Source organism: Bradyrhizobium diversitatis, from assembly GCF_016031635.1.
Classification (GTDB): domain Bacteria; phylum Pseudomonadota; class Alphaproteobacteria; order Rhizobiales; family Xanthobacteraceae; genus Bradyrhizobium; species Bradyrhizobium diversitatis.
This window is the reverse complement of sequence record NZ_JACEGD010000007.1, coordinates 1-57433: the sequence shown is the minus strand read 5'-3', so window position 1 is coordinate 57433 and position 57433 is coordinate 1. Positions and strand designations below refer to the sequence as shown.

General features: G+C 61.1%; 53 protein-coding genes and 3 pseudogenes (1 of these 56 cut by a window edge). 42 read left to right on the top strand and 14 right to left on the bottom strand.

Annotation, left to right across the window (positions count from 1 at the left end):
- From H1B27_RS08435 to H1B27_RS08390, 9 genes are all read left to right on the top strand, one after another.
- Window positions 1–531, top strand: partial view of a resolvase gene (locus tag H1B27_RS08435; RefSeq protein WP_246515283.1) — the 3' portion only. The gene continues 93 nt to the left of window position 1, outside the view; only the last 531 of its 624 coding nucleotides appear in the window; its start codon lies beyond the left edge, outside the window; it ends in the stop codon at window positions 529–531.
- Entirely contained in the window at window positions 531–731 is a 201-nt protein-coding gene (thmT, locus tag H1B27_RS08430) for a 2-hydroxymuconate tautomerase (protein WP_200518423.1), read from the top strand. Before H1B27_RS08435 ends, thmT begins: the two co-directional genes overlap by 1 nt.
- Window positions 728–1717 carry an isochorismatase family protein gene (locus H1B27_RS08425; protein WP_197965694.1) on the top strand — a complete coding sequence of 330 codons (990 nt, stop codon included), beginning with the start codon at window positions 728–730 and terminating at the stop codon, window positions 1715–1717. The genes thmT and H1B27_RS08425 overlap by 4 nt, the downstream gene beginning before the upstream one ends.
- Window positions 1718–1937: 220 nt before the next feature.
- On the top strand, window positions 1938–2720 hold the full coding sequence (locus tag H1B27_RS08420; RefSeq protein WP_246515281.1) for a GntR family transcriptional regulator: 783 nt from the start codon (window positions 1938–1940) through the stop codon (window positions 2718–2720).
- 26 nt (window positions 2721–2746) lie between these two features.
- Window positions 2747–3214 carry a RidA family protein gene (locus tag H1B27_RS08415; RefSeq protein ID WP_197965693.1) on the top strand — a complete coding sequence of 156 codons (468 nt, stop codon included), beginning with the start codon at window positions 2747–2749 and terminating at the stop codon, window positions 3212–3214.
- A 3-nt stretch (window positions 3215–3217) separates the two neighbouring features.
- The gene (locus H1B27_RS08410; protein WP_197965692.1) at window positions 3218–4216 is read left to right on the top strand and encodes a CobW family GTP-binding protein; all 999 of its coding nucleotides are present in this window, start codon (window positions 3218–3220) and stop codon (window positions 4214–4216) included.
- 632 nt (window positions 4217–4848) lie between these two features.
- Entirely contained in the window at window positions 4849–5625 is a 777-nt protein-coding gene (locus H1B27_RS08400) for an ABC transporter permease (RefSeq protein WP_197965691.1), read from the top strand.
- A 54-nt stretch (window positions 5626–5679) separates the two neighbouring features.
- Window positions 5680–6480 (top strand): ABC transporter ATP-binding protein, encoded by an 801-nt coding sequence (locus tag H1B27_RS08395; RefSeq protein ID WP_197965690.1) that lies wholly within the window; start codon window positions 5680–5682, stop codon window positions 6478–6480.
- A 239-nt stretch (window positions 6481–6719) separates the two neighbouring features.
- Window positions 6720–7832, top strand: a complete 1113-nt coding sequence (locus tag H1B27_RS08390) for a hypothetical protein (RefSeq protein ID WP_197965689.1) — start codon at window positions 6720–6722, stop codon at window positions 7830–7832.
- Between the two features lie 157 nt (window positions 7833–7989).
- Here H1B27_RS08390 and H1B27_RS08385 read toward each other — a convergent pair whose 3' ends face one another.
- Window positions 7990–8199 (bottom strand): hypothetical protein, encoded by a 210-nt coding sequence (locus tag H1B27_RS08385; protein WP_197965824.1) that lies wholly within the window; start codon window positions 8197–8199, stop codon window positions 7990–7992.
- Between H1B27_RS08385 and H1B27_RS08380 the strand changes: the two genes are divergently transcribed.
- From H1B27_RS08380 to H1B27_RS08365, 4 genes are all read left to right on the top strand, one after another.
- A complete protein-coding gene (locus H1B27_RS08380) occupies window positions 8198–9148 on the top strand; it encodes an ABC transporter substrate-binding protein (RefSeq protein ID WP_246515279.1) in 951 nt (316 codons plus the stop codon). The two genes, H1B27_RS08385 and H1B27_RS08380, sit on opposite strands and share 2 nt — an antisense overlap.
- Window positions 9149–9650: 502 nt before the next feature.
- A complete protein-coding gene (locus H1B27_RS08375; RefSeq protein WP_197965687.1) occupies window positions 9651–9956 on the top strand; it encodes a hypothetical protein in 306 nt (101 codons plus the stop codon).
- Between the two features lie 824 nt (window positions 9957–10780).
- Window positions 10781–12064 carry an NAD(P)/FAD-dependent oxidoreductase gene (locus H1B27_RS08370; protein ID WP_197965686.1) on the top strand — a complete coding sequence of 428 codons (1284 nt, stop codon included), beginning with the start codon at window positions 10781–10783 and terminating at the stop codon, window positions 12062–12064.
- An 821-nt stretch (window positions 12065–12885) separates the two neighbouring features.
- Window positions 12886–13053, top strand: a complete 168-nt coding sequence (locus H1B27_RS08365; RefSeq protein ID WP_197965685.1) for a hypothetical protein — start codon at window positions 12886–12888, stop codon at window positions 13051–13053.
- Between the two features lie 202 nt (window positions 13054–13255).
- On the opposite strand, the gene groL is transcribed toward H1B27_RS08365, so the two are convergent.
- Both groL and H1B27_RS08355 read right to left on the bottom strand, forming a co-directional pair.
- Window positions 13256–14905, bottom strand: coding sequence for a chaperonin GroEL (gene groL / locus H1B27_RS08360; protein WP_197965684.1), 1650 nt, complete (start codon window positions 14903–14905; stop codon window positions 13256–13258).
- Between the two features lie 88 nt (window positions 14906–14993).
- Window positions 14994–15308: a co-chaperone GroES gene (locus H1B27_RS08355; RefSeq protein ID WP_197965683.1), complete on the bottom strand. Its 315-nt coding sequence runs from the start codon at window positions 15306–15308 to the stop codon at window positions 14994–14996.
- Window positions 15309–15858: 550 nt separating this feature from the next.
- Between H1B27_RS08355 and H1B27_RS08350 the strand changes: the two genes are divergently transcribed.
- The 15 genes and pseudogenes from H1B27_RS08350 (at window position 15859) to H1B27_RS08280 (ending at window position 29642) form a co-directional block, all read left to right on the top strand.
- A complete protein-coding gene (locus H1B27_RS08350; RefSeq protein ID WP_197965682.1) occupies window positions 15859–16215 on the top strand; it encodes a hypothetical protein in 357 nt (118 codons plus the stop codon).
- 779 nt (window positions 16216–16994) lie between these two features.
- A complete protein-coding gene (locus H1B27_RS08345) occupies window positions 16995–18125 on the top strand; it encodes a glycoside hydrolase family 18 protein (RefSeq protein WP_197965681.1) in 1131 nt (376 codons plus the stop codon).
- Between the two features lie 182 nt (window positions 18126–18307).
- Window positions 18308–19042 (top strand): annotated as a pseudogene (locus H1B27_RS08340) (cytochrome P450); the annotation flags it as partial.
- Window positions 19043–19405: 363 nt separating this feature from the next.
- Window positions 19406–20356 carry a sulfonate ABC transporter substrate-binding protein gene (locus H1B27_RS08335; RefSeq protein WP_197965680.1) on the top strand — a complete coding sequence of 317 codons (951 nt, stop codon included), beginning with the start codon at window positions 19406–19408 and terminating at the stop codon, window positions 20354–20356.
- Window positions 20357–20395: 39 nt separating this feature from the next.
- Entirely contained in the window at window positions 20396–21349 is a 954-nt protein-coding gene (locus H1B27_RS08330; protein ID WP_197965679.1) for a sulfonate ABC transporter substrate-binding protein, read from the top strand.
- Entirely contained in the window at window positions 21346–22524 is a 1179-nt protein-coding gene (ssuD, locus tag H1B27_RS08325) for an FMNH2-dependent alkanesulfonate monooxygenase (RefSeq protein WP_197965678.1), read from the top strand. Before H1B27_RS08330 ends, ssuD begins: the two co-directional genes overlap by 4 nt.
- Window positions 22521–23327, top strand: coding sequence for an ABC transporter permease subunit (locus H1B27_RS08320; protein ID WP_197965677.1), 807 nt, complete (start codon window positions 22521–22523; stop codon window positions 23325–23327). The genes ssuD and H1B27_RS08320 overlap by 4 nt, the downstream gene beginning before the upstream one ends.
- Window positions 23328–23334: 7 nt before the next feature.
- On the top strand, window positions 23335–24171 hold the full coding sequence (locus H1B27_RS08315; protein ID WP_197965676.1) for an ATP-binding cassette domain-containing protein: 837 nt from the start codon (window positions 23335–23337) through the stop codon (window positions 24169–24171).
- 30 nt (window positions 24172–24201) lie between these two features.
- Window positions 24202–24783, top strand: coding sequence for a flavin reductase family protein (locus H1B27_RS08310; RefSeq protein ID WP_197965675.1), 582 nt, complete (start codon window positions 24202–24204; stop codon window positions 24781–24783).
- 268 nt (window positions 24784–25051) lie between these two features.
- Complete coding sequence (locus tag H1B27_RS08305) at window positions 25052–25243, top strand: hypothetical protein (RefSeq protein ID WP_197965674.1); 192 nt, start codon at window positions 25052–25054, stop codon at window positions 25241–25243.
- A 323-nt stretch (window positions 25244–25566) separates the two neighbouring features.
- Window positions 25567–25897: pseudogene (locus H1B27_RS08300) on the top strand (acyl-CoA dehydrogenase family protein); the annotation flags it as partial.
- A 28-nt stretch (window positions 25898–25925) separates the two neighbouring features.
- Complete coding sequence (locus H1B27_RS08295) at window positions 25926–27026, top strand: LLM class flavin-dependent oxidoreductase (RefSeq protein WP_197965673.1); 1101 nt, start codon at window positions 25926–25928, stop codon at window positions 27024–27026.
- On the top strand, window positions 27023–27964 hold the full coding sequence (locus tag H1B27_RS08290) for an aliphatic sulfonate ABC transporter substrate-binding protein (protein ID WP_197965672.1): 942 nt from the start codon (window positions 27023–27025) through the stop codon (window positions 27962–27964). The genes H1B27_RS08295 and H1B27_RS08290 overlap by 4 nt, the downstream gene beginning before the upstream one ends.
- A gap of 813 nt (window positions 27965–28777) precedes the next feature.
- The gene (locus H1B27_RS08285) at window positions 28778–29041 is read left to right on the top strand and encodes a hypothetical protein (protein WP_197965671.1); all 264 of its coding nucleotides are present in this window, start codon (window positions 28778–28780) and stop codon (window positions 29039–29041) included.
- A 337-nt stretch (window positions 29042–29378) separates the two neighbouring features.
- Window positions 29379–29642: a DUF3551 domain-containing protein gene (locus H1B27_RS08280; RefSeq protein ID WP_197965670.1), complete on the top strand. Its 264-nt coding sequence runs from the start codon at window positions 29379–29381 to the stop codon at window positions 29640–29642.
- 367 nt (window positions 29643–30009) lie between these two features.
- Here the strand turns inward: H1B27_RS08280 and H1B27_RS08275 are convergent, their stop codons facing one another.
- Window positions 30010–30339, bottom strand: a complete 330-nt coding sequence (locus tag H1B27_RS08275) for a hypothetical protein (protein ID WP_197965669.1) — start codon at window positions 30337–30339, stop codon at window positions 30010–30012.
- Window positions 30340–30561: 222 nt separating this feature from the next.
- On the opposite strand from H1B27_RS08275, the gene H1B27_RS08270 reads away from it, so the two are divergent.
- Window positions 30562–31848, top strand: coding sequence for a methyl-accepting chemotaxis protein (locus H1B27_RS08270; protein ID WP_197965668.1), 1287 nt, complete (start codon window positions 30562–30564; stop codon window positions 31846–31848).
- A 2751-nt stretch (window positions 31849–34599) separates the two neighbouring features.
- Here the strand turns inward: H1B27_RS08270 and H1B27_RS08265 are convergent.
- Window positions 34600–35923 (bottom strand): annotated as a pseudogene (locus H1B27_RS08265) (DUF3422 family protein).
- 1616 nt (window positions 35924–37539) lie between these two features.
- Window positions 37540–38232, bottom strand: a complete 693-nt coding sequence (locus H1B27_RS08260) for an SDR family NAD(P)-dependent oxidoreductase (protein ID WP_197965667.1) — start codon at window positions 38230–38232, stop codon at window positions 37540–37542.
- Window positions 38233–38468: 236 nt separating this feature from the next.
- Between H1B27_RS08260 and H1B27_RS08255 the strand changes: the two genes are divergently transcribed.
- From H1B27_RS08255 to H1B27_RS08215, 9 genes are all read left to right on the top strand, one after another.
- On the top strand, window positions 38469–39272 hold the full coding sequence (locus tag H1B27_RS08255; protein WP_197965666.1) for an SDR family oxidoreductase: 804 nt from the start codon (window positions 38469–38471) through the stop codon (window positions 39270–39272).
- Window positions 39265–40467: a pyridoxal phosphate-dependent aminotransferase gene (locus H1B27_RS08250; protein WP_197965665.1), complete on the top strand. Its 1203-nt coding sequence runs from the start codon at window positions 39265–39267 to the stop codon at window positions 40465–40467. Before H1B27_RS08255 ends, H1B27_RS08250 begins: the two co-directional genes overlap by 8 nt.
- A 221-nt stretch (window positions 40468–40688) precedes the next feature.
- Window positions 40689–41621, top strand: a complete 933-nt coding sequence (locus tag H1B27_RS08245) for an ABC transporter permease (RefSeq protein ID WP_197965664.1) — start codon at window positions 40689–40691, stop codon at window positions 41619–41621.
- On the top strand, window positions 41621–42424 hold the full coding sequence (locus H1B27_RS08240) for an ABC transporter permease (RefSeq protein WP_197965663.1): 804 nt from the start codon (window positions 41621–41623) through the stop codon (window positions 42422–42424). The genes H1B27_RS08245 and H1B27_RS08240 overlap by 1 nt, the downstream gene beginning before the upstream one ends.
- Window positions 42425–42451: 27 nt before the next feature.
- On the top strand, window positions 42452–43516 hold the full coding sequence (locus H1B27_RS08235; protein WP_197965662.1) for an extracellular solute-binding protein: 1065 nt from the start codon (window positions 42452–42454) through the stop codon (window positions 43514–43516).
- 11 nt (window positions 43517–43527) lie between these two features.
- The gene (locus tag H1B27_RS08230; protein WP_197965661.1) at window positions 43528–44622 is read left to right on the top strand and encodes an ABC transporter ATP-binding protein; all 1095 of its coding nucleotides are present in this window, start codon (window positions 43528–43530) and stop codon (window positions 44620–44622) included.
- 135 nt (window positions 44623–44757) lie between these two features.
- Window positions 44758–45456 carry a 5-oxoprolinase subunit PxpB gene (gene pxpB / locus H1B27_RS08225; RefSeq protein WP_197965813.1) on the top strand — a complete coding sequence of 233 codons (699 nt, stop codon included), beginning with the start codon at window positions 44758–44760 and terminating at the stop codon, window positions 45454–45456.
- A complete protein-coding gene (locus H1B27_RS08220) occupies window positions 45453–46430 on the top strand; it encodes a 5-oxoprolinase subunit C family protein (RefSeq protein ID WP_197965660.1) in 978 nt (325 codons plus the stop codon). Before pxpB (H1B27_RS08225) ends, H1B27_RS08220 begins: the two co-directional genes overlap by 4 nt.
- Window positions 46431–46465: 35 nt before the next feature.
- Window positions 46466–47233, top strand: coding sequence for a LamB/YcsF family protein (locus H1B27_RS08215; RefSeq protein ID WP_197965659.1), 768 nt, complete (start codon window positions 46466–46468; stop codon window positions 47231–47233).
- On the opposite strand, the gene H1B27_RS08210 is transcribed toward H1B27_RS08215, so the two are convergent.
- From H1B27_RS08210 to H1B27_RS08185, 6 genes are read right to left on the bottom strand one after another with little or no spacing between them, the layout of a single operon-like run.
- Window positions 47226–47660, bottom strand: coding sequence for an acetyl-CoA carboxylase biotin carboxyl carrier protein (locus H1B27_RS08210; RefSeq protein WP_197965658.1), 435 nt, complete (start codon window positions 47658–47660; stop codon window positions 47226–47228). The two genes, H1B27_RS08215 and H1B27_RS08210, sit on opposite strands and share 8 nt — an antisense overlap.
- On the bottom strand, window positions 47651–48628 hold the full coding sequence (locus H1B27_RS08205; RefSeq protein WP_197965657.1) for a 5-oxoprolinase subunit C family protein: 978 nt from the start codon (window positions 48626–48628) through the stop codon (window positions 47651–47653). Before H1B27_RS08205 ends, H1B27_RS08210 begins: the two co-directional genes overlap by 10 nt.
- Entirely contained in the window at window positions 48625–49287 is a 663-nt protein-coding gene (gene pxpB, locus H1B27_RS08200) for a 5-oxoprolinase subunit PxpB (protein ID WP_197965656.1), read from the bottom strand. The genes H1B27_RS08205 and pxpB (H1B27_RS08200) overlap by 4 nt, the downstream gene beginning before the upstream one ends.
- A complete protein-coding gene (gene accC, locus H1B27_RS08195) occupies window positions 49284–50639 on the bottom strand; it encodes an acetyl-CoA carboxylase biotin carboxylase subunit (protein ID WP_197965655.1) in 1356 nt (451 codons plus the stop codon). Before accC ends, pxpB (H1B27_RS08200) begins: the two co-directional genes overlap by 4 nt.
- Window positions 50639–51097 carry an acetyl-CoA carboxylase biotin carboxyl carrier protein gene (locus tag H1B27_RS40970; protein WP_197965654.1) on the bottom strand — a complete coding sequence of 153 codons (459 nt, stop codon included), beginning with the start codon at window positions 51095–51097 and terminating at the stop codon, window positions 50639–50641. Before H1B27_RS40970 ends, accC begins: the two co-directional genes overlap by 1 nt.
- A 50-nt stretch (window positions 51098–51147) precedes the next feature.
- Window positions 51148–51903 (bottom strand): SDR family oxidoreductase, encoded by a 756-nt coding sequence (locus H1B27_RS08185; protein ID WP_197965653.1) that lies wholly within the window; start codon window positions 51901–51903, stop codon window positions 51148–51150.
- A gap of 201 nt (window positions 51904–52104) precedes the next feature.
- On the opposite strand from H1B27_RS08185, the gene H1B27_RS08180 reads away from it, so the two are divergent.
- The 4 genes from H1B27_RS08180 (at window position 52105) to H1B27_RS08165 (ending at window position 56097) form a co-directional block, all read left to right on the top strand.
- Window positions 52105–53076, top strand: a complete 972-nt coding sequence (locus tag H1B27_RS08180) for a LysR substrate-binding domain-containing protein (protein WP_197965652.1) — start codon at window positions 52105–52107, stop codon at window positions 53074–53076.
- Window positions 53077–53172: 96 nt separating this feature from the next.
- Window positions 53173–53844, top strand: coding sequence for a 4-carboxy-4-hydroxy-2-oxoadipate aldolase/oxaloacetate decarboxylase (locus H1B27_RS08175; protein ID WP_197965651.1), 672 nt, complete (start codon window positions 53173–53175; stop codon window positions 53842–53844).
- 653 nt (window positions 53845–54497) lie between these two features.
- Window positions 54498–55088 carry a DUF6088 family protein gene (locus tag H1B27_RS08170; RefSeq protein ID WP_197965812.1) on the top strand — a complete coding sequence of 197 codons (591 nt, stop codon included), beginning with the start codon at window positions 54498–54500 and terminating at the stop codon, window positions 55086–55088.
- Window positions 55081–56097 (top strand): nucleotidyl transferase AbiEii/AbiGii toxin family protein, encoded by a 1017-nt coding sequence (locus H1B27_RS08165; protein ID WP_197965650.1) that lies wholly within the window; start codon window positions 55081–55083, stop codon window positions 56095–56097. The genes H1B27_RS08170 and H1B27_RS08165 overlap by 8 nt, the downstream gene beginning before the upstream one ends.
- A 443-nt stretch (window positions 56098–56540) precedes the next feature.
- On the opposite strand, the gene H1B27_RS08160 is transcribed toward H1B27_RS08165, so the two are convergent.
- Window positions 56541–57107 (bottom strand): IclR family transcriptional regulator, encoded by a 567-nt coding sequence (locus H1B27_RS08160; RefSeq protein WP_311976932.1) that lies wholly within the window; start codon window positions 57105–57107, stop codon window positions 56541–56543.
- 40 nt (window positions 57108–57147) lie between these two features.
- The coding region (locus H1B27_RS08155; protein ID WP_197965649.1) for a transposase at window positions 57148–57433 on the bottom strand (286 nt) is incomplete at its 5' end.

Genomic DNA, 57433 nt, shown 5'->3' with positions numbered 1-57433 from the left:
GCGATCGGCTTCACCGACGCCTGGGTTTTTCTCGGCCTTTGCGAGAGCCAGGGCGTCGTCGATGCGGCGCGCGACATCTTGGGGCCGGACATCATCCTGTGGGACAGCGAGCTATTCACGGAAATGCGCAGCTATACCGAGTTCCTGCGCGAGGGGCGGGAGGGTCGTTATTGGCCGGTAAGGCCGTTGGCGGGGGCGGTCGTCTTGTTGCCCGTTGGCCAGGCTGATCCGCAACCGATGGCGATCGGCCTGAACGAGATCGGACAGAATGTGCTCGAGATGCTCGACCCATCGGCGCCGATTTACGTCATCCGGCTGATCCCAGGCACGAGTCATTTCGATCGAGACCCGCAGCATCCTGCCCATCGCCTATGCATGGAGGAGCAGGTTTTGATCAACTATGCCAGCCGTCCATTGTGGCTGCTCAGCGGCGTCGATCGGGCAAAAAACGATCTGGTTACGGGCTTCGCGGCCGCAGTGCCCACATGGGCATCCGGCGCGCTGCCCACCCAACGAGGAGGAGAAATCTGATGCCCTTTGTCGTCGTCGAAATGTGGGAAGGCCGTACAGTCGAGCAGAAGCGCCGGCTAGTAAAGGCTATCACCAATGCAATGGTCGAGGAGGCCGCCTGCAAGCCCGATCATCTGCATGTGGTGATCCATGAAACGCCAAAGGACAGCTGGGGCCGCGCCGGCGTGCTCGGTATCGACATGGTGGAGGACAAGAAATGAGCCTTGAAGCCCTGGATTATCGCAAGTCGGCGCTGCTGGTCATCGATCTCCAGAATGCCTTTATCCACGAGAAGGGCACGCTGGGGATTTCCGGAGTGGATACGAAGCGCCTGTCCTCAATTGTCTCGCCGCTGGCAAGGCTGATCAAGCGCTGCCAGGACGTCGACATTCCCGTCATTTGGACGATGCAGGAGCACTTCGCCGTCGACAGGAATCGTGCCAAGAAGAAGTTGCTCGGCCATACCGCTCGGCGCAAGCAGGTATCCGCACTTGCCGGCAGCTGGGACGAGGAGATCGTCGACGAGCTCAAGCCGCTGGCCGAGTTCAATCCTTCCTTCGTGATCCGCAAGCACCGCTTCGGTGCGTTCTACGAAACTCGGCTCGAGATGATGCTGAAGATGCTGGGCATCCAGCACCTGTTCATCACGGGGGCAACCACCAACGCTTGCGTCGAGACGAGCATCCGCGAAGCCTATCTCCGGGACTTCGACGTGATTGCCGTTGAGGATTGCGTGTCGGGCGTCAATGCGGATTGGGAAGCTACCGCCAAGCAGGTCTGGAAGCAGTACTTCTGCGAGATAGCGCCGTCGTCGGAAGTTCTTGACTGGATCGCCGAGCAAGTGAAGCCGAGGGTCACCAACTATGGTCACCAGTTGATCATGGTCAATGACATCGACAAGTCGGTCGACTTCTATACCCGCCAACTGGGATTCGCGGTCAGGCCGGCCAAGCCCCTGGCTGACGGACGGCCCTTCGTTGCTTTCCACCAGGGCATCGCTCTCATCAACGGCAAGGCTGCAGACCATCGCCAGCTCGATCACATCGCGTTTGAGGTCAACGACGTGCGGGCGCTGGATGCGAAATTGAAAAAGGCTGGCGTGCATTACTATGATGAGCTGCATGACGGGCCTTATGGCTTGACGATCTACATCGCCGATCCGGATGGAACTAAGGTCGAGCTCTATCAGGTCGGAGCTGCCGCCTAACTCCAGAGAGCCGCCCTGCATGCTCATGCGGGGTGCTTCGGACAACGTTCTTCGCGCCAATCGGCAGGCCGAGCCAACCTTGGCTGCCGATTTGCGGCATCACTGCTCCACGCTTCGGTTGCCGCCCGCTCTTAAATCTACTACTGATCACGATATGAGATCACAGGATGCAGGCCATCCAAGTCGTCAAGGACGGTCTCGATGTCCTCAGGCAGGTCGGATGGCGCGTCGCGACATCCTAAGAGAAAAAGAGAGGCGGGAGATGCGGATCGCTAAAACGGAAGTTGCCGCAAACGGCAACGAAGAAGGCAAGCGGCAGCGGGGGCACATCTACGAACGTGTGCTGAGCTATATGCGCAGAGGACTTATGGTCGGGGCCTTTGTTCCCGGCCAGGTCATGAGCTTGCGCAAGCTGGCGGCCGGGCTCGGAACCAGCCCTATGCCCGTTCGGGAAGTGCTGAGCCAACTCGTTGCAGCAAATGCCTTGGAGGAGACCAAGGGAGGCTCCGTACGCGTGCCGAGGCTGAGCCCTGAGAAGCTGAGCGATATCTTTTCAGTGCGCGAACTGCTTGAAGGTACAGCAGCTGAGCTCGCAGCCAAGAAAGCTTCACCTGCGCTCCTTAACGGACTGACGTCCATCAACAAACAGTTGCTTCAGGCGATCGCCAAGCGTGACATCCTGAACTGCCTCTCGTTCAACCAGAAATTCCATTTCACGCTCTACCAGGCGAGTGAATCCGAGACGCTCACGCTCTTGATCGAATCGCTTTGGTTGCAGTTCGGGCCGACCATGTACATGTCATTGCTGATCCCTTCGAAGCCCTGGAGTGCGTCTCATCACGAGGACATTCTGGCGGGGCTGAAGGAGGGCAACTCAACCGCGGTCAAACGCGGAACGATCCAGGACATCCGGACGACCTGCCGGGCACTGCTCAGCATTGCCGGCTCGCAGGGGACCGAGCTGCCCTTCGCGCAAGGAATGGAACTGCAATTCGAGGACTAGAGAACTGGGATCCGGAGTACTGCGCCATGGCAGCAAAGATCGAACAAAAACTGGCCGAACTCGGAATTAGCCTGCCCGAGACCGCATCACCAAGCGCCAACTACGTCCCCGCGCGCAGACTGGGCAGCCAGATCTATATTTCCGGGCAGGTCCCGAGCGAGCGCGGCAAGGACAAGTACACGGGTAAGCTCGGCTCGGACTTCACTGTGGAGCAAGGTCAAGCGGCTGCGCGTCTCTGTGCAATCAATATCCTCGCCCAGCTCAAGCAGGCACTGGACGGCAATCTCGACAGGGTGATTGGGGTCGTTCGGCTGGGCGGTTTTGTCAATGCCGAGCCGGACTTCAAAGATCATCCAAAGGTCATCAACGGGGCGTCTGACCTGATGGTGGAGGTGTTTGGCGAGGCGGGGCGCCACGCCCGCGCAGCGGTCGGCTGCAGTTCATTGCCGCGCAACGTTCCGGTCGAGGTCGACGCAATATTCGAGGTCTACTGAACCATGCAGCCTGCCGCTCCCTCCCTCGACACGCGGATTCCGGTTCATGTGCTGACCGGGTTTCTCGGGAGCGGCAAGACAACATTTCTTCGACACCTGCTCGGCGAGCCGAATCTCGCCGAGACTGCGGTGATCATCAATGAATTCGGCGAAATAGGACTCGACCACCTGCTGGTGCGGGAGGTCACGGAAGATGTGGTCCTGCTGTCGTCCGGATGTCTGTGCTGCGCTGTGCGCGACGATCTCGTGTCAACCTTGGCCGAGCTTCTGGCGATGAGCCGCGACGGCGCGGTGACGCCCTTCCGCCAGGTCGTGGTCGAAACCACCGGCCTCGCCGATCCAGCCCCTATCATACATGCCGTGATGAGCGCTCCGGAACTGCTGCATGGCTATCGCGCCGGCAGCATCGTTACGACCGTCGACGGCGTCAGCGGCCTCAACAGCATTCGAAATTTCACAGAAGCGGCCCAGCAGGTGGCGTTAGCGGATTGCGTTGTCATCACCAAGTCGGATCTTGTCGAGCGTTGGCAATTGGACGCGCTTGGGCTCGATGTCGCCAAGGTCAATCCTTCAGTGCGCACGCAGACCTCGAGCAAGCATGCGATGCCCTCCGCGGCCGACGTCCTGAACCATGCAGCCGACTGGAAGCCCAACTATCTCGCAGTCTCTGACAAGCCTGGGCGAGGAGTGCACAGCCACGGCATCAAGACCTTCACGGTCGAGGTGACGCGTGAAGTCGAATGGCCGGCTTTCGTCGAGTGGCTGGAATTGTTGCTGGCCGCGCGCGGTCAATCCATTCTCCGTGTAAAGGGCTTATTGCCGGTCAGAGGCGACGAGCGTCCGGTCGTGATTCACGGTGTGCAACACGTCGTGTATCCGCCGGAATATTTGCCACGATGGCCGGAAGGTTCGCCTCGCGGCTGGCTGGTGTTCATCGCGCGCAATCTGACGCGCAGCGCGATCGAAAAATCCCTGCCAAGTATCTTCGCCGCCAAGCACTGACGGTCGAACGCGCAGCCGCGCCGATACGATATCGATTGTAAGTTTTCTCTATCACCGCCGGCGTCGAGCCGCTCGGCTTAGACCCGCGCGTCATCCGTCGCCGTCTTCCGTGCTCGTCTTTACGGCGCCGAAATGGACCCGATGCATGAAAAATGGTCGCGGGCAGCCCGCATTCCGCGCTTGACAATACAAAACTGTGATCACATCATGAGATCAAATAAAAGTTGGATTTGGGAAGTGACGCCACCGCACCGAAGCGACGGAGCCCACGTGTTGTGATGTCCGGCGGCGAAACCTGGCCCAAGATTGACAGGGATGAATGATGCCTCGGGTGAATCGCGCAGCAGCAGTGTTGGCCCTGAGCGCGCGCCGGCGGACCGGGTTCTTTCGACGAGATCGCCGAGCGGTCGTCAGATCCGCGCGGCGTCTCCTCGATTGGTTCGTTGAGGAAATCCGACTCTGCCTCGACGGCGCGCTGGTCGGTGAAGTGTTCGTTGACATGCCGGGTGCGTCGAAGGCGGCGATGAACGGTTCTGCTCAAAATAACTGTGATCTTCTAACGCGGTGAGGCTACGGTGGCGAGTACAGATATTGTCAGTGCCGGCAAGGCGCAGCGGAATCAGGGCAGGAGCATGAGCGGCAAGAAACGCGCTCGCACTAGCTGGCTGGAACGTTATTCGGCGCTCCTCGTAGCTGCGATGCTGATCGCTGCTTGGCAAATTCTGGTTCCGCTGTCGGGGCTTTCAGCGTTTGTCCTGCCGACACCGTTGGCTATCGCCACGCGGATGATCAACGATGCGCCGCTGCTTGTCGCCCACCTCTACGTGACGCTGTTTGAGGTGATCGTTGGCTTCGGCATGGGCGTGCTAGTTGGTGTCCCTTTGGCGTTATCGATCTTCTACTCAAGGCCCTTCGAGCGTGCCATTTATCCGATCCTTGTGGGCCTACAGACAGTGCCCAAGGTGTCGCTGGCGCCAATCTTGGTGCTGTATCTCGGCTACGGTTGGGCACCGAAGATCGTGCTTGCGTTCTTGATCTCGTTCTTCCCGATCGTGATATCGACGGTCGTCGGCCTGCAGTCCCTCGACACGAATCTCGTCAATCTTGTCCGCTCAATGGGCGCAAACGAGTGGCAAACCTTCTTCAAGCTGCGTCTGCCAGCAGCGCTGCCCAATATCTTCGGTGGCTTCAAGGTAGCCATATCTCTCGCCGTCATTGGTGCGGTCATCGGTGAGTACGTCGCTGCCGAACGGGGGCTCGGCTATCTGCAGCTTCAGGCAAATTCGCTGTTCGATACCACGCTCAACTTCGCGACCGTCGTGACGATCTCACTACTCGGCGTGATCCTTTACTACATCATCGACGTGGTGGAAGCGCGCGTTTCCTACAAGCGCGACGACGCAAAATAGGTTGCCTTTGCTAAACGACCGGTAACAACGACGCACAATTGCGAGGCAGTTGCGATGAATACCATCCAAACCACAGGCGCGGCGGTCGAAATTTCACACCTTTCGAAGGTCTACAAGACCCGTGAAGATGACGACGTCGTGGCCATCGAACGGATAGATCTACAGTTCGAGCCAGGCACCTTCGTCGCCGTGGTGGGGCCGAGCGGGTGCGGTAAGAGCACCTTACTTTCAATGCTCGCGGGCCTCGTCTCCGCCTCGACAGGCAAGATCGCCATCGACGGGGACGCGATCAGCCGGCCGCATCCCAAGATCGGTGTCGTCTTTCAGTCGGATCTCCTGCTCTACTGGCGCACCGTACTCGACAACATCTTGCTGCCGATCGAGATCAAGAGGCTCGATCTGTCGAAATTCAGAACGCGTGCCGAGGAGCTACTCGAGCAGGTCGGGCTCAAGGGGTTCGGGAAGAAGTACCCATCGGAGCTTTCGGGCGGCATGCGCCAACGCGTGGCGATATGCCGCGCGCTGATCCAGGAGCCGGGCCTGCTGCTGATGGACGAGCCCTTCGGCGCGCTTGATGCACTCACTCGCGAGCAGATGATCATGGATATGCAGTCCATGTGGCTGAGAGTGCAGAACACGGTTCTGTTTATCACGCACGGTATTGACGAAGCCGTATTTCTCGCCGATCGCGTGCTGGTCATGTCGCCGCGCCCCGGTCGGATCGATCTTGATCTCAAAATCGATATGCCCCGTCCACGACAGTGGAGCAAGGTCCACGAGGACAAGGTCTACCATGGCTACGTCCGCCAGATCCGCGACATCTTTGAGGCTAAAGGCGTGCTCGTCGCCCACTGAGCAAGCGTAGACGCGTCAGTTTTCAAGAGAACTAGGCATGAGTGCCGCAGGATGATTGCCTGCGGAGGATGACTTGCGTCCGAAATCAGGCGGGCGTGAGCCCGTTGAGGGATCTTGTGCGGAGTTGGATTCGATCGGCGCCGAGGTCCTCGGCGCCGCTTCCAAGGACGCGTCGCATTTCGTGTAACGCGTCGAGTGTGCCCGACCGGCATCTCGTTTTTTGAAGAGGGGGACTAAACATGCTTTCTGCCAAACTTGTGAGTCGAACAATAGTTGCGATCGGCCTTATCGCTTGTGCATGTGCGGCCAGAGCTGCGGATGAACAGGCTCCAGTCAAGGCAAAGCCAAAACCGGTTGTGGACGCACCGTTCTTCCTGGTGAATGACAACAGGCTCACCTACTCCTACCAGTTTACGGCCACGGATCCCGGTGCCTTCAGCACCCGGCCGGACGGGACCATCAACGGCAAGACCGCGAAGCAGGTCTATTCATTCACTCATTTCGACATATGGGCTTACGGCACAAACTTCTTCAATATTGATATGTTGAAATCCGATCACAACGATCCTGCCTCACCTTGCTCGCCTGCCGGCATCCTGCCCTTTGGGCCCCAAGGGACTTGCGCTGGTGCGACGGAGTTCTACGGTATAGAGCGCAGCACGTTCGGCTGGAATGAGCTATTCAACACAAAGCAGTTCAGCATGGGGCCGCTGCGAAATATTTCGTTCGAGGTCGGCGCCGATATCGGAGCGGCAAACAGTTATTTTGCACCCGCGACGAACAATATCGTCGCCGGTCTGCAGTTCGCCTTCGATCTTCCGTACAAAGGCTATTTCAACGTGGCGCCGCTGGTAGTCTACAACATAGCAAACCACAAATCGTTTCTTCAGTGCGGTCTATTCAATCCGGGCGTTCCTGGCGTAACCTGCCTTGCGGACGGAAACAGGGTGTTCCCGCCTACTTGGAAGATTGAAACCAATTACTACATGGATCTGGGATTCCTCCCTGAAAGCATCAGGTATTTCGCGATCAGCGGCCGTCTTTCCCTGACCGGAGCGAAGGGCGATATCAATACCCTTCCTGCGCTGTCCGGCGTCGGACGGTTCAGCAACGCCAGCAAGATCGAATTGAACAGCGAGCCGATCCGCTTAACGTTCGACGCCAGCAAGGCTTTCATTGGTCCGAAATACAGTCACTTTGTCGACGTCTGGGTTGCCTACCGATATTGGCAGAACAAGTATGGGCTTGATAGCAATGCCACTCCCGGCACCTGCACCGTCGCGGCAACGGGCGTCAGCACCAACAGCTGCACAGAAAAGTCAGCCAGCGCAGGCGTCTCGGTGAAATTCTAGCACCTGCTCTCGTTCGCAAAGCAAAGCAAGATGGCGCGGCGGTCAATCACGCGGCGCCATCAAACCTCCTGAACTGCCGCCGGCTCATCACTCAAGCTGCTGGGCTGCGCCAAATCACCAATGTCGGCCTCTAGCGAATCAATTCGGCTGGCGTTCGTTACGCCGCATGCCGCCGTGTTGCGCAAGCATAGCGGCCTGCTTCCGACATCGTCGACCATCCGATGCGGAAACCGGTCTGCGCGTGGACAGTGTGACGCTCAGCGTGGCTTAAAGGCGTCAGACCCACGCCAGAGATGGTGGAATCGAACGGATTTATGACTGCAAGGTACCGCAACACGACGCCGAACAGCACTGTGGTGGCGGCCATGGCGCTGCTCGCAGCTATCGCTTTCTCATCAGCTGCGTTGGCGGCCGACGATGTGCGAGTGCGTTTCAGCTGGAAGCTCAAGGGCGAGTATGGGCACCTCTACCTGGCGCAGGACAGAGGTTTTTATGCTGCCAAAAACCTCGCCGTACGCATGGGGGAAGGCGCAGGTTCGCAGGCGGCACTGGGCGCGCTCGTCCAGGGCCAGGAAGACGTCGTCATCATGCCTGCGATCTTCGCTGCCTCCGCGATCCAGAAGGGCATGCCGATCAAAATTATCGCGCTCTATCATCCAAAGACGCCCGTCGTCATGATCTCGCATCCCGACAAGCCCATCCTCAAGCCGCAGGATCTCGAGGGCAAGATCGTGGCGCATGCCGTCGGCGAGACGGGGACATCCTATCTCGGAACCTTCTGCGCGGTGAATAACATCGACTGCACCAAGATCAAGAAGGTCCAAATGGACGCGCAATCGCGTGTTGCTCAGTTCCTCCAGAATCAGGTTGACGCCGTGAGTATCTATCGCACCAGTGACCTGCCTGTCCTTGAGCAGCGGACCGGAATCAAGTTTCCGATCCTCGATCTCGCGCAATATGGGCTTGTCGTTCCGGGGCTGGCCGCAGTCACGAGCGATGCCGCCATCGCCAGCAAGCCGGATGTCCTCAAGCGCTATCTTGCTGCTGTTGGCGAGGGCATCGACGCCACACGAAGAGATCCGAGGGCCGCTGCGAATGCCATCGCCAAAGTGTGGCAAGTCGGCCCACCGGTGGATGTCATCGAAGCACAAGTCAGGGCAACGATTGACGCGATGGTGCCCGAGGAGGGAAAGCCCATCGGCTGGGTCGACGTGAAGCTCATCGAACAAGCGATCGAATTGCTCAAGACCGAACAAGCTATCGATCATCCAAAGTCCGCGGCATCGTTCTTTACCAATGAACTGCTCGCCAACTGACTTGCCAGAGATTGCATGCGAGTCCGACTGTGGGCGTCGGGCAAGGTCAGGCGTATGAAGCCTTAGCATTGCGTTCACATATTCCTGTCCAACGCCCGCAAGTCGGACCAGGACGGCAATTTTCGATGAACAGGCTCGCGGGCCTTTAGCGCATCGTTGCTTGGGCAAGCCTATGGTGAGACCATGCAAGCTGCGGGATGCTGATCCCGCCTCTGAAGATCATAAGTCATCAGCGGATCCCAAGAAGTTTCCTCCGGTGGGATCATGGCCTTGACATTGAGAATCTCGGTCCGGCGGTTGAATTGCTTGCGCAGATGCTCGACGCACCGCGGATAGAAGCTAACTCCGCGAAATCGCCTCAAAATCTCTAAACGATGACCACAAGAATCACGTTCGTTGCCGACGGTGCCGTTCGCAGTATTGACGCGTTGAACGATCCGGTGAAAGCGAACGGCGCAGGAGTGATGGAATCGTTCAATGGCGAACAAGTCCAGGAGAGATGATGAAGTTGGTGAAGACCTCTGCAGTCGCATGTGTCCTTTCGGCTTTGCTTGCCGGCCCAGTGCTTGCGCAAGACCTTTCGACCGACGCCAAGAGCCGCGGCGGCGTGCAAGGCAAGAGCATACAGGGGGGCATGAGCGATGATGAGGATTCGACCGCTCAGCTCGGCGCGGCGGACCGAAAGGCAGGTATGAAGCCGGTCAAGAGCACAAAGGGTGCAACCGGCACTACAGGAACCGCTCCGAACAAGGGGGCAGCTGACGATACCTCAGTCGGTGGCACGCCGACCACCGGCAAGCGCCACTAAGGGCGCCTCGTATCGGTAAACCTCCGGTCGCGCGCAGGCGGCCGGAGGTTTTTTCCGTGTTAGTTTGATCCCGGCGCGAATGGCCCGGCAGCAAGCAATCAAGTTGATTGTTGCGTCAAGGCTATCCGCGCCCCCTGCGGCTCGATCCATCAAAATGAGTTGCTGTTCGACATAGGGCGGAAGCATTTGCCGGTGGTCTTACCGCGGAAGAAAGCTCCGTCAGCTGGTCGAGTTTGCGCTCCAACACGACGTTCTTTTCAATTCGCGATTTTGTCTGGCTTGATTGTCAAGTGATATTTCTGATTTCTCCCGGCGCGCGCGGATGATTGTTTTGTCAGCCAAGCTTTGGATGCGCCCCGACCTGCTGATGCTATCGCTTATCAAGGTCGCGTAGCGCCGAATGGTGATGCTCGGGGCGGATGCTCCCAGCTCTGCAGCGGAGTACGGTCGAGCCACCACCCCATGAATGAGGTCGTCACAGCACGTTCCGGCAAGTCATCGCTAGTCCGGCTGCCCGGATCGGGAGCTGACAACTAGAATCAGGCGTCCTTCGCCTTATTCCAGTCAATCATGTGCCATCAACTGAAGCAGTGGAGAGGCTATCGCGGTTTTCTGCGCAACGGGGACCTTTGCCTTTCTCATGCCAATCCGCTTTGCGAGCTTCATGCCCAGGCTGTCATCGGCATTCAAATTTGACCTCCCGCGGATTGTTCGCGAGCTTGCGCGGTACTTCCGGAGTTCCTACGCTACGGCCTCGGAGCTCGGGGCGCCTTGTCGGGGCGTTGCTGACGTGACGGACAATTGCAGCCGAGGGAGTTCACCTGATGCAAGGGGATCCGACGTCGCACGGACTCTGGGAACTGACGGCTCCGCATGCACCTCAGACCGCTCGTCTGGCTGGCGAGATGGACGTCGATGTCCTCGTCATCGGTGGCGGATATACCGGGCTTTCGTCCGCTCTCCATCTTGCTGAAGGAGGAACGCGCGTCGCTGTCCTCGAGGCGTCTGAGATCGGCTTCGGTGGCTCCGGACGCAATGTCGGTCTCGTGAATGCAGGTATGTGGGTCATGCCGGACACTCTCGCAGCGACGCTGGGACAAACCCTTGGGGAGCGCCTGATCGATCTGCTCGGTCATGGGCCGCGACGGGTGTTCGATCTTATCGCGCAACATGACATTGAATGCGAGCAAGAGCCCACGGGCACGTTGCACTGTGCAGTCGGACGCAGGGGATTGGAAGAAATCAAAGCTCGTGCTGAACAATGGCAGCGACGTGGTGCGCCGGTCGAGATTCTCGATGCCGAGGAGACACGCCGGAGGATCGGCGGTGGCGACTACGCCGGTGCACTGCTGGATAAACGCGCTGGCACAATTCAGCCGCTGGCCTATGTTCGTGGTTTGGCTCGTGCCGCGCTTGCTGCGGGCGCGCAAATATTCACTCAGAGTGCTGCTCTCACCGCCAGCGACGGCGGCTCGCGCTGGAAGGTCAATACGGCAGCCGGATCTGTGCGTGCAGATTGGGTGATTGTTGCCACCGATGCCTACGCGCGAGGACCCTGGTCGCAGGTCCGGCAGGAGCAGATCCAACTGCCTTACTTCAACTTTGCGACCCAACCTCTCTCGGATAATTTGAGAGCATCGATCCTCCCTGAACGCCAGGGAGCCTGGGATACGAAACAGGTGCTCAGTTCATTTCGCTTCGACCGTACAGGTCGGCTCGTTTATGGCAGCATCGGTGCTCTTGAGCGGAGCAGTGCAGCAGTGCACAGGGCGTGGGCCATCCGCTCGCTGGGCAAGCTGTTTCCTCAGCTCGCCGACATCGAATTCGAGGCCGGTTGGTTCGGGACGATCGGTATGACCACGGACAACCTACCCCGCTTTCACAAGTTGGACCGCAACGTAATTGGATTCAATGGATACAATGGCCGCGGAATTGCGCCAGGCACTGTGTTCGGCGGCGTGCTCGCGTCCTATGTGCTAGGGCAGGTTGCGGACAAAGATCTCCCGCTTCCGATCGCACCGGTGGAGGAGCCACGCTTCCGCACCACGCGGGAGGCGCTCTATCGCATCGGGGCGCAACTCGTTCATTTGACCGAAGCCCGGCTCTGACCCGTCAGTTCTCGGTAGCCCGCGAGCTCCACGGAAGGCACATGCTGGCTTCTCGCCGACGTAGTGCAACTCTGCCGGCCTCGGAGAGGGCTACTGGCAATCTCGCTCGATCGCTGGCGTAGGATGGCGATCTATGTTCGAACTCCCAACACCGTTCTCAACGTGCTCACCAGTTTGAAAGAAGGAACGAGCCGACGCCGGTCGCGACAGTCCAAAAACTTCTTGATCTCCGCAAGTCAATCAAGCGGCTCAGTGATGTTTTCCCCTCGATGATACTGGACGTCGGCTTTGCTACCGATGATTCCGTGCCCACGCGCCATGGATTTGGCGCAGATCGGCACGTTTCGGACAAGCGCAATGCAAAACGCGTTCGGTTTGAGCATGAATTCCAGGCGCCCTTGTGGACGCTGACAGCGCATGGCGCGATCTTTGTGAGTTTGTCAGCTTTCGTACGATTGTCGGTGAGCTGACGCTAGGCACACGGATGCGAAGGGTCTGTCGATCCAGCTGTTTTCACCGCCGGCACGTAAGTTGCGTGGGTCGGCACACCACCACCATCCAGGGCTCGGTGTGCAGGAGCGGAATCAGTCAGCGCACCAACTCCGAGCCGCAACGGGCTATGCGGACGTACTCATTGCTTCAAAGGAGTAAACTATTGCGGGCCATATGAGTTGCCAGCTTACGGGAACGTCCGATGCCCCGAGGATCGGTCGTGGCGTCAGTTCTCCTCGGCAACTATGGCCGCGCGATCGAGGAAATGCCGTTGTCCGGAGCCGCGTGCCAAGTAGGCTCTGAACGGACAACGTGGAGAGGCGGCTTGCATGGAACAGTACACAGCCTACATGGTCACACGAGACGGGCATCTCGTCGGCTTTGTCGAGTTTCTCTGTTCCGATGAAGGGACCGCCACGGAGCGGGTGCGGAAACTTGCAACCGACCACGCGGTTGAGCTTTGGCAGAACGATCGTAAGATTGCAGCATATGAATGATGCCAGTGGCTCTGCGAAAAGGGGGCGATTGAGATGAGCACTCGGCGAATTTAGGTTGGCGCCCGCCCTGGACTCGGCAGATGTTCGATATCCGCTAAGCAGGTCGATCTCCGAGAGAGTTGTCGAACATGCTCGGCACACAACAAAAACCCCGGCATCGCTGCCGGGGCTTCGCATTCCGTTGTTTGCCTGAATGGCTGGATCAGAAGTCCATCCCGCCCATGCCGCCCATGCCGCCGCCCGGAGGCATTGCGGGGCCGGCGCCGCCCTTCTTGGGCAGCTCGGCGACCATGGCTTCGGTGGTGATCAGCAGTGCCGCAACCGAGGCTGCGTTCTGGATCGCGGTGCGCACGACCTTCGTCGGATCGATGATGCCTTTGGTGACAAGGTTGCCGTACTCGCCGGTCTGCGAGTCGAAGCCATAGGCGTATTGATCCTTCTCGAGGATCTTGCCGACGATCACCGAGCCGTCTTCACCGGCGTTAATCGCGATCTGGCGAGCGGGAGCCGAGAGCGCCTTGCGCACGATCTCGACGCCGGTCTTCTGGTCGTCGTTCTTGGTGCGCAGGCCCTTGAGCTGCTCGGAGGCACGGAGCAGGGCGACGCCGCCGCCCGGAACGATGCCTTCCTCGACCGCCGCGCGGGTCGCATGCATCGCGTCATCAACGCGATCCTTGCGCTCCTTCACCTCGACCTCGGTCGCCCCGCCGACGCGGATCACCGCGACGCCGCCCGCGAGCTTGGCGAGACGCTCCTGGAGCTTCTCACGGTCGTAGTCCGAGGTGGTCTCCTCGATCTGCGCCTTGATCTGGGCCACGCGCGCCTCGATGTCGGCCTTCTTGCCGGCGCCGTTGACGATCGTGGTGTTCTCCTTGTCGATCATCACCTTCTTGGCGCGACCGAGCATGTTGAGCGTGACGTTCTCGAGCTTGATGCCGAGATCTTCCGAGATCGCCTGGCCGCCGGTCAGGATCGCGATGTCCTGCAGCATGGCCTTGCGGCGATCGCCGAAGCCCGGAGCCTTCACGGCTGCGACCTTGAGGCCGCCGCGCAGGCGGTTCACGACCAGGGTCGCGAGAGCTTCGCCTTCGACGTCCTCGGCAACGATGACCAGCGGCTTGCCGGTCTGCACCACGGCCTCGAGCAGCGGCAGCAGCTCGTTCAGCGAGGAGAGCTTCTTCTCGTTGATGAGGATGTAGGCGTCGTCCATCTCAACGCGCATCTTGTCGGCGTTGGTGACGAAGTAGGGCGAGATGTAGCCGCGGTCGAACTGCATGCCCTCGACGACGTCGAGTTCGGTCTCGAGCGACTTGGCTTCCTCGACGGTGATGACACCCTCGTTGCCGACCTTCTTCATGGCGTCGGAGAGGAACTTGCCGATCTCGGCATCGCCGTTGGCCGAGATGGTGCCGACCTGGGCGATCTCGTCGTTCGAGGTCACCTTCTTGGAGTTCTTCTGCAGGTCCGCAACCACGGCTTCGACCGCGAGGTCGATACCGCGCTTGAGGTCCATCGGGTTCATGCCGGCGGCGACCGACTTGGCGCCTTCGCGCACGATCGCAGCCGCCAGAACGGTCGCGGTAGTGGTGCCGTCGCCGGCCGCATCAGCGGACTTGGAGGCGACTTCGCGCACCATCTGTGCGCCCATGTTCTCGAACTTGTCGTCGAGCTCGATCTCCTTGGCGACGGTGACGCCGTCCTTGGTAATGCGGGGAGCGCCGAACGACTTGTCGAGCACGACGTTGCGGCCCTTCGGACCGAGCGTGACCTTCACCGCGTTGTTGAGGATGTCGACGCCGCGCAGCATGCGGTCGCGGGCATCGACGCCGAATTTGACTTCTTTAGCTGACATATTGGTGTCCCTGAGTTGACTGGGTCTCATCTCACTCTTGAGGCGCCCGGCAGGCGCTCCTCAGGGGTGAGCGGTGCGAGCGGTTGGATTAGGCGGCCTTCTTCTTGGCCGACGCATCGGTGAGAACGCCCATGATGTCGCTCTCCTTCATGATCAAGAGATCCTGGTTGTCGATCTTGACCTCGGTGCCCGACCACTTGCCGAACAGCACCCGGTCGCCGACCTGGACGTCGATCGGGATCAGCTTGCCGCTCTCGTCGCGGCCGCCGGGGCCGACGGCGATCACTTCGCCCTGGGAGGGCTTTTCCTTGGCCGTGTCGGGAATGATGATGCCGCCGGCGGTCTTCTCTTCTGCGTCGATGCGCTTGACCACGACGCGGTCGTGAAGCGGACGGAATTTCATGCAGTCCTCCTAAGCATTTGCTCGGGTTGATGATTTCAGATTGTTAGCAGTCGATGCTCGCGAGTGCCAGTGCGTGCGGAGCTCAAGTAGGGCTGATCTTTTCGGAAGCAAGGGTCCGGCAGAAAAAAAGGCCCTCACGGAATCTGCCGACTGTTCGGGGCCATGCCGGCGAACAACCGGACCGGCGACCAACTGCTGCCTAGGAGTTTTCCTCACTATCCCGCGCGGACTCGTACTCGTGATGGCGCGCTGATGCCGAGCTCGCGGCGGGTTCTAATGGACGCCACGAAGAAGCTAGAAGCAAAGGGCAGGCCAGTCGACTTCCAGGAGCTGCTGAGGATCGAGCCCGATGCCGGCACTACCGAGGTCCGCAATGTGAGAGTGCGCACCGGGGCGCTGGCGCAATCCGGAGACCCGCTGCCTGGTGCCGTTCACGTCGTTCTCCGGGGGCGACACTATGGATGGCAAGAAGGTGCCGCGGGTCCGGTCCGCTCCCGAGGAGAGCTGCCCTGTTCTCGCCCAGCGAGGTTTCTGAACCAACTAGATCAGCGTGCGCAAGACCAAGGAAAGCGAGATTCTCGCCGACATCTTCGCGCTTCTAACCTGCGAGCCGAACGCCGAGGTCGGCCGCGTCCATGCGGAGGCGATACCGGTGATCCTGACGACGACCGCCGTGACTCCCTGCTATCCCGATTGGGGTCAGGTCAGGGCTTCCTGCGACACTGGCAGAGGAGAGTGGTATTGGAACGTGGCGTTGGGCGACACGAAGAAGGCGAGAGATCAACTGAGAGGATCCGCCGGACGCTCGGCGAAAGCAGGTGAACCGGGCAAGCTCGAACCCGATTCCGCAGGCTTCTCCGCGGCGAGCCTTTCGGCTTGTTCGACGAGTTCGGAGCGTGTGCGTTGATCGCGTATCCGGAGAAAAGCCCGGACCAGCCTAAGTCCCTGCAGATCGCTTCGCGCTGAAGACACGTTGTCGTTCATTTTCGAGCTCCCTGACTTTCAGTAGGTGGTCCCAATAGCAGTGCAAGAATGATCCTTACCCGCTTTGGTTGCAACATAAATCCTACCAGAATGAGGGGGGTCCGCTCAGACCCTGAAAGCAAGTCCACACTGTCCGGAGCCGGTGCGGGTAGGATGCGCGCCATCGTTTTCCACTTCATAGCCTCCCACCCTGTCGCAGAGACGATGAAGCGAAGCACAATTCCGCGACTAGAGCGGCCGTAGCTGCTGCCCATACGTTCCAATACACCGAATCTGCTGTGCGCCTTTCGACAAATCTGGATGAGAGAACGCGGCCGTTGCTAGCCAAGAAGGCAGCCACAGAAGAGCTCTTAAAACTTCTACACCTCGTCTGAGGAGCATCGCCTCCCGACAAAGCGTTTAGTTTTGTCGTACCCTCGCCATTCGAGAGCCGAATCCTTCGTCCAGCAAATACAGCTCTCGATGAAGAATGCCGCATGAAGTCGTAACGATTGGGTGAAACAAAAGAGCAGTGCCATTGCATATCGAAGGCTCGCTGAGGTGATCGCGTTATCGGTTGGCGCAGGGTACAATCGGACAGAGAGCATAAGGTCGTAGGCCGTGGCAATTAATCGTCGAACCTTCGCTGCAGCGGGCTGTTCTACGCTCGTCTGCGGATACGCACTAATGCAGCAGGGGCGGACCACGCCATCCAGGAGGCCGGTGGTTGCCGGCTATGTCGCCCCGTGGAAAGCCCGCACGGGCGGTCCAAACATCAAGGAGATCCCGGCTCGCGAGCTGACCCACTTAATGTACGCGTTCGGCACCGTTTCGGCAGAAGGACTGGCTGGACTTGCGGATCGTTGCCTCGACGCAGGAGCCTGCGACGGAACCGCACCGTCGACCCGCTTCGGCGGCAATTTCGCCCAACTCGCCGAATTGAAGCGGAGCAGTCCGGAGCTTCGCATCCTGATTTCGTTGGGCGGTTGGAGCGGATCGAAATATTTCTCGGCCGCCGCTGCCACGCCGATGTCGCGCGCGCAGTTCGCACAATCCGTTATCGAGGCGTTCTTTCGCCCGTATCCTGGTCTGTTCGATGGTGTGGATGTCGATTGGGAGTTTCCCGTCTCAGGGGGACGTCCAGCGAATCTCGCGCGCCTCGAGGACCGTACGAATTTCACGCTCCTGATTGCGGAGCTTCGCCGAAAGCTCACCGAGTTTTCCGCATTAGAGCGCAGGGAGCTGGAGCTCACCATTGCCGTGTCGGCCGTTCCCGATAAGATTGTCAATCTGGAGGCGCCCGCTCTGGCCCCGCTGGTCGACCGGATCCATCTGATGGCCTACGACTATCATGCGGGCTCGGCCTTTGCCGGCTTCAATGCTCCGCTGTTCGCCTGTGCCGGCGATCCAAATCCCGATCTCAATGTCAATGCAAGTGTGAATGCCTTGATCCAGGCCGGGGTGCCGCCGGGCAAGGTCACACTCGGCGTAGCCTTCTATGGCCGAGCTGTTGCAGGCGTTCCGCAGGAGAAGGCGGGGCTCTTGCAAACGGGGACGAGGGTGAGCGAGCAGTGGGGTGGGAGCGACGGCATCGATTATCGCGATCTCGTTATCCGGCGACCGGAAGAGCAGGGCTTTCGTCGGTATTGGAGTGATGAGGCCCAGGTACCGTGGCTCTATGACGCCGAACGGCGGATATGGATCAGCTACGACGATCCGCTCTCAATCGCACGCAAGACGACGTACGCGCTCGCCCATGGACTCGCCGGGATCATGATCTGGGATTTGTTCGCCGACGACGGTTCGCTGCTGCTCGCAGCGCTCCGTATCCTTCCTGCGCGAAGATCCGGTTAGAAGGTAGTCATCACCTTGAGCGCGTCATCCGTGCGCCTCGACGAAATCATCCGCGAAGCGCGTTCGACGCTGTGAGACCAGAGCCACGTCGGGTTAAAACCGGCGATGTCGGAAATCTGACAAACGGCAGCGTCGTTCCGGAGCCTGGCAATGCGGGTTTTTTGTCATGATGCAACGTGCGCACCGGTCTCGGCTTTGATGACATGGATGCGTGGTCGCAAGGCATGATCGAGGGCATCGCCAATTACAGCGGCGATCCCGCGGTCGAGGCGCGGTGCCATGCGGCCACGTCGGGCATCGATGCCGCGATCGACGACATCCTGCCGGTGATGCGCAAGCATCCGGACCAGAGCATTTTGGGCGTGCTCCTCGCTTCCGGCATGGCCATGGAGAGCGTGCGCGCGAATGTAAAACTCGCGATCTCAAGGCGGCCAGAACGAGCCGCGCAAGGCGATCGCGGGCACTGTGTGGGCATTGTTGACGCATCCCGATCAGCTCGAGCTCGTGCGCAAGGGCGAGGTGACGTGGCTCCGGGCCTTCGAGGAATACGCCCGCTGGATCTCGCCGATCGGCATGTCGCCGCGGCGGATTGCCAAGCCGTGGTCGATCCGCGAGGTTGCGTTCGAGACGGACGAGCGTGTGTTTCTGAGTTCGGTTCCGCCAACCCCGACGAGAAGCATTTTGAGCGCGCCGACCAGTTCGGCGTGCGGCGCGACACCTCGAAGAGCGTCGCCTTTGGCGCGGGGCCGCATTTCTGCGCCGGCGCCTGGGCCTCGCGCGCCATGATTGCCGACGTCGCGCTGCCGACCATGTTCGCGCGTGCCGGGCATATCGAGCTTGCCGACGACGAGCCGGTGCGGATCGGCGGCTGGGCGTTCCGAGGCTTGCAGAATTTGCCGGTGAGATGGCTGCAATAGCCCGGCACGGGAGGTCGATTCCGAATGCCGTCATCATGCCACCCCCTGTTTTGCCCGACGTGTCAAATCTATTTCGGATAATTCGCAAACTGTTGTTTTGCACGTGCCGGCTACTGTGCATGGGGTTGTTTTCGCGTTTTGTCTTCCCGTCACGTGTCTGAGACTGAATGCACGTGGTCTTCACATCCGCGTGCAGAAAAATTCCGCCTGTATTCGCTCCGCGGGTTGAAAGATTAATCATGCCGATCACTGCGAACGCAGTGTCTGCATCGCTATTTTCCCGCACGTCTCGACACCTCCGCTGACCCGCACCATCATTCCCGAGCGTGAATGATGACGGCCGCTCGCGGCCGGGAGTGTGGAATGCAACGTAGGGACTTTCTCAAACTCTCCGTTGGAACGGCGGCCGCCGCCGCGTTCGCCTCGCGCGGGAATGCGCAAGGCGCGGTGAAGGAAATTCGTATCGGTTACCAGAAGACCGGCGTGCTGGTGATCACGCGCCAGCGGGCGACTCTGGAAAAACATTTCGCCGCGCAAGGCATCGACGTGAAATGGGTCGAATTCTCCTCGGGGCCCCCGATGATGGAGGCGATGAATGTTGGCAGCGTCGATTACGGCGCGGTCGGCGATTCCCCGCCGGTGTTTGCCCAGGCCGCGGGCGCGGCGATCGTCTATGCCGCGGGCCAGCCCATCACCAACGGGCAGGGCATTCTGGTGCGCAAGGACTCGCCGATCCGCTCCATTGCCGACCTGAAGGGTAAGCGCGTCGGCTTCACCAAGGGCTCCAGCGCCCACAATGTCGTGGTACAGACGCTGGAGAAGGCGGCCCTGACCTACGCAGACATCAACCCGGTCTATCTGACGCCGCCGGATGCCGGTCCCGCCTTTGCCAATGGCAGCATCGAGGCCTGGGCGATCTGGGATCCTTATTTCGCGATCGGCGAGACCCGGCAGAACGGCCGCATCCTGATCAATGCGCGCGAGGTCACCAGGACCAACTCCTTCTACATCGCCAACCGCGAGTTCGCGAAGAACCATGGCGCGATCCTGCAACAGATCGTCGACGTGACCACTGCGACCGGTCAATGGGCCGAGCAGCACCGCAACGAGGTTGCCAGGTCGCTGGCCGCGATCACCGGCGTCCCGCTGGACATCCAGACTGTGGCGGCCGATCGCGCGAATTTCGTGATCGGCCCCGTCACCGACGACATCGTCGCGACCCAGCAGGGCGTCGCCGATCGCTTCTTCAAGCTCGGCCTGATTCCGAAGCCGATCGTCATCCGCGACATCATCTGGCGCAACTCGGCAGCGTGAATCGTGCCAACCAGTCTCCCCATTTCAAAAGGTTTGAACATGAGGTGCATCATTCAGCGTCTGATCGCGGCCATCGTGCTCTCGATCGGCATCGTCGCCGCCGCGGTCGGTACCTCCTACGGTCAGGACAAGGTGGTCCGCATCGGCTACCAGAAATACGGCAAGCTGGTGCTGCTGAAGAGCAAGGGCACGCTGGAGCCGAAGCTCGCCGCCAACGGCTACAGGGTGGTATGGACCGAATTTCCGTCCGGCCCGCCGCTGCTCGAAGCGCTCAATGTCGGCGCGATCGATTTCGGCAACACCGGTGAAGCCCCGCCGATCTTCGCGCAGGCCGCCGGCGCGCCGATCCAGTACGTCGCCTACGAGCCGCCGGCGCCGAAGGGCGAGGCGATCCTGGTGCCGAAGGAAAGTCCTCTGAAATCGGTTGCTGATCTTAAGGGCAAGAAGGTCGCGCTCAACAAAGGCTCCAACGTTCACTACCTCCTGCTCAAGGCGCTGGAGAAAGCGGGCGTCAAATATTCGGAAGTTGAACCGGTGTTCCTGGCACCGGCCGATGCGCGCGCCGCCTTCGAGCGCGGCGCGGTCGGTGCCTGGGTGATCTGGGATCCATTCCAGGCCGCGGCCGAAGCGGCAACCGGTGCACGCACACTCGCTGACGGCACCGACATCGTCGCGAACTACCAGTTCTATTTCTCCTCGAAGACATTCCTCGACGCCAACCCTGAGATCGTCGACGCCGTGCTCGCCGAGCTCAGCACAGTGGACGATTGGGCCAAGGGCGACATCGATGCAGTGGCCGAGCAACTGGCGCCGGCGATCGGACTGTCGGTCCCGGTGGTCGAGGTGGCACTGAAGCGGCAGGCCTACGGCATCAAGTCGCTGACCGATGCCGTGATCGCCGATCAGCAGCAGGTTGCCGACGCGTTCCTCGCGCTCAAGCTGATCCCCCAATTCATCAAGATTTCCGACGTGGTGCGGAGGCCAGGAACATGAGCAAGGTCATGAGTACGAAAAGCAACGCCAACATCCTCTGGTTTCTGCCGACCCACGGCGACGGCCGCTATCTCGGCACCGGCATCGGCGGCCGCGAGGTCAATTTCAACTATCTGCGCCAGATCGCGCAGGCGGCCGATCAGCTCGGCTATTTCGGCGTGCTGTTGCCGACGGGACGGAGCTGCGAGGATTCCTGGGTCGTCGCCTCCTCGGTCGCGCCGTTCACGGAGCGGCTGCGCTATCTCGTGGCGGTCCGTCCCGGCTTGCAATCGCCGACCGTGGCGGCGCGCATGACCGCGACGCTCGATCGCGTCACCAACGGCCGGCTTCTCGTCAACGTCGTCACCGGCGGCGATCCCGTCGAGAACAAGGGCGACGGCATCTTCCTCGGCCATGACGAGCGCTACGAGGTCACGCGCGAGTTCCTCAACGTCTATAGCGATTTGCTGGCGGGCAGGACCGTCAATGTCGAGGGCAAGCACATCCACGTCGAGGACGGCAAGCTGCTGTTCCACCCCGTGCAGTCGCCGCGGCCGCCGCTTTATTTCGGCGGCTCCTCGGATGCGGGCATCAATGTCGCGGTTGACGCCGTCGACAAATATCTCACCTGGGGCGAGCCGCCGGCGCTGGTCGCCGAGAAGGTTGAGAAGGTGAGGGACATCGCCGCCGCGCGTGGCCGAAAGCTCTCCTTCGGCATCCGGCTTCACGTGATCGTCCGAGAAACCAACGAAGAAGCCTGGCGTGCCGCGGGCGAGCTGATCAAGCATGTCAGCGACGACACGATTGCCACCGCGCAGAGGAACTTTGCCCGGATGGACTCGGTCGGCCAGCAGCGCATGGCGCAGCTCCATGGCGGCAAGCGCGACAAGCTCGAGATCGCGCCGAATCTGTGGGCCGGTGTCGGCCTGGTGCGCGGCGGTGCCGGCACGGCGCTGGTCGGCGATCCACAGACCGTCGCCGCGCGTATTAGGGAATATCAGGACATCGGCATCGATACCTTCATCATGTCGGGCTACCCGCATCTGGAGGAAGCCTATCGTTTCGCAGAGCTGGTCTTCCCGCTGCTCTCGCTGCAGCAGCCGAGCAACGTGACCAAGCTGCACTTCAACGGCGGTCCTTTCGGCGAGACGGTCGGCAGCGACTACCGTCCGCAGCATCGGGTGTCGCAATCATGAGCCTCATCGACAGCGTCTCTCTCCCGCGCAACTTCCGCCTGCCCCGCGTCGACGGCCTGGTCCAGTGGATCGTCCCGCTCGGCATCATCGCGATCTGGCAGGTGGCGAGCATCACCGGCTTCGTCCCGGCGCGCGTGCTACCGGCGCCGAGCGATGTCGCGCTGGCGGGCTGGAAGCTGCTGCTGTCCGGCGAGCTCGTTCGCAACATCTGGGTCTCGTTCTGGCGCGCCTCGATCGGCTTCTTGATCGGCGGCAGCATCGGCTTCGCCTTCGGGCTTGCCAACGGCCTGTCACAGCTTTCGGCAAAACTCACCGACACCACGCTGCAGATGGTGCGCAACGTGCCGCATCTGGCGCTGATCCCGCTGGTCATATTGTGGTTCGGCATTGACGAGAGCGCAAAGCTGTTTCTGGTGGCGCTCGGCGTGTTCTTCCCGATCTACCTCAACACGCTGCACGGCATCCGCACCGTCGATCCGCAGCTGATCGAAATGGGCCGCATCTACGGCATGCGTGACGGCGAACTGTTCCGCCGCGTGATCTTCCCGGGCGCGCTGCCGTCGATCTTCGTCGGCATCCGCTTCGCGCTCGGAATCATGTGGCTGACGCTGATTGTCGCCGAGACCATCGCGGCGTCGTCGGGCCTTGGCTACATGGCGATGCAGGCGCGCGAATTCATGCTGATCGACGTCGTCGTGCTCTCGATCCTGATCTACGCGCTGCTCGGCAAGATCGCCGACAGCGCCTCCCGTGTGCTGGAGCGGGCGACGCTGTCCTGGCACCCCGCCTTCCAGAAACGTTGAGAGTGACATGCAGACAGCGCTTCGTACGTCCGTTCCCGAGACCGAACTCGCCAGCCGCGCCAATTCTGCACCTCACGCCCGTGTGGCGCGTGAGGAGCGGCCGCTCCATGTGAGTGGCCTGTCGCTCAACATCCGGGGCCTGCGAAAGTCCTTCGGCGACAACGAGGTGCTGCGCGGTATTGATCTGCACATTCCGGCCGGCCAGTTCGTCGCGATCGTGGGCAAGAGCGGGTGCGGCAAGAGCACGCTGCTGCGCCTCATTGCCGGCCTGGAAAAGATCGACGCCGGCAGCATCAGTTTTGGTGACGAGGTCCAGGCAGAAGATATCCGCGTGATGTTCCAGGAGCCGCGGCTGTTGCCCTGGGCGCGGGTGCTGTCCAATGTCGAGGTCGGTCTCGGCCGCGATCGTGCATCCGATGACGCGCAGTTGCGCGCAGAGAAGGCGCTCACCGAGGTCGGGCTCGTCAACAAGCGCGACCAGTGGCCCTCGGTGCTGTCGGGCGGCCAGAAACAGCGCGTGGCGCTCGCCCGCGCGCTGGTCTCCCGTCCGCGCGTGCTCGCCTTCGACGAGCCGCTCGGCGCGCTGGACGCGCTGACCCGCATTTCGATGCAACGGCTCCTGGAGCGGGTCTGGCGCGACCAGGGCTTTACCGCGATCCTGGTGACCCATGATGTGTCGGAGGCCGTCACGCTGGCCGATCGCGTGCTTGTGATCGAGGACGGCCGGATCGCGCAGGACGTGACCGTCAACGTACCACGGCCGCGCGAGCGCCGATCGGTGGACCTTGCCGATCTCGAAGGTTCGATCCTGCGCGCCCTTCTCTCGGGCGATGAGCGAATCTAGATACGACAGGCCAAACCGAGCGAGTCCGCCATGAATGCGCTTCCCCGTCCTCTCGTCATGGATCCCGCCGTTCCCGCCGCAGATTTTCGTGGCGCCATGCGCCATCTCGCCGGCGGCATCAGCGTCGTCACGGCCGGGCGGGGCAGGGACATAACCGGCATGACGGTGACCTCGGTGACGTCGCTCTCGGTCGATCCGCCGACGCTGATCGTCAGTATCAATCGCGACGCCTCCTCGTTTCCGCTCATCCAGCGCCTCGGCATCTTCTGCGTGAACGTCCTCAATGCCGATCAGCTTGACATTGCCGAGCGCTTTGCCGGCAAGGGCGGGCTGAAGGGCGCCGCCCGCTTTGCCGGTTCCGATTGGAGCTCAAGCTTGTCGGGCGCTCCCTTGCTCGTCGATGCACTCGCCGCGCTCGATTGCGAGGTCGAGGAGATCGTCGAGCGCCATTCGCACGGCATTGTCATCGGTCGCGTGCGCGAGATCCGAAGGGCGGCACGCAACGCGGCACTCGCTTATTGGCACGGCCAGTACGTCGCGATTGATCACGAAGAGGATGCGGCAAGAATGGCTCAGGTCAGCATGTCCTCGCCAAGGCGTTCCCTTCCCTAAGACTAAGGCAAATCGGCGCATGCCTGCACTCTTCAAGAATCGACTTGCCGCGCCTTAGACAAATTCTTGGTGGCCGTTGGCTCATAGCAAGGCACCGAAGTTGGGTGGACGCGTGAAACTGGTCTCGCAGAGAAGCGAAGGCGGCGTACGCCAATCTATAGTGCAGTGCCGCATATCTGTCGCCACCGGCGGCTGTTGTTGCTGCTGAGCCTTCCTAAGTAGAAGATAGGGTATCCGAAGAACGCCGAAGTGCGGCGAGCGGCCAGTCATGACTGAAGCCTACATCATCGAAATCAACGACCGTACTGCCGGCATCATCAAAAAGGACAAGCGATGCTTTCGCTTCTTCTCCTCCGAGCATTTGTTCGACAGCCTGGAAGGGCGTGAGTTCCGTTCGCCGCGTGATGCGGAGCGCGCTGCACGCGCGTTGCTCTCCGAACGGCCTCGTCCCCAAGGCTGACAATTTCCTTGAGGTCTGAGGTGAGCGACCGGGAAGTGATCGGAGCGATCCGCGAACATGAAAATCGTTTCGTCGTTTGTCGGCACGAGGAAGAGAGAGAATGACCTTGCCGCTCCACACATTCGAAATTCCATTTCATTGACGATACGCGAAACACGCCGCATCCTTTCCGTCTCGCAATCTCGAGGCGAGTGGTCGCCCCGGGAAAGTCTTTCTCCCAACGCAGCTCCGCACGGAACATGCGCAGCGCCGGGCGCTTGCGCAAACGGCGAAGCTGCGTCCAGCGGCAGGATCCGATACCCATGAGAAACGTAGAGACGCGCGGGGCGCCAGTGGCGACCTTGCCGCGAGCCCAGGAGATCTTCGCCGGCATCGAGGTGCGGCTCGCGGTGAATGCACGCCTTATCGACGGCTTTGGCGGCGACTTTGATGACGGGATCGCGCTGTCACCGGCCGAGTCAAATGCCATCAAGTTCACCGTCACCAACAATGCGGTGTCCGTGGTCGGTGATGCGCTCTCGCTGTCGGGCAATCACGGACTCTCCCGCGCCAACCCGCGAGCGGCACCATCGCGACGTTCTGTGCGGCCGCGTGCACACGCCCCAGGATGATTCGACGCGCCTCATCCTAGGCCGCGCCTCGCTGGGGTTTTGAGCTTCTGGAACAAGCTAAGGAGACAAACATGCCAATCGAGTTCATCGGCTATATCGGTAACAACAATTCATCGGAAACCATTGTCCGCGACGGGCCGGTCCTGAACCGGACCCATATCGAAGCGGCGGCGAAAGCGCACGAGAACGCCGGCTTCGATCGTGCACTCCTGGCGTTTCACTCGACCACGCCCGACAGCCTGCAGGTCGCCCAGCATGTGCTGGGCGTCACCGAGCGGCTCAATGTGCTGATCGCGCAACGTCCGGGCTTCACCGCGCCGACCCTGCTGGCGCGGCAGTTTGCAGCCCTCGACCAGTTTTCGCGCGGCCGCGTCGCACTGCACGTGATCACCGGCGGCAATGCGACGGAGCTGCGCCAAGACGGCAATACGCTCGATGACAAGAACGAACGCTACGCTCGTACATCCGAATTCCTCGACGTCGTGCGGTTGGAATGGACCAGCGACAAGCCGTTCACGTACAAAGGCAAATACTACCAGGTCGAGAACGGCTTCTCGCAGGTCAGGCCGTATCGTCCAGACGGAATCCGCATTTATTTCGGCGGCGCCTCGGATGCCGCGATCGATGTAGCCGGCAAGCATGCGGACACCTTTGCGCTCTGGGGCGAGTCCTACGCCCAGGTGCGCGATGTCACATCGCGCGTTCACAATGCCGCGCTGAGGCAAGGGCGCGCGACCCCGCGTTTCAGCCTGTCGGTGCGGGCGATCATCGCGCCGACGGAACAGCAGGCCTGGGAAAAAGCGGAGGCGATTTTGGCGCGCGCCACCGCGCTGCAGGACAAGACCGGCTACAGCAAGCCAGCCGACGGCCACGCCACGGCCGGCGCACGGCGTCTGCTGTCGCTGGCCGATCAGGGCAGCCGGATCGACAAGCGCTTGTGGACCGAGATCGCACAACTCACAGGGGCCAACAGCAACAGCACGGCGCTGGTCGGCACGCCAGAGCAGGTCGCGGAGGTCTTCGGCGATTATTACGACCTCGGCATCACTCATTTTCTGATCCGCGGCTTCGATCCCCTGATCGACGCAATCGAATATGGCCGCGAACTGATTCCGCTGACCCGCGAACTCATCTCCAAGCGGCAGCTCACGCGAGGGGAGGCTGCGGAATGATCAGGCTAATGCTGGCCGGCGCGCTGCTGCTCCTTGGTATTGAGGCCGGACAAGCGCAAGCCATCCTGCGCGTCGGCGACCAGAAGGGGAATGCGCAGGCTGTGATGGAAGCGGCAGGCGTCCTGAAGGACGTGCCCTATAGGATCGAGTGGAAGGAATTCGCAGCTGCAGCGCCACTGCTGGAGGCGCTCAGCGCCGGCGCAATCGAGACAGGGCTTGTAGGAGATGCGCCCTTCACTTTCGCGGCGGCCGCCGGCGCACCGGTAAAGGCGATTGCGGCGATCAGACAAACCGGGGAGGGTCTTGCGATTCTTGTGCCCGAAAAATCTCCCATCAAGAGCTTTGATGGTCTGCGCGGAAAGAAAATCGCAACCGGCCGCGGCTCAATCGGCCATCAACTGATTCTGGCCGCGCTCGAGAAGATGGGCTGGAAGGCGGATGACGTGCAGATTATGTTTCTTTCGCCGTCCGATGCCAAGATCGCCTACAGCCAGGGGTCTGTAGATGCTTGGTCGACATGGGAACCTTATGTCAGCCAGGAGGAAGTCCTATTCAAATCGCGCCGTGTGATCACCGCGGAAGGATTGACACCAGGTCTCGGCTTCCAAGTCGCAACTGCGAGTTCCATTCGTGATAGACGACTCGAATTGACCGACTTCATTCGTCGGCTCGCAGCTGCAAGGGCCTGGTCGCTTAACAATACCAGCAGCTATGCCGAGAGCTGGGGCAGGCTGATGAATATCCCCGCCGTCGTGCCGCTGAATTGGCTCGCGCGTGCAAAGGTGCGCATTGCGCCGATCGACGACAGTGTGACGAAAGACGAGCAGAGCACGATGGACCTCTACTTCCGTTGGGGTCTCATCAAGCGGAAGCTCGATGTCTCGGATATCATCGATCGCTCCTTCTCAGACGCAATCGCCAAAGGAGCAGGCTTGTGAGGCCACCGCCGCTCGCGCCGGCTTTTGGACGCGGGTCTCTGTTCGAGTCGAATCCTTCCAGTCATCCGAACCGCGCTTGAAAGAGCCCAACGTCACCTTGGGCTCCTCGCTATGTTTTGCACGTGATCGCGACCGTTAAGCATCTCTATACGAAACAGCGAAGTCTTCGCAGACCGAGACAAATGCCTTCTTCGCCTCTGCATCCTCGAAGCAAAAATGCGCCCCTTCGGCGCCCCCAGTCAATCCGTCAGTCGATTGTGCCGTCTCGTGCGATGCGAGATGCCTCGCCGCGCAAATGATCTAATTGTCTTCCATGCGCCCGTACAATCACACAATTCGTCGTTTTGAGATCTCACCGGCTCGGAAATCCAGTTCACGAACTACCGCCTCACCGGCCGTTGATCCACGTCCATGCATCTTGCGGCGTCGCGATCTGGCTGATCGGGTCGAGAAAATACCATTACGAGCTCTTGATGGGAGAGACATGGTTGCAGAGAGAAGTGCAAATCTCTCCCGGTCGCCTCGCGCCGTTCTTGGCGGAAACACCATCCGCTGCGTTAAGGTTCTTGAACAGCACAACTAGAAAGCCACGTGCTTTTGGTCTAGGATTGCTGCCGCCTGGACTGCATTGTTTCACGATGCGCATTTTAGACCCGGAGGGCCACCGGCAATAATTGTTGTCGAGTGGCTTTTTCAAGGAGATGCAGATGGTGGTTGGGGTACCCTATCTGGCGGTTGGCATCTGCGTCTTGGTCGCAGCCTGGCTTGTGATGAACTGGCTCATCTAGCGGGCCGTATTGCGTGGGGGCGTCAATGCATGATTGGAAGAGCGAGCTCGATGCGCTTGTCGCTGAAACCACGGCGTTCGCCAGATCGCTGAAGGTGGACGAGCGGCCTCAGCCGAAAGAAGTCGTCGAACAGGATACCGCCAGCGTGCCCGACTATGGCGGCAGCGAACGTGATGAGATCAGGAAGCGGGTCGAGAGTTTCCAAGCGCATCAAGAGCGCTTCATGCGCGAGCGCGAGGAATTCGCCGATTCCTTGCTGCGCCGGATCAAGCCGATCGTGAAATCCTAGAGCTCGTCGTTGGCCCTTTTGTGGGCTGTCAAGCGCGTATTGCGTGACTTGCACGACTTAGGAACTTGGCCGGCCTATTCTGGAGCGCAAGAGTCTTCGAGCGTGATCAACGCTTGCTTTAAGAATTGTCACCGCAGATCGACCTCACTACGCAGGAAAGATGCGCTCCTGTCTGCGTACGGTACGAATGCCGCCGCTTCAAACTCGGGAGCGCTGTCACGCTCGAGCGTCTTTCGAAGGCCATCGCTGGACGGATTGTGACCGGCCATTTACCATTGACCAAGATCAAAACCTCAAATGAGGATGCTCTACAAGACCCACGGAGGCTAGAGATCTCATGCGCAACGTCCTGCTTATCGGCCTGCTTGCACTTCCCATCCTCTGCGGTTTTGGATCGCCTTCAGGCGCCGCTCCCCGGGGTCGTTCCATACCCCCGGCTCGGCAGGACATTTATTGCTTGCAGGGACGTACGTGGGGCTATCCGGGAAATTGCCAGTTCTCGACCTATGACCAATGCATGGCCACTGCGTCCGGCACCTACGCCTATTGCGGCATGAATCCCATCTACGCGTTCGAGCGACAGGGACGACAATTGCACTGATGTGTGACCTTCAAGGATGATCGAGACATCCCTCCTGAGTAGTACTCGTATAAAGAACCTACCGTGCAAGGTGAGAGACGGTGGTGGACTTCCACCTGGAGGCCCTCCGCGCGAGTACACTTGCGATGCGTCTCCTCGGTCGCATCCGGGTCGCAGTGAGCGCGCAGTACGCGTAGACACGCTCAGCTGAGGAACTCGAATCGTCCAATCCTGGAAGAAGCGAGTCTCCCGCAGCATGGGCCGATCCGGCACCAATTTAAACAACGGCGTCTCCGTCGTGCCCCTTCGCGTCACTTCCCGCATCACACGACACTCCATCTCCGGCTACTGCGCCTCGCACTCTCGCGCTCGAGGCGGGTGCATCGGGTCAGGAGACGGCGGACACGGACGACACTGCTGCCCGCATCCGGAAAAACGGAGCTGCGATAATTTTGTGGTCGAACATATCTCGTGCGTGATCCGTGACGGTTTGAACAAGTATGCCATCGGTGGTGACCACTTGCGCTCGTCGGGCGGCCAAGGGTCGTTCGGGACTGTCCCACCCGATCTCGCGGAAGAACGGCTGCGAATGCTTGCCTGTCATGAAGCCGTCATAGGGCGCGGCCTCATCCGCCGTCACATCAGCTCGGCGCGATTTCTCAAACATGCGGGCGAGCACCGCAGTCCAGTCGTCATTGCGTGAACCCTGGGCAGACACGACATCGCCGCCCGAGGCGATATCTTATCTTGATCGCAGCCGCGGACATTGCCTGTCCCGTGCTCTGGCTTGTGCAGATATTCACGCTCATGCGGCCCCTCCGGTAAGTTGTCCGGCTCGTCGCTGAGGGAGGCTACAACGGAACGTTAATGATATTTTGAAACTGTCTCGCCGCAGAGGAATTGCGGAGCAATTCATTCTTCAGACGTGGTGGGGACTAGGATGTTCAAGGCGCGCTCCAGGAATCAGGAACTTCTTAGAAAGGCCGAGTGGCTCAACACGCTGTCGCTCCATTGCGGAATCGGGCTGTGGGACGCGATCTTTTATGACGGGGACGCGATGCATCCCAAGGCCCGTTGGACTTGGTCGTCCGAATTCCGCCGCCTCTGCGGATACAAGACGGAAGCCGAATTCCCCAACGTCATGCAATCCTGGTCCGATCGCCTGCATCCGGATGATGCAGCCCCGACATTCGCCGCCTTCGAATCAACTTGCCGGACGGGGATAGGCTACGATGTGAAGTGTCGTCTAAAGGTCAAGGATGGAAGTTATCGCTGGTTTCGGGCGACTGGTGGCGTCGTGCTGGACGAGAATCGGAAACCGCGACGCGCTTGCGGATCTCTGGTCGATATCGACGAATTGATGAAGGCGGAAGAAGAGAAGAGAGCGATGATCCACAAGCTGGCCGCCGACTTTGAAAATGCGGTCGGAAATATCGTTGGTACGGTCTCGTCGGCCTCATCGGAGCTGGAGAGTTCGGCTAAAAGGTTGGCCGCCACGGCCGAGAGTGCGCAACTGTTGACCGCCACCGTCGGGTCAGCGTCGGCGGAGGCATCGAGCAATGTGCAATCGGTTGCTTCAGCCACCGAGGAGCTGTCATCCTCAGTCAGGGAGATCAGTCGGCAAGTCCAGGAGGCGGCTCGCATCGCCAACGAGGCGGTTGGACAGGCCCGCAAGACGACCGACCGCGTCAGCCAGTTGTCGAAGGCGGCAGCCCGTATCGGCGACGTGGTCGAACTGATCAATACCATTGCCGGTCAGACAAATCTGCTGGCGCTGAACGCGACCATCGAGGCTGCGCGGGCCGGCGAGGCCGGCCGAGGTTTCGCCGTCGTCGCTTCCGAGGTAAAGGCGCTGGCGGAGCAGACGGCCAAGGCGACCGGGGAGATTGGCCAGCAGATCAGCGGCATTCAGTCAGCGACGCAGGATTCGGTTGGCGCGATCGGCGAGATCAGCGGCACGATCGAGAAGCTGTCGGAGATTTCCTCGACCATCGCAGCAGCAGTGGAAGAGCAGGGCGCCGCGACGCAGGAGATTTCCCGCAACGTCCAGCAGACCGCAGAAGGTACCCTGCGCGTCTCCACCAACATCATGGACGTACAACGCGGCGCCATCGAGACCGGTTCGGCGTCCTCCCAAGTTCTCTCGGCAGCGCAGTCACTTTCCAACGAGAGTCGTCGTCTCGAGGACGAAGTGAGCCGATTCCTAAAAACAGTGCGCGCCGCGTGATTGAACCGCTGACGCTGTCATGACATGCGCCATGGACACGGACCAGAGCCGGAAAAAATACGATCATCTTTCATTCCGCATGCTGTCGTCCGGTCTCTGGACGCCTTGCGGCACTACGTGTCCACTCAGAGCCTCGCTTTCCAATTTGCGCTTGCGAACTTGCGTCATTCGCCGTCTGCGGACAGAAGTCTGAGTGCCCCAATAGTGCCCCAGCTTTTCGGGGGGCGATCCTCTAGGTCATTGAGATCAATGGTGGGCGCACAAGGGACCGAACCGCGGACCTCTGCCGTATGAAACCTGACACACGCGCTTGCCGCCGGACCGCGTATGCATAGGCTGGAGGGCTTTGTGACGGTCATCACGTTGCACTTCGAGTTCGACCGCGACAACACCGATTTCGGCGAATTCTCTGCTGCCTCGCGGCGGAATTGACCTATTAGAACGGCAACTTCCAAAGGGAGTAGAGAAGCCACCCGAGGGAGCCCCAGAACACGATGGCGGCTATGATGAAGTATGGTGATGCCACCAAAGGCTGCTCCAAAGATTGGGCCATGTAACACCGCAGCCAGAACGTTTCGCGGCGTTTGCGGGGAATATACGCCGGAGTTCTGCTCGGAGCGCACACCTACCGCCGAGGGCACGCGCGCGCCCTAAGCGAGTGCCGCCGAATTCGAATCTGGGCAGTCAGTAGGACCACTACCACTCCCCGGGCGCGGCGCTCGGCGCGCGTACTTCGCTGCAAGCTTATTCCCTGCCCAGTAGGGCCGGTTCGTAGAAGCGGGCGCGACGATCGCCGAGCCGTCGAGCACAGCGAGATGAACGAGTGCTGTCGATCGGGCTGATATGTGACGATGTCACTGGTGATGACTTCGAAGCCCGCGGCGAGCAGCATGTCCGCAGCAGTGAGGCCCAGCCTCGCCGTACGAGATTTTTGTTGTTCGTATGATGAGCGATGAGGATCAGGTAGATCGCCTTTCAGATCGGTTTGCACGAATAGCGCTTTGCGATCGATGCGATTTTCCTCATGCCAGCAGATGATCGCCAAGCGGGTGCGCGGCTCCGCCTGACGGATACGAAATCGGGGGTGTTGCGCCTCGCTGTCTCAGTTTTTGTACGATTGCTATGTGCCGCCGTGCTCAAGGATGATCTCGGAGACGAGAGCGGTGTCGTCGAAGCATGGTGAACGACAATGAGGATTTCGGCGCCACCCTGCGGGGGAGTTAGGGCATGGAACGGGCAACGGTGCGGCCGTCGGGCTAAGCGTCGACGAGAGCCGTCCCCTTAGTGGTGCGCCGCTCAAGGATGAGACCAAATTCGTTCGGCGCGGACGGCTCGACCAATGTCTGCGTCTGCCAAATTGCGCCACAGGGCGCCGGCAAAAATCGAGGATGCTCGCTGCGATCACCGCGAAGAAGGTTCGCGCCAGATGAGTTGGTGGTTCTTACGCCACCGGATGGCGAGCTAGTTTGGGCGCGGTGCGCCGAAATCATGTTCCGTTGAGCCGTCGCGAAGCTGCCGCGGGAAATTGAAGGTCGCTCGCGGCGCGGACGACGACCAGCGGATGTTCGCCGACATCGCCGCGAACCTCTGTCCAGTGACGTCCGGACGCCGCGGTCCAGATCGGCGCCTAGCGCCTTGCGTGTGCCCGTGGCATGGGCGGGGCCGCCACCCGAGGGCGGCGACCCCTTGCCGCGAAGGCCGCCGGTACGCGAAACAAAGACGACTTCGCGACTACATCTAGCATCGACTCCGCTGTCAGTGACCGCAATGAGATATGGTCATTAGCGTTACTTGGATGGCTTGTTGACCGATGATCGGTTCGTTGCTGACTTTCGCGAGGCGATCGCTTCGACCTTCTTAAGCGTCTTTACAAATTCCGCGCGGAGATGTTGCTCATGCGCCAGATTTCCTGGCTCCGAGAGGAATGCAACCTTCACGAGGAAACGATTCAATAGCGACGCAATTGAAAGGTTGTCAGAGTGTTGCGAGCGCAGGGCCGTGAGCTGCCGACGCATATCAATAAGATCGAGAGTTTCGCGGTCTGACTGCCTTTTCAAATGAAACTCGCGCGAGAGCCCTGCAAACAAACGAGGCCGCGCGCCGAGTATATTGGCGCGACGGCTTCGCCACTAGGGACCCGGATCAAGGGCAATGTCCGGCACGAAGAGGCTAGCGTTACGTAGCACCGGCGCAAGCGAATACGCAGGTTAAGCTTGATGACGCAGCGAGAGGTTAAATCTGGAACAATCGAGCTGGACCTATACGCGCTTAGACGCGGGAATTGATTCGTCGGGAAAAGTGATCGCATGGCGGCATCGCTCGGTCGCGCCAACCTTGTTTACGAATTGCAAGCCTGATCCAAAGCGCAAAACTGCAGTCTTTGCGACGATCGAAGCGCTTCCCGAGCCTGTCCGCCTCGGCATCGCGAAGTTCGCCGCATCGATTGCGGCCGGTTCGCCGGCGCGGCTCTGGCGAATGTCCGGGCGGCGGTCCGCCGTGTGCAATCACTTCTTTGACGCCCGCAGTCTCTCCCGAATAGTGGTTTCCGGGCTTAGCTTAACTCAGTCGAACCGCCGCGATACGGACCCGGGTATCCCAAGTGGTGTGGGAAGGATGGCATCGCGAGACGTCCTCCTATCCCGATCAATCAAAGCACAGACTGCGGGCTAACCAGTCGGGGCTTTTGCGGCAGCGTCGCACCACGACTATGCGAGCTTCGTAGGACGGACGCACTGCTTCCCTCAATGAGCTTTAGTCGCGAGCCACCGAGGGCGCCTCGTCGTGCTTGAGGTGTCGCTTTCTGATATTGTAACTCACCAGCCAGATCACGCCCACCGCGATCGGCACGAAGGCTGCGGTTAGGAACGAGGGCTCTACACGCAGTCCGACATCGTGCGCGCCCTTGGCCAGATAGCCAAACAGGCTGACCACGTAATATCCGATTGCCCCGACCGACAATCCTTCGACGGTGCACTGCATCCGAAGTTGCTGCCTCGCGCGCTCGTTGATAGCGTGCAGGAGGTCGCGATTCTGTCGTTCAATTTCGACGTCGACACGGGTTCGCAACAGATCGGCGGTACGCGCGAGCTTGACCGACAGGGTCGCCTGACGATCCTCCACGGTCGCGCAAGTTCGCATCGCGGGCGCCATGCGGCGCGCCAGAAACGACGACCAGGTCGGATAGCCCGAGACGTCGTTGCCTTCAATGATTGACAATCGCGATTGGACCAGCTCGTTATAGGCCCTGCTGGCGCCGAAGCGAAACAGGCTGGCAGTCGCGCCTCTTTAAGGAGGCGGCCAACGCCGTCAGCTCGGCAAGCAGATGGTTGTTGAATTGCAGCCCCGCACCGCTTTGCATTTTTTCGAGCGCCTCGACGAGACGGCGGTCGATGCGATCAACAGACGGTGCAAGCTCAAGGGCCGCCGACAGGCCAAGCAGCGCCAAAGGACGGTAGGTCTCTATTTCCAGGAGCCGTTGCACCAGCGCTCCGAGATCGTGCGACGTCAACCCGAGGTCGCAGACGAGGATTTTCGTGAAACCTTTTTCGTCCACGCGGAAGTCTGAGGCGGCAACGCCTGCACCGTTCTTTGTGGCAACCATCGCCAGGCTATTCTTGTCAAAAATCTGTTCGGCCCGCTTGGTCGGCGAGGCCTCCTGCTCCACTTCTAACCTGATCGCGACCAGCAATTGTCCGGATTGCCGCAACGCGCGGATCAGCGATCGGACGGCATCATCAACTTTCCCGACTTGGTGAGCGGCAGGACGATTTGCGTTACTCCAGAACCAGGTGAATGTCGTAAATTCCGCATGCTGCTCCCAGCGTAGCGTCGCGGGACCGATGACAATCTGATGATGTTTCGCCGATTGCGCAGGCGGCGGAAGATTGCGGTCTACGCAGAAATCGATAAAGCGGCAGCGATCGCTTGCAGCCGCCTCGCCCTGCGCAAGAAAAGCCAAGTGGATCACGCTGAATGGCGAAGCAAGGCGCGTGAAAGGGCGCGCGTGCACTTCGCCGAGCACGGCGTCGCGTTGCGGATGTGGCGTGAAGGTTCGCAGATCCAGTTCATCGATCATGTATTGACGCCTCGCTTCAAAGTGAGCAAGCAACCGTCAGCCTTGACGCGGGGAGGCATTGGCGGTGCTGGAAAACGGGTGCGCGGCAAGGCGCCGATCAAGTCACGTTGAGGATCGATACCGAGGTCGCCTTCAGCTCGAGAAAGAGGTCTTGCGGGAGCAGGATCATGCCGAGCAGATTGAGCCGAAACAGCCTCATCCCGCTTTCGACTGAGCCCGTCAAAGACGTCTGGGGGGTACGGTCCGGTGGCAAAATGCCGGTATTGTGGATCAATGCTTGTAGCGATCGCGAACAAGCCGTTCCCCGACCTCGGGGGTAGCGTGCGACACCGTCCGACCAATGCCTTGATCGACGTGGACATGGTTGTCTGTCTCCGAATCCCACGGAGATCGCCCACCACCGAAGGATTGCCGCGCGCAAATGAAGATATGCCGGCCATCTTCTGAAAATGGGTTTCCGGTGGCATGACCGATCGCAAGCAAGAGCGTCTTCCGTTCTCCCAGCGGGGTGCAGACAGTCGACGTCGGGTGCGGCAACCGCATTGTCGGATGACAGATCGATGACCAAGCGCGACTCCCATCTTGTTGCTGGCGCGTAGCTTTCTGGCCGGAGAGCCGGTGCAGGATTTGGGCCAGCACTGTAGAAGAGGCAGGCTCGTGTGTTTGTTGGCGCAATTTGGTCTTCGAAGAGAATCGGAGGCGGGTTTCAGACATGAAGAGCGCTTGTATTCTGACAGAATCCGCACGTGGACAGGCCACAGGCAATTGCCCTGTTTCGGCAAGATGATGGCTCGCCCGGCCGCTGCCATTGTCTGGGCGGCCACGCTGTCGTCGGATTTGTCGATGCAGAGTCCGGAGAGTGACCGCACCCCGGACCGGCAGCCAGGCCTGGCGATGGGCTCATAATGTCACATCGAGTGAGGTTATCGCCTTCTACACACCAGGTAGTTTTTCTCTCCTCTGCGCTGGCTTGCTACGACGGCTGAGTACTTACTGAACTGATCCATCCCCTGCCGTTTCTATCTATCCTCGTCGCTGATCGCTTGCCGCGATTGACGCTCGACGGGGACGATCGTGGCGCGCACTTCAATCCATTCGGAAGCGTTCTCGCGTGGCGCGCATGCTGCGCACCGCGTTGGGCCCCGCGATAACGACCTTCCTCGAAGACGTCAGCACGCCGGCGTCGGGTCGACGTCACCACGCGCCAGGCCCATCGCCTCGGTTATGCGCATGCCTGTCACCGCGATCAGCCCGAACAAGGTTATGTTAGCTCGATTGGCGCAGCCCGTCGGCTGGCGGCAGAGCCAGCGCTGCCGTCAGCAACGCATCGATCTCCGCTGTAAAGATACGGCTTGGCGCGCTTCCACCGGGCAGCATGACGACAGGAAGATGGCAGTTGAAGCGTGCTTGGGCAGAAGCCGGCTGTACCGGCGGTTGAGCAATGCCACGCGCCGTGCCGAATGAGCCTCTCTTCGAGGAGACGAGCGGCATAGCACTCGGAGAGCTATCCGAGCGGCCCGCCTCTGAGACGCCAGTCAGCGAGAAATCTGGGGAAAACGATCCTACTCGGCATAGTTCGCAGGGCGTCATAAACGACGCGTCTCAACGACCAGGGCCTATAGCATCGGCTCGAACTGGCAGTGCACGAGAATCTCAGACACCGAGGCGTTGTTCGGCAGCATGAGTGCGGTTTCCACCAGGCGGGCGATGTCGCCCGGCTGGCTCATCTCATGGCGAGAGATCTCGTCGTCGTTCAGCGTCATGTCGGTGGCGACGTAGCCCGGGCAAATCACCGTTGCGCGAATGCCGGCCGCACGTCCTTCCCGGCGCATGCCATGGGTGAGTGCGACCACCGCGAATTTGGTCATGGCGTAGCCGACATTGCTACCCACGCGCTTGCCGGCGAGGGAGCCCAGGTTGACGACCCTGCCGTGACCACACACCGCCAGATGAGGCAGAGTGGCCCTGACGAGGCGCAGAGGGCCCTTGACGTTGACGCGCCACATGTCGTCGAGGTCGTCCTCGCCCACGTCGGAGACGCGAACCTTCGGGTTGATCCCCGCCGCATTGACAACGGCATCGACACCTCCCCATCGTGCGACCGTGGCATTGACCCAGGCGATCGGGCTCGCGGCATCTTCGGCGTCATAGCGATGCGTCATGAGGCGATCGCTTCCCGCAAGGCGGCTCGCGTCGCGGAGCCCCGCCGATACGCGGAAGCCCGACGACAGCAGCCGGTCGACGACGGCGCGTCCGATGCCGCGCGAAGCTCCCGAGACCATGGCGATCCGATTGCCGACCTCCAACATCCGAGTCCGTCTCCTATGAGTGAGCCAAGCGCGCCACGAATGTAAGGGGACGCGACCGATAGCGAGTAAGAGAAATTCGCTCTGCCGGCATCCGGCGTGCTTATGGCTCGCAGACCGGCGCAACCGGCCGGGATATTGGATGTCCTTATGAGGGCAGAACAAATCTGCTGTATGCCTGCATCGACCCATGCACGTAGTTTCGCAACGCCTGGCTGCCTGCAAAAGAGCCCCCGCAGATGGGATTTTCGGACTATCGAACGGCGTTGGTGACGGGCGCATCCTCGGGGATTGGGGCTGCGACGGTTCGGCGGCTCTGCGCCGCGAGGCTCGAGGTTCATGCGCTGGGGCGAGACCATCAGCGGTTGGCGGCGCTCTCGGCTGAAACGGGCTGTCGAGTATGCGCGCTCGATTTGAACAATCTCGCCGCCCTGACGCGGCTTGGGGGCTCGGCCGAGTTCGACGTCCTCGTCAACAATGCCGGTCAGTCGAGGCGCAGCAATATGCTGGATACTGCGTCTGACGACGTCGACACGCTGATCGACGTCAATCTGCGCGCGGTCCTGCATCTGACGCGGCTCGTCGTACCCGGTATGGCACAGCGCAACCGCGGCCACGTGGTCAACGTCTCGTCGATCGCCGGCCATTATGCCTTCGGCGAGAATGCAACGACATTCAATTCATCTGTGGCCTATCACGCGACCAAGTCGGGCATTCGTTCGCTGGCGCAGCAATTGCGCATCGATCTTTACGGAACCTGCGCTCGCGTCACCGAAGTCTCGCCAGGGCGCGTGGCGACGCGCATCTTCCAGAATCAGAATGCTGCCGACCATCCGGATGCCCGCTTCGTCGACACGTTCGAGACGCTCCAGTCCGAAGACATCGCGGAAGCCATTGCGTTCGCGGTGGGGGCACCGGCGCGGATGAACGTCGCGATGATCGAGGTCGTCCCCACGTTCCAGGTCGTCGGCGAACTGCGATTCGCCAGCCGGTCCGAGACCGCGCAATTGAGAGACATGACAAGCGGAGCCGACAATGCCTGAACTCGCAAATCGCCTCAAGACCGTGAAGGTATCGGCCTCGGCGGCGATGACGGACAAGGCGCGTGAGCTGCGCGACGCAGGCGTCAAGATCGTCGGCCTGTCGTCCGGGGAGCCCGATTTTCCAACGCCGCCGCATGCGATCGAGGCCGCTCATCGGGCGGCGCTTGCCGGCGATACCAAATATCCGGCGCAGCCGGGGACCGCCGCGCTGAGGACCGCGGTGCAGCGCAAGTTCAAGCGCGAGAACAAGCTCGACTATGGTCTTGACGAGATCCTGATCGCCAACGGCGGCAAGCAGATCATCTTCAACGCACTATTCGCGACCTGCAATCCGGGCGACGAGGTGGTCATTCCGGCTCCCGGCTGGATCACCTATGCCGACATCGTTCTCCTTGCGGAGGCGACGCCCGTCGCCGTGCCCTGTCCTGAGAACAACCAGTTCAAGCTCCGCCCGGCGGACCTCGATGCGGCGATCACCCCGAGGACGAAGTGGTTGATCCTGAATTTTCCCAACAATCCGACCGGCGCGGCCTGCACGCGCGAGGAGATGCGCGCGATCGCCGACGTCATGTTGAAGCATCCCAACGTCTGGATCCTGACCGACGACATCTATGAACATCTCACCTATGATGGTTTCGAGTTCTGTACAATCGCTGAGGTTGAGCCACGGCTGAAGAATCGCGTCGTGACTGTCAACGGCGCGTCGAAGGCCTACGCCATGACGGGCTGGCGCGTCGGCTATTGCGGAGGCCCCAGGGACCTGATCGCGGCGATGAACAACGTCCATGGTCAGGCGACCGGTGGAATTTGTACCCTGAGCCAGGCAGCGGCGGTTGCGGTCCTGGACGGACCGCAGGACTACCTTAAGGAGCGCGCGGACATCTATTGCGACCGGCGCGATCTGGTGGTCAAGCTCCTCAATCAGATACCCGGCATCACCTGCCACAGGCCCCAAGGCGCCTTCTACGTGTTTCCGAACATCGCCGGCTGCATCGGCAAGACCACGAAAGGCGGACGGCGGCTGGACACCGATGCCGACTTCATCTCGGCTTTGCTGGAGGAGCAGCATGTCGCTGCGGTGCACGGTGGCGCCTACGGCATGAGCCCGTATTTCCGCATTTCCTACGCGACCGATATCGGATCGCTCAAGGAAGGCTGCCGGCGCATCGCAAGCTTCTGCGAAAGCCTGCGCTGACCGGGCATTGGAAATGCAAGGGGGAGGGCCCCCGGACGGTGGGCGAAAGCCGTAACCAGCGGCGTTCGCAGATCAAGATCGGAGCAATATGCCGAAGCGGTTGTCATAATCGTTCCTGATGCCCCTAAACGAAGATGTTCTTGGTCCTGTAGAATGCCAGCGCATAAGCTTTGTTCTAAAGAGGGGCAGTCTTGGTATCCCACAGTCGAGGACGGCCAGCGATGACCACCAGCGACGAGGCGGTGGCAGTTTTGACTGTTGAGGCGCCACCGGTCGCCCGGGAGAGATCGCGCTGGCGCTTGGCGTTGCCTGTCGGGGTTCTCGCCATCCCGATGTTGGCTTTCCTGACCTATTTCTTCTTCTATCCGGCGCTCGCCCTGCTGTTCTCGAGCATCCAGACCCAGGACAGCCGCGGCATCATCGGCCGCCCGTTTACGCTGGCGCATTACGCACGCCTCGTTAATGTCGAGCTCTACGCGCGCGTGCTTTGGACCACGCTGCGGATCAGCATCATCACCTCGGCGCTCGCGACGGTGCTCGCCTATCCGGTCGCGCTGGTGATGGTCAAGAGCCGTCCGATGGTCACGCGCGTCATCACCTTGATCGTGATCGCGCCCCTGATCGTCAGCGTGGTCGTTCGTGGATACGGCTGGCAGCTGGTGCTGCAGAACGGCCCGAAAGGGATGTTGAATTGGATCCTGATGACGCTGCATGTCGTCGACGCACCGGTATCGGTCCTCTACACCGAAACGGCGGTCGTGATCGGATCGCTGCACGTATTCTTCCCGATGATGGTTCTGCCGCTGGCGTCCGCGCTTGGCAAGATCGATCCCAACCTCGAAGATGCGGCTCGCATGCTCGGCGCCCCCTGGTGGAAGGTCTTTCTCCGGGTGACGCTGCCGTTGAGCATGCCTGGCTTCGTGGCGGGCTTCACTCTGGTATTTTCGCTCACGGCCGGCTCCTTCGTCATTCCAGCAATCCTCGGTGGGGCCTCGGCGGTGATGCTCGGCAATTTGATCGAGCAGCAGATCTTCGTCGTCTACGACTGGCCGTTCGGCGCTGCGATTGCGGTCGTTCTCGTCGGCCTCGTTCTCGCGGTGAATGGCGTTTCGATGTGGCTTCTGGAAGGCCGGCGTCTCAGGAGGCCCGACTGATGGACGAGCGGTTTTCCGGCTTCGGTGCCTTCATCCTCTACGCCATCACCGCCGGCATGATGCTGTTCATCCTCGCGCCACTGCTCCTCGTCATGGCCGCGTCGGTTTCCGATTCCTATTTCGTGACCTTTCCGCCGCAGGGCTTCACGCTGAAATGGTATGCCAAGGTTCTCCAGGACCGCGACTTCCTCGAAGCGATGCGGCTCAGCATTTTGCTCGCGCTCGGCACGACGGTGGGCTCGCTGCTGTTCGGTGTGCCGGCGGCCTTCGCGCTGGTGCGCGGACATTTCGTCGGCCTCGCGGCGATCAAGGGTTTCCTGCTTTCGCCGCTGATATTTCCAGCCCTGATAACGGGCCTCGCGCTGCTCCAGGTCCTCAATAAGCTCGGCTCGACAGACGCGCGGCTGAACCTTCTGATCGGCCATATCGTCGTGACCTCGCCCTATGTGATCAGGACGGTGGTCACCAGTCTGCAATTGGTCGACGAGAATCTGGAGGATGCTGCCCGCACTCTCGGGGCCGGCCGGCTGCGAACCTTCTGGCGGGTGACGCTGCCGCAGATCGCATCCGGGGTCGCCGCCGGCGGACTGTTTGCCTTCATGGTGTCGTTCGACAACTACCCTGTCACGATGTGGCTGGCGAACTCCGAATACACGCCCGTGCCGCTGGTCTTGATGCGGCAGCTCGTCAACGTTTTTGATCCGTCCGTGCCGGCGATGTCGACCATCATCATCCTGATGGCGATGGTCGGCGTCTTGCTCCTGGAAAAATTGGTAGGTCTTCGCCGCGCGCTGGCCGCCTGATGTTCTTTTGTAGATGGAGATTGGACCATGAGACTGACGCGTAGGACTCTCATCAAGGCCGGTGCATCCGCGGTCGCCTTCCCGACCATCATCAGCCGGGCGTGGTCGCAGGACACCAAGCAGCTGCACGTCGGCGTTTACAACTCCGCCCTGGGCAAACTGATCCAGAAGGAGGTCATTCCCAAGTTCGAAACCGAGTTCAAATGCCGGGTCTTCACGACCGAGGGGGCAACCCTCTCCAACATCGCCGCGCTTCGCGCAACCCGCGACACGCCGCGATTCAGCGTTATGATGATGGACGACGTCGGCATTCCCCAGGCCAAGCAGGAGGGCCTGATCGGCAAGCTCGACGCCGACAAGATCCCTAATCTGGCGATGGTCTATCCGCGATATATCTTCGAGGACGGCTACGGCGTCGGATTCTCGATCTCCAGCGCGGCCATGTTCATCAATCCGCAGGTGACCAAGCCGCTCAAGAGCTATGAGGAGATCTTCGACGCCAAATATCGCAAGCAGATCCTCCTCAACACGCCCAAGAATACCCAGAGCGTGCTGATGCTCATCGTCGCGGCCTCGCTCGTCACGGGCAAGCCGTTCAAGGAGGCGCAATATTTGGTCGATCAGGGCTGGGACAAGCTGGCGACGCTCAAGCCGAACGTGCTGACGATCTACGATAGCGAGGCGCAGGTGCTCCAGGTCGCGCAGGGGCAGGCGACGATCGGCGGCATCGAATATTCCAAGGCGATCTATCCGCACACCGCGAAGGGGCTGCCGCTCGATATGACCTTCCCGAAGGAGGGCGCATTCACCGGCATCAACAGCATGACGATCGTCAAGAATGCACCGGAGCCGGAACTCGGAGCCGCTTTCATCAACCGCATCCTGGACCCGGCGGTCGCCAGGATGCTGTCCGAGCAGACGCTGAGCGCGCCCTCGGTCAGCGGAATCGATTTCAAGCCTGAGACGGCAAAATTCCTCGCTTATCCCGATACGAAGGCCACCGATCTCGGGCTCTTCACGCCGGACTGGAATTTCATCGTCCCGCGCCGCGGTCCCTGGCTGGAGAAGTATAACGAAGTGTTCACGAGCTGAGCGGGGCCGTCATGAAATCTTCTGAAGTCAGGCTTGAGCGCCTCAGCAAGGAATACGGCCGCATGGTCGCGGTCGACAACGTCTCGCTCGCGATCGAGCCGGGGCACATGGTCGCTTTGCTCGGTCCGAGCGGATGCGGCAAGACGACCTGCCTCCGCATGATCGCGGGACTGATCCGTCCGACATCCGGCGACGTCTTCGTAAACGACAAGAGGATGACCGACGTGCCGGTGCATCGCCGCAACGTCGGGATGCTGTTCCAGAACTATGCCTTGTTCCCTCATCTGACCGTCGAGGAGAACATCGTATTCGGCCTGGAGATGCGCGGGATGTCCAAGTCGGATGCCGCGAGGAAGGTGAGCGAAGCTCTCAGCCTCGTCCAGCTCTCGAACTTCGGAAAGCGCTATCCGGCCCAACTCTCCGGCGGTCAGCAACAGCGCGTCGCGCTGGGGCGTGCCCTGGTGATCGAACCGGCAATGCTGCTGCTTGACGAGCCGCTCGGGGCGCTCGACAAGGGGCTTCGCGAGAGCATGCAGGTCGAGCTGCGCGCCCTGCAGCGCAGGCTCGGCCTGACCACCATCATGGTGACCCACGATCAGGACGAAGCGCTGACGATGGCTGACAAGATCGTGGTGATGCGCGATGGCAAGCTCGAACAGGTCGGCTCGGCCACGGAAATCTACCAGCGTCCGGCTTCGAAATTCGTTGCGCAGTTCATCGGCGCTTCAAACCTGTTTGAAGGTTCGGTCGAGCAGCGCAACGGCAGTGGAGCGGTCATTCGCGTGTCGCCCGAATTGAGCCTTCAGGTCGATCAGCTTCCCGCCTCGTCAAGCGACGCGATGGTCTCGATCAGGCCGGAGGCCATCATCGTCGAGAGGGCTGGTCAGGCCTCGGCGGCGCAACGTGCGAACAGCGTGATGGCGCGTGTCGACCAGGCGATCTATCGCGGCTTCGTCAGTCACTATTACCTCAGGACGCCGAGTGGCGCGCAGATCATCGTGTTCGAGCAGAATCAGTCGCAACAGGCAGGACTTCGATACGCGGTGGGCGAGGAGGTTGTCGCGCGGTGGGAGTCGCCGAGCAATCATATCATTGCCCGTCACTGACGCTCGAGGCGGGCGCAGCGGGTGCGGGCAATCGACATCCCTTATACCCGCAGACGAACATCGTCTTGGATCGACTTGGGCTGTTTGGCTAGAACTGGAGGCGGCGGCGCCGCAGGCGTTGCACTAGCGAGGCCCTTGTTGTCGATTAATCAGCCCAGCGCTCCCCTTGTCGGCGCGATCGAAAAAAGCCCGAAGATAAGCCTGATCGGCACGCTGGCGATGCTCGTCGAAGCGCCGGGTGACTTTGACCTGATTCAACAGGGACGCATCTGGGCGCTCGCGGATGCTGCGGCGTCCTGGCCGAACGTCCGGGAAGCCGTCATCGGCGTCACCAATGTGATGCTGGTATTCGAGCAGCCGCCTGTTGATATCGGCATGCTCGGCGCTTCGATCGTCGAGCAGTGGCATCGCTTGCCCGGCCGCAAGGCCAACGGCAAGGTCATCGAAATTCCTGTAATCTATGGCGGCGAGCTCGGCTTCGACTTGCCGGCGGTCGCGAAGCACACCGGATTGCCGGCGCGCGAGGTCATCAGAATTCATAGCGAGGGCGATTACACGGTCTGCGCCGTCGCGAGCTCGCCGGGGTTTGGTTATCTCCACGGCCTCGATCCGCGCATCCACATGCCGCGCAAATCGGTGCCCTCGCTCAACATGCGCGCGGGTTCGGTGACCATCGGCGGGATGCAGACGGGCGTCGCGGCGCTGTCGAGCCCCAATGGATGGAACGCCATCGGCTGGGCCTCTGTCACCATGTTCGATCCGCAACGCGAGCAACCGTCTCTCATGATGCCGGGGGACCGTGTCAGATTCAGGATCGATCGGATCGAGCTATGATCGAGATCCTGACCAGCCCCGCCTTCAACACGATCCAGGATCTCGGCCGGCATGGTGCGCGCGGCATCGGTGTGAGCACGTCCGGCGCCATGGATCCCGTCGCGCTCGCGGCCGGAAATGCGCTGCTCGGCAATGAAGACGACGCCGCGGGCATCGAGATCCAGACGTTTCCGTTCCGCCTGCGTTTCCAGAAGGAGGCGACATTTGCGCTCACCGGCGCCGATCACGTGTCGACGCTGGCCGGATTATCCTTGCGTCCGTGGTGGTGCAAGCAGGCGAGGCCTGGCGACATTCTCGCGATCGGAACGCCGCGCCGCGGTGCGCGCGTCTACGCGACGTTCGGGGGCGGCCTCGACGTTCCGCAGGTGCTGGGTTCGCGCAGCACGCATCTGCGCGCGGGCTTCGGTGGGCTCGAGGGGCGCAGCTTGCAGACCGGCGACGTCGTTCCGGTCGGCAGGCCGCCGCGAGACGCTGCCCGCCGTTTCGACTTCGGTGCCGCGCCGCCGGACGTCGCGATCACTGGCGCCGGCCGGCGAGATGACGGCGTGCTGCCGATACGCGTCATGCGGGCCGGTGAATATGATCTGTTTTCAGAGGCGATGCAGGCGAGGTTCTGGTCCACTGCATGGAAGGTCAGCGCCCGGAGCGACCGCGGCGGATACCGCCTTACTGGAGACAAGTTGACATTGGACGCGCCGATCGAGATGCGCTCGCATGGCGTCGTGGCCGGCGTCGTGCAGGTGCCGCCGTCCGGCGAGCCGATCATCCAGATGAGCGACGCCAACACGGCAGGCGGCTATCCCAAGATCGCGGCCGTGATTCAGGCCGATCTCTGGCGCCTGGGCCAGACGGCGCCAGGATCATTCATCGCTTTCAGCGAGGTGAGCTACCAGGACGCGGTCGCGGCCATGGCTCCCGTCAATGACTATCTCGCCAGCTTGCGGGCTGTCGCGGATCTCTATCGCCAGCTTTGAGTGAACGTCAACGAGAACAAGAGCAGGGTGCGAACATGAAAGTCGGCATCAATTCGGACATGGGCGAAGGCTTCGGCAATTACCGCATCTGCGACGACGAGGCGCTGATGGGCATCATCTCGTCTGCCAATGTGGCGTGCGGTTTCCACGCCGGCGATCCCATTATCATGGATCGCATGGTCCGCCTGGCAAAGCAGAAGGGAGTCGAGGTCGGCGCCCATCCGGGCCTGCCCGACCTGCTTGGATTTGGCCGCCGCGTGATCCAGATGGATGCCGCCGAACTCGAGAAGCATATGGTCTATCAGATCGGCGCCTTGCAGGCGATCGCGGTCAATGCCGGCCACCGCGTGACCCATGTCAGCTTCCACGCCGCGATGGGCAATATGGTCAACGCGGACCCCGACATGGCTGATGTCGTCGCGCGCGCGATCGCGACCATCAACCGCGATTTCATCGTGTTCTCGCAGTCCGACGCCGAGATCGTGCGCGCCGCGCGCGGGGTCGGCTTGCGCGTCTTGACGTTGTTCCTGGCGGATCGGGCGTATGACGAGAACGCCCATCTGGTCTCCCGCAAGCTTCCCAATTCCGTCATCACCTCGCAGGAAATGGTGGCTGAGCGGGTCAAGCGGTTCCTGGACAGCGGGACGGTGAAGACCATTGAGGGCAAGTCGATCAAGGTCGATGCCCGCTCGATCCTGATCCACAGCGACACGCCTGGATCGGTCGATCTCGCCCGTACGGTTCGCCGCGTGATCGAACAGGGCGGCGGTGAAGTCACGCCTGCAACTGTACTGCTCAATTGAGCGGGTCGCTTGCCGCGAGCGGAAGGATGCGCACGATCGGAGTGCCGTAGCCGACCATGGCGCCGGTTTCCGCGATCACGGCATCGACGATGCCCGCGGTGGGCGCAACGACGGGTGCATACAACAGCCCGATCTTCACGAGGCCGAGCGTCGCGCCAGCCTCGATGCGCTGGCCGGGCGCGACGAACGGCTTGTCCTGCCAGGGATGAGCCGCGCGGAAATGTCCCGCGACATCGGCTTTCGCCATGACGAAATGATCGGCGACAGGGGCGGTTGCGGCCGCAGGCGATGCAGACGCTGCGATCCGGGACCTCGTGTCCACAACGAGCTTCAGGGTCAGTCCCGGCTCCTCGATCTCGATCGTGTCGACACCGGAGTTTTCGAGGATCTGTGCCAAGCGCGCGATGTCGGTCGTCTCTATCGGCATGTTCCGGCCTCCTCGACAAGACGCATGTTGGTCCTCAACCGGTCGAGATAGGCCGACATATCGTCTTCGGCTGCAAGCGCATCGGTGTAGGCGGTCTGCTCGAACCGCAGCTTGCCGCCGAGCCGCGCCTGCCCGACACGCCACAGGTCGGCCCCGATCACGGTCGCGATCTTCGGATAGCCGCCGGATGTCTGCGCATCTCGCATCTGGATGATGGGCTGTCCGTTGGGGGGAATCTGGATAACACCCGGAACGATGCCGTGCGAGCGCTTTTCGACCGGCGCTTTCGGCTTCACTGCGGGGCCTTGCAGGCGATAACCATAGCGATTGCTTTGGGGCGTGATCGTCCAGCTGCTGGACCAGAACAATTCCTGCGCCGTGGCCTCGAACGCGTCATATTCACCGGCAACGATAACCCTGACGATGCTCTCGTCCGCAGCAGCGTTCGGCCGTGCCAGCGTGATGCCGGCGGGCTCGATCCCGAACTCGCCAATGGCAGCGGTGGACGTAGCGCAGGGCAGGATGTCGCCAACCTGCAGCGGCCGTCCGTGCAAGCCGCCGAACTCGCCGCGAAACTGTGTGCTGCGCGAACCCAGCACCATCGGCACGTCGATGCCGCCGCCGACGGCCAGATAGCTTCGTGCGCCGTGAGACATCGCCTTGATGTTCAGAATATCTCCGGCGCGCGCGTACGAGCGCCACCACGGCGGAATGGCGCGTCCTGCGATCTCGGCCTCGACGGCGGCGCCGGTGAGGGCAAAAGCGATGTTCCGATCGAAGCGGAGCCTGAACGGCATGATCGGGATTTCCACGGCGGCGGCATTCTCGTCATTGCCGAGCAAAATGTTGCCGGCGCGCAGCGCGACATCGTCCATCGCACCCGACGTGCCAACCCCGAATCGGTACTGGTCGAAGCGCCCGAGATCCTGGATGCTTGCGGGACCCGTGACTGACAGGATCTCGATCAACGGATCACCCGCTCGATCACGAAACGGATCGTATCGCCCGGCACGAGCGCGGCCGGCGTTGGCCAGGATGGGTCGAAGAAAGTCCAGCTCGTGTGTCCGATCGCGTGCCAGCCGCTGGGGCCGGGCGAGGCGGAGACGCCGGTCTGCGAGCCGCCGATCGAAACCGAGCCGCCCGCGGAGCGTTGCAATGGTGTCTGTCGTCGCGGCATGGTGATGCGCGGATCCATGCCGCCAAGGTAGCAATAGCCGGGATGACTACCCAGCGCGAACACCGTGTAGAGCGGCGCGGCATGGATGGCCACGACATCGTCGATGGACAGGCTGCAATGATCGGCGACGGACTGGAGCTGCGATCCGATCTCACCGCCATAGGTGACCGGCAGCCTGATCTCGCGACCGCCGATGGCGAGGCCTTCCGCCGTATCCCAGGCGTCGTTGAGAGCGGCGATCAGGGCGTCGAGTTGGCGAGGAGGCGTTTCGAAGGTCAGCATCAGGTTGGTGATGCCGGGAACGGCTTCGCGGATGTCAGTCCATTTCGATGCCGTGGCGGCCAGTGCCCAGATGCGTCGCTGGTGCGGCAGGTCGAACGCCCCGGGGGCCTCGAACAGGAGAGCCGATGTGCCGAGCAGGCTGATCCGCGGCCGGTCGGGCACCATCATTGTGCGGCCACCTTCGCATTCATCCAGTGTTCGAGATGGTGGATATCGAAACCGCCACGGCAAAACGTCGGGTCTGAAAGGATCGCCTGGTGCAAGGGCACGTTGGTCCGGATGCCTTCGGCGCGCAGTTCGGACAAGGCGAGGCGCGCGCGGGCCAGGGCCTCGTCGCGTGTGCTGCCGTGGGCGATCAGCTTGCCGACCAGGGAGTCATAGTGACGCGGTACGTTGGCGCCAGCAGTGATATGCGAATCGACGCGGATGCCGATGCCGCCGGGCACGTCCCAGCGCGTCACCGTGCCGGGCGAGGGCGTGAAGGTGGCGGGGTCTTCGGCATTGATGCGGAATTCGACGGCATGGCCGACCGGCGCGATGTCGCCTTGCGCGATCCCGAGGTGCTCGCCGCGCGCAATGCGAATCTGTTCCTTGACGATGTCGATACCCGTCGTCATCTCGGTGACGGGATGCTCCACCTGGACGCGCGTGTTCATCTCGATGAAGAAGAACTGCCCGTTCTCGTAGAGGAACTCGAACGTGCCGGCGCCGCGATAGCCGATCCGCCGGCAGGCTTCGACGCAGCTCGAGCCGACCTGCTGGATCAGTGTGCGATCGATGCCGGGCGCGGGAGCTTCCTCGACCACCTTCTGGTTCCTGCGCTGGAGCGAGCAGTCGCGGTCACCGAGCCAGAGATGGTTGTCGTGCTGATCGCACAGCACCTGAATCTCGATATGACGCGGCTTCTCGAGGAATTTCTCGATATAGACCGCAGCGTTGCCGAACGCCTTGCTGGCTTCCGCGCGCGTTAGCGCAAGCGCCTCGTCCAGCGCGTCTTCCTTGCGCACGATCCGCATGCCGCGGCCGCCGCCACCGCCGGCGGCCTTGATGATGACGGGATATCCGATGTTCCGCGCGATCGCGCGCACCTCCGCCGGATCATCCGGCAGGGCGCTGTCCGGCCCGGGTACGCAAGGCACACCCGCCAGCCTCATCGCGCGCTTGGCGGCAACCTTGTCGCCCATGGTCCGGATGCAGTCCGCGGGAGGGCCAATGAAGGTGAGACTGGCGCGCACGACCCGATCGGCGAACTCCGCGCTTTCCGAGAGAAACCCGTATCCCGGGTGGATCGCCTGGGCGCCGCTGACCTCGGCCGCGAGCAGGATCGCCGCGACGTTGAGATAGGTGCTGTTCGCCGGCGCTGGTCCGATGCAGAGCGCCTGATCGGCGAGCGCGACATAGCGCGCCTCGCTGTCCGCTTCCGAGTGGATAACGACCGTCTTGAGGCCCATGGCCCGACAGGCACGCTGGATACGGAGCGCGATCTCGCCGCGGTTGGCGATCAGGACCTTGTCGAACATCAGGATGAACCCACAGAACCGATCCGGAACAGCGCTTGCCCCGCGGCGATCTCGTCACCGTTCTCGGCAAGGACCGCAAGCAGGACACCGGACGTCTCGGCGGCGATGTCGATGAAGGTCTTCATCGCTTCGATGATGCATATCTTTTGCCCCGCCTCGATCCTCGCGCCGACCTCGACCAGCGGTGGCTCGTCCGGCGCTGCAGACCGGTAGAACACGCCGTGCATCGGCGCGGAGACGACGATATCGGCGGGGGTGCCGGACGCCGGGCCATCCTTATCATTGGCGGAAGGAGTTTGCGGATCGCTTCCGCCCTCACGGCGAGCCGGGGCCGGCGGCGCTTCCGCAGACGCGCGCTTGATGATGCGGATGCGGGTTCCGTCTTGTGTCAGGTCCAGCTCCGCGATGGACGAGCGGGCAACCAGATCCACGAGTTGTTCGATCTTGGGGAAGTCCACGGTCACGCTCCGCGTTGACGGCCTGTCGCGCTCGGGGCGCCACGCATTGCTCAGCCGGGCCGCCTGCTCTTCTGCGCGAAGTTGAGGCCGCCGACGACTTGCTGGGTCGGCAGGACCTCCATGAAGGCGACGTTCATGCGCGCCGGCGATCCAATCGCAAATGCGATCGAATTTGCGATGTCTTCGGGCTGCAGAGCATCATAATCGTCGAAGAAGCGGCGCTTGGCTTCAGCCAGATCGCCCAGCAGCCGTCCGAAGACTTCGGTCTCGACTCGTGCCGGCGATATCTCGGTGACGCGAACCCTGGTTCCGTAGAGATCGACGCGCAATTGCTGCGACAGGGAGTGAATGCCGGCTTTGGTGGCGTGATACACGGTATTTCCGCCGGCGAAGGCGTAATGGCCGGCAATCGAAGAGATGTTGACGATATGGCCGCGGTCGCGACTTGCCATGCCCGGCACGACGAGGCGCGTCAGGTGCAGGACCGCGCGCAGATTGATGTCGATGAGCGCGTCAATATCCTCCGGCGTGGTATCCAGGATGTTGCCGCGCCGGGACTGGCCGGCATTGTTGACGAGGACATCGAACTCGGCCGACTTCGCCAAGGCGGCAAGCGCGTCGAGGTCGCTGATGTCAACGGCGCAGGGGCGGCATCCGGTCTCCGCGGCCAGGGCGCTCAAGCGAGCGGCATCGCGGGCCGCGGCGTGAACCTGGAGCCCTTCCGCACTCAGGCGCCGAACCGTCGCGGCCCCAATCCCCGAGGACGCGCCCGTCACCAAGGCCGTCCGATAATCCGAAAATCCCATCCGCGAGGGCTCCTCTGCTACCGTCCGACCCGCTGGTGGCGTCGGCTGTAACGCGAGCGGAGGACGAGTTCAGCACTAGCTATAGGCCCCTCAGGTTCCCGGTGGTAAGAACAATTCCTTCTGATCCCATAGCTTCAGCCTATTGCTGCCGCGTTGCTCCCTGTCTGGATATCCGGAGACGCCGTATTGGATACGAAACGCTTGGAGGCCTTCATCAAAGTCGTGGATCTCGGCAGCATGACGAGCGCGGCGAAGGTGCTGAATGTCGCGCAGCCGGCGCTGAGTCAGCATATCGCGAGCCTGGAGGCGGACTTCAAGTGCAAGCTGCTCGATCGCAGTGCCCGCGGGGTCAAGCCCACCGAAGCAGGACGAATCCTCTACCGCTACGCCAAGTCGATCCAGCGGCAGATCGAAGAGGCCAGGCGCACCATTCTGGACAGCAAGCCGGAGTTGACCGGCAATGTCACGATCGGTCTGGCCCCACTCAGCTCGGCGGCATTGCTCGCGACCCCGCTACTGATGCAGGTGCGTGAACGCTATCCCGGCATCGTGCCGCACATCTACGACAGCTCCGGGGTCATGCTCAGCGAAATGATGCTGAAGGGGAGCATGGACATGGCCGTCCTCTACGGCGATCGTCCGGTGACCGGTCTCGATTACAAGCCGCTGATGCGCGAGTACTTTTATCTTGTCGTGCCCCGCAGCATGTATTCGGAGCAGATGCCTCCGGAGGAAGTATCGGCGACGGAGGTCGCGCAATTCGACCTGCTTCTTCCATATCGGGAATCCTTCCTGCGACAAACGGTCGAGCGCGTCTGCGCCGAGGTGGGACTCCGCCCGCGCATCGTTGCCGAGATCCATTCCCAATCGACCCTATCTTCGGCGATTGCAGCCGGAGTGGGGGCGGCAGTGCTGCCCATCTCGATCGCAAAGGAATTGCCGAACGTCGACGAACTCTGCATTCGGCGGATCAATGCGCCGTCGGCTTCGCAACAGATGTCGCTGTGCATTTCCGATAGCGCTGCGTTGTCCGATGCCGCCTTCGCTGTCTACAAGATATTGCTCGAGATCATCGTCAAGACCTGGGGGCCGTTCGATGTCTACCCCGGCTCGGCTACCATCGCCGCGGGCGCCCCAATCTCGCCCGTGGACGGGCCGAAGGACGAGCCATAACGAAACACGATGCGGCAATCCCAAAATCTGAATTTGCCGCGCTAGGGCGGTTGGCTATGGAGATGTAACAGAGACCGCGACCGCAAGGAGGTTATCATGGTGCATGTGATCAGGACATTCGATCGGCCCTCTGCCGAGCTTGTCGAGCGCATCAACAAGTTTCCTCCGTCCACCCTTCACGAGGCGCAGGGGCGATTGGGCGCGCTGACTTCCCGCATCAAGCCGATCTATTCCGGGATGCGCGCCTGCGGGCCGGCGCTGACGGTCAGCTGCCATCCGGCCGACAACATGATGCTCATCACCGCGATCTCCCTGGCCAAGCCGGGCGACCTGCTCGTGGTGAGCGCGGGCGATCATCCCGAGCAGGGCGGCTTCGGTGAGGTGCTGGCGACAGCTTGCGTCGCCAAGGGCATCGTCGGGCTGGTCACTGATGCGAGCGTTCGGGATGGCCTTGCGGTGCGCGACACCGGCTTCAACGTCTTCTCTTACGGCCTCTGCATGAAGGGCACTGTTAAGGAGACGCTTGGCACCATCAATCAGCCAATCGTCATCGGCGGGATTGCGGTTCGTCCCGGCGATATCGTCAGTGCCGACGACGACGGTGTGGTGATCGTGCCCAAGGAGAACATTGGCGACGTTTGCGTCAAGTCGGCGGCACGCGAAGACAACGAAGCCGGCATCATGAAGGCACTCAAGGCCGGCGGTGACATCCTCGAACTCTCCGGCATCGGCAAGGTGCTGGAGTCCAAGGGCTGCACCTTCGCCTGAGGGGTCACGCGCCGGAGACGCGCAATAGCGGGAAGACCAAGTGGCAGCCATTCTCGGCTCGGGCGAGCATCGGTACCGCGTCGTGGATAATTGGGCGAAGCCACCGGATGGTCGTCTCCGTCGCAGTCGACAGCAAGGATTGCATCTACGTCTTCATGGTGTCGGTCGATGGTGGAATCGACGATAACAGAGGGCTTCCATCGTCTGCCTCCAAAGAATACGTGCGCGTCGAATGTCTTGGCCGTCAAATGGGAGCGGGCAGATAAGCGACGGCGTTGACCGCGTTTGCTTGTTTCGCGTTCTGAACTTGAAGTCTTCGCGGATCGAAAACGGGCAGTCTTCTTGGAGGGGCGATGACCGGCGATCCTGGATGCCTAAGGCGCTTGTCGGGCTCGAGCTTCCGCACGCGTACGACAAAATCGCTGAAAGGCTGCGAGCGGATGACCCTGGAAAGCGGGTCCCGCGTTGACCCCCTCGAGCGGCATCCGAGGTGTGGGAGCAGCCTCGAAAGGGGCTCCCTTTGAAAGTCCTCAAAAGAACCGGATCGGACCTAATTCGGCAAGTGATTGAATCTGCTGTGGAACTTTTTTTAAACCCAACGCTTGTAGGGTGTCAGAAGTTCTCCTATGTTTCTGACAACTGGAGTGAGAGCCATGCCCCCCCTAGGCACCCGGATTTTGGAATTCACCAAAGAACTGCCCGAAGGCGCACCCATTGCTGCGAAGGCCTTTTTGCACCTTGGAAAGCGTGCTGCCGTAGATCAGGCCCTTTCGCGTCTTGCCGAGCGAGGAAAACTCCTGCGCGCGAGGCGAGGGGTATATCTGCGTCCGGTCGAAAGCCGTTTCGGGGTTAGAGCTCCGTCGGTGGAAAAGGTCGTTGAGGAGGCCAAGGCTCGTAGCGGTGAAACCATCGTATCCAGCGGCGCGGCGGCGGCCAACCACCTTGGTTTGACAACGCAGGTACCTGTTCGTCAGGTTTATCTGACCTCCGGTCCTTCGCGCGAACTCCACCTCGGCAAGCAAGTTGTCCAGTTCAAGCATGCGCCGCGTTGGCAGCTTACCCTGGCCAACCGTCGTGCAGGTGAGGTGGTGCGTGCGCTTGCGTGGGTCGGTCCCCAGACGGCAGAACGTGCATTGCGGTCCGTCAGTCAGAAACTGACCCCAACCGAAGTGAGTGAACTTAAGTCCGCGGCTTCTTCGTTGCCGACTTGGCTTGCCAAACCGGTAAGCGAACTGCGTGTCTGACAAGTTCTTGAATCTGTCTAATTCCGAGCGCCGAGAGGCGCTCGGAGTTGCTGCCTCCAATTCAGGACGCCCCGCGCACCTTCTTGAGAAAGATGTCTGGGTTGTTTGGTGCTTGAACGCACTTTTTTCGTCTCCACTGGGTGAGCACCTCGTTTTCAAAGGCGGAACGTCCCTTTCCAAGGTGTACGGGGCAATTCGCCGCTTCTCAGAAGACGTCGACCTTACCTACGATATTCGGGCAATAGCCCCTGATCTCGTGAAAACAAGCGAGAGCAATCCCGTCCCTCAGACGCGCAGTCAAGGCAAAAAATGGAGCGACCAGGTCCGAGAGCGACTTCCAGTCTGGGTGAAACAAGAGGCGCTTGCCGTTATCAATCAGTGTCTGGAAAACGACAACCTGACTGCAAAGGCGGAAGCCGACGGTGACAAAATCTTCGTCAGATACGCTCCGTTGGAGACAGGCAACGGCTATGTGAGCTCCGCCGTCATGCTTGAATTCGGCGCAAGATCCACAGGTGAGCCGAGCGCGCTTCGTGACGTGGTTTGCGACGCCGCCCAGTATCTTGAAACTGTCGATTTTCCTACTGCCAGGCCGAAAACCATGAAAGCGGAGCGCACCTTCTGGGAGAAGGCGACCGCGATCCATGTTTTTTGCGTCCAGGGCAAATTGCGAGGCGAGCGTTTTGCTCGCCACTGGTACGATCTCGTGAGGCTCGATGATGCGGGGATCGCGGACGCTGCATTGAAAGACCGAAAGCTGGCTGAAACCGTGGCAGAGCATAAAACATGGTTCTTCTCCGAAAAGGACCGTGCCGGTACGACGATTGACTATCACAAGGTAGTCAATGGTGCGTTGAGGCTCGTCCCGAAAGGCGAAACGCGAGCCGTTCTGGAACGGGACTATCAACACATGGTCGAAGATGGGCTTTTGCTGGACGAACCACAGACCTTTGGAGCGCTCATGCAACGGTGTGCTGAGATCGAAAGCCGGGCGAACAAACCAGCCTGAATATCTAGAGATGGCCGGAGTTGATGCGCTGACCTCGATCAAATATCGCGCAGATCACCGAATTGGCTTCCACCGAGTGCGAATGCGATCGATGTCAATCAAATGTGCGCGCCCGATATCGCTTTGCATCAGCTGACGCGCGCAGACTCAGTCTATAGACTCTAACTACGACGAGACAAACAACATCCGCCGCTTGCATACACGGGCCGCATGAGGCCTCCACGATGCTGCACGATGATAACGACGAAGCTCCCGACCGTCGTCGCTCCCAAAGCTTTGGTTTTAAAACGTGCCGGCCGCGGAGCGGTGTTTCTCCGCATCCTTCCAAACAGAATGCGCTTGACACCTGCCTTTGGAGGGCGACCCTTGCTCGCGGTCTTCGGTTTCCGGGATTAGAATCCCACCTCGCTGAAGGGCAGATGGCGCAGGGGGTACTTCGGTCGTCATTCTGCGCTCGCAGGCAACAAGCCCACCAAGGCCTTCGCTTCTGACTTCAGAGCATCGACTGGGGTCTTACGCGCGTCAGCATCGAACCGCGTTCTGATCGCTGACAGTGAGAGGGCTCCCCTCAGTTTGCCATGTACGTCGACCAAGGGCACGGCTGCAGCAGCAGCCTCTAGATCCCGCTCGCCGATCGAAACGTAAAAGCCGCGATCGCGGATCTTCTTCCCCGCCGGATCACATGACTCGCGGTAGGCGGTGAGAACCCGGCCGGCGGCGCCGCGATCGATAGGCAACCGCTGACCCTCTTCAAGGTGGTGTCGAACCGAACGTGGAGAATTGACGCGGTAAAGACAGATGCATTCATCGCCATCCGCGACATAGAAGGACGCGGTTTCCCCGGTTGCTTCGACCAGTCGGCGGAGCGCCGGCCGGATCACTTCACCGAGGTCCAAGTCGCCTTTGATAGAGCGCGCCGAGCGGCCACAGCTCCGGTCCGGCCGAAACAACCGGTCCGGGCCCCGAACCAGGAAACCGCCGGCTTCCAGCGAAGCGGCCAGCCGCAGCACCGTGCTCTTATAGAGGTCGGTTGTACTATGCAGTCGTCCGTTAAGAAGCCGAATTGAGCGGGGCCGGACAGGCGCGCGTGCGCCAGAGCTGGATCAGGAACAGGCACAAGAGTTCTCTGATCCAGGCGAGGATGCGGCGGAAGTTGTGGCCGACGGCTGAGAGGATGACGTTGGCCGCATCGCCGGCGCGGCCTTTGAGGTAGCAGCGGCCGAGGTGGCCATCGGTCTTCAGGTGTCCGATGATGGGTTCGATGGCGGAACGGCGGCGCAGCTCGCGCTTGATGACACCGAAGACGCCGCGCTTCTGGCCAGAGATGAAGATTCGG

Excerpts from the sequence above, each read along its gene's own strand:
- H1B27_RS08375 (WP_197965687.1), top strand. The coding sequence starts at position 9,651 with ATGAAGTTGGTGAAGACCTCTGCAGTCGCATGTGTCCTTTCGGCTTTG.
- H1B27_RS08230 (WP_197965661.1), top strand. The coding sequence starts at position 43,528 with ATGAAATCTTCTGAAGTCAGGCTTGAGCGCCTCAGCAAGGAATACGGC.
- H1B27_RS08410 (WP_197965692.1), top strand. The coding sequence starts at position 3,218 with ATGCAGCCTGCCGCTCCCTCCCTCGACACGCGGATTCCGGTTCATGTG.
- H1B27_RS08315 (WP_197965676.1), top strand. The coding sequence starts at position 23,335 with ATGCAGACAGCGCTTCGTACGTCCGTTCCCGAGACCGAACTCGCCAGC.
- H1B27_RS08310 (WP_197965675.1), top strand. The coding sequence starts at position 24,202 with ATGAATGCGCTTCCCCGTCCTCTCGTCATGGATCCCGCCGTTCCCGCC.
- H1B27_RS08330 (WP_197965679.1), top strand. The coding sequence starts at position 20,396 with ATGAGGTGCATCATTCAGCGTCTGATCGCGGCCATCGTGCTCTCGATC.
- pxpB (WP_197965656.1), bottom strand. The coding sequence starts at position 49,287 with ATGATGGTGCCCGACCGGCCGCGGATCAGCCTGCTCGGCACATCGGCT.
- H1B27_RS08290 (WP_197965672.1), top strand. The coding sequence starts at position 27,023 with ATGATCAGGCTAATGCTGGCCGGCGCGCTGCTGCTCCTTGGTATTGAG.
- H1B27_RS08355 (WP_197965683.1), bottom strand. The coding sequence starts at position 15,308 with ATGAAATTCCGTCCGCTTCACGACCGCGTCGTGGTCAAGCGCATCGAC.
- H1B27_RS08255 (WP_197965666.1), top strand. The coding sequence starts at position 38,469 with ATGGGATTTTCGGACTATCGAACGGCGTTGGTGACGGGCGCATCCTCG.
- H1B27_RS08280 (WP_197965670.1), top strand. The coding sequence starts at position 29,379 with ATGCGCAACGTCCTGCTTATCGGCCTGCTTGCACTTCCCATCCTCTGC.
- groL (WP_197965684.1), bottom strand. The coding sequence starts at position 14,905 with ATGTCAGCTAAAGAAGTCAAATTCGGCGTCGATGCCCGCGACCGCATG.
- H1B27_RS08420 (WP_246515281.1), top strand. The coding sequence starts at position 1,938 with ATGGCGCGTCGCGACATCCTAAGAGAAAAAGAGAGGCGGGAGATGCGG.
- H1B27_RS08220 (WP_197965660.1), top strand. The coding sequence starts at position 45,453 with ATGATCGAGATCCTGACCAGCCCCGCCTTCAACACGATCCAGGATCTC.
- H1B27_RS08240 (WP_197965663.1), top strand. The coding sequence starts at position 41,621 with ATGGACGAGCGGTTTTCCGGCTTCGGTGCCTTCATCCTCTACGCCATC.
- H1B27_RS08395 (WP_197965690.1), top strand. The coding sequence starts at position 5,680 with ATGAATACCATCCAAACCACAGGCGCGGCGGTCGAAATTTCACACCTT.
- H1B27_RS08175 (WP_197965651.1), top strand. The coding sequence starts at position 53,173 with ATGGTGCATGTGATCAGGACATTCGATCGGCCCTCTGCCGAGCTTGTC.
- H1B27_RS08285 (WP_197965671.1), top strand. The coding sequence starts at position 28,778 with ATGCATGATTGGAAGAGCGAGCTCGATGCGCTTGTCGCTGAAACCACG.
- H1B27_RS08260 (WP_197965667.1), bottom strand. The coding sequence starts at position 38,232 with ATGTTGGAGGTCGGCAATCGGATCGCCATGGTCTCGGGAGCTTCGCGC.
- H1B27_RS08210 (WP_197965658.1), bottom strand. The coding sequence starts at position 47,660 with ATGCCGATAGAGACGACCGACATCGCGCGCTTGGCACAGATCCTCGAA.
- H1B27_RS08270 (WP_197965668.1), top strand. The coding sequence starts at position 30,562 with ATGTTCAAGGCGCGCTCCAGGAATCAGGAACTTCTTAGAAAGGCCGAG.
- H1B27_RS08370 (WP_197965686.1), top strand. The coding sequence starts at position 10,781 with ATGCAAGGGGATCCGACGTCGCACGGACTCTGGGAACTGACGGCTCCG.
- H1B27_RS08235 (WP_197965662.1), top strand. The coding sequence starts at position 42,452 with ATGAGACTGACGCGTAGGACTCTCATCAAGGCCGGTGCATCCGCGGTC.
- H1B27_RS08295 (WP_197965673.1), top strand. The coding sequence starts at position 25,926 with ATGCCAATCGAGTTCATCGGCTATATCGGTAACAACAATTCATCGGAA.
- H1B27_RS08320 (WP_197965677.1), top strand. The coding sequence starts at position 22,521 with ATGAGCCTCATCGACAGCGTCTCTCTCCCGCGCAACTTCCGCCTGCCC.
- H1B27_RS08425 (WP_197965694.1), top strand. The coding sequence starts at position 728 with ATGAGCCTTGAAGCCCTGGATTATCGCAAGTCGGCGCTGCTGGTCATC.
- H1B27_RS08400 (WP_197965691.1), top strand. The coding sequence starts at position 4,849 with ATGAGCGGCAAGAAACGCGCTCGCACTAGCTGGCTGGAACGTTATTCG.
- H1B27_RS08215 (WP_197965659.1), top strand. The coding sequence starts at position 46,466 with ATGAAAGTCGGCATCAATTCGGACATGGGCGAAGGCTTCGGCAATTAC.
- H1B27_RS08415 (WP_197965693.1), top strand. The coding sequence starts at position 2,747 with ATGGCAGCAAAGATCGAACAAAAACTGGCCGAACTCGGAATTAGCCTG.
- H1B27_RS08365 (WP_197965685.1), top strand. The coding sequence starts at position 12,886 with ATGGAACAGTACACAGCCTACATGGTCACACGAGACGGGCATCTCGTC.
- ssuD (WP_197965678.1), top strand. The coding sequence starts at position 21,346 with ATGAGCAAGGTCATGAGTACGAAAAGCAACGCCAACATCCTCTGGTTT.
- thmT (WP_200518423.1), top strand. The coding sequence starts at position 531 with ATGCCCTTTGTCGTCGTCGAAATGTGGGAAGGCCGTACAGTCGAGCAG.
- H1B27_RS08185 (WP_197965653.1), bottom strand. The coding sequence starts at position 51,903 with ATGGGATTTTCGGATTATCGGACGGCCTTGGTGACGGGCGCGTCCTCG.
- H1B27_RS08250 (WP_197965665.1), top strand. The coding sequence starts at position 39,265 with ATGCCTGAACTCGCAAATCGCCTCAAGACCGTGAAGGTATCGGCCTCG.
- H1B27_RS08170 (WP_197965812.1), top strand. The coding sequence starts at position 54,498 with ATGCCCCCCCTAGGCACCCGGATTTTGGAATTCACCAAAGAACTGCCC.
- accC (WP_197965655.1), bottom strand. The coding sequence starts at position 50,639 with ATGTTCGACAAGGTCCTGATCGCCAACCGCGGCGAGATCGCGCTCCGT.
- H1B27_RS08380 (WP_246515279.1), top strand. The coding sequence starts at position 8,198 with ATGGCGCTGCTCGCAGCTATCGCTTTCTCATCAGCTGCGTTGGCGGCC.
- H1B27_RS08390 (WP_197965689.1), top strand. The coding sequence starts at position 6,720 with ATGCTTTCTGCCAAACTTGTGAGTCGAACAATAGTTGCGATCGGCCTT.
- H1B27_RS08245 (WP_197965664.1), top strand. The coding sequence starts at position 40,689 with ATGACCACCAGCGACGAGGCGGTGGCAGTTTTGACTGTTGAGGCGCCA.
- H1B27_RS08305 (WP_197965674.1), top strand. The coding sequence starts at position 25,052 with ATGACTGAAGCCTACATCATCGAAATCAACGACCGTACTGCCGGCATC.
- H1B27_RS08335 (WP_197965680.1), top strand. The coding sequence starts at position 19,406 with ATGCAACGTAGGGACTTTCTCAAACTCTCCGTTGGAACGGCGGCCGCC.
- H1B27_RS08385 (WP_197965824.1), bottom strand. The coding sequence starts at position 8,199 with ATGGCCGCCACCACAGTGCTGTTCGGCGTCGTGTTGCGGTACCTTGCA.